The sequence below is a fragment of the Actibacterium naphthalenivorans genome (assembly GCF_014196965.1).
GTDB classification, from domain to species: Bacteria; Pseudomonadota; Alphaproteobacteria; order Rhodobacterales; family Rhodobacteraceae; genus Actibacterium_A; species Actibacterium_A naphthalenivorans.
In genome coordinates this window covers 680131-733433 of record NZ_JACIEQ010000001.1, presented here as the reverse complement: position 1 = coordinate 733433, position 53303 = coordinate 680131, and the positions used below count along the sequence as shown (strand labels likewise).

The following is a 53303-nucleotide window of genomic DNA, read 5'->3' as shown; positions in this document are numbered from 1 at the left end:
CCTGCCCGTGTGCAATCGCGCGCCGACCTGCGGCACGCTGAATTCCGATCAGCTTTTCGCGACCAACCAGTCCACGATCAGCGCCGACGGTCGCCGCCGTCTTGTTGAATTCTTCCGCTCCTCCACCGCGACCTCTTTTGCCATCGCTGGGCATACCGACAGCCGCGCCTCGGACGAGTACAACATGTCGCTTTCGCTGCGCCGCGCGAATGCGGTGGCCGCCGTGGCCAAAAGCGTCGGCGCGCGGATCACCGATGTGCGCGGATACGGCGAGCGGGACCCGATCGACACAAACGCGACAGCCGCGGGCCGGGCCCGGAACCGGCGCGTCGAAATCATCTGTTTCCGTTAAGGGGTCGGGCATGACATTCTTCAAGGCTTTCACGCTTCTGCCCATCGTCGCCCTGGTGGCGGCCTGCGAAACCAATCACGGCGACAAGACCATCGACGGCGGTGTTCTGGACAACAAGCGCCTGAGCGAGATGCGCGCCGGTATCTGGGTGGATCCCAACGGGTGTGACCACTGGATGATCGATGACGGCGCCGAGGGCTATATGGACATCCGGCGCGACAAATACGGCCGGCCTGTCTGTTCGGGCATCGCCCCGCCGGGCTCTGTCGTCGGGCCGTTCAAGGCCGGCTCGCCGGTCGAGGATCCGGTCTGACGGCATCGCGAGCGCATCGCAAATGGCCGCAGGGCAATGCCCGGCGGCCTTTTTTGTTGCAATTCCGTGAAACCTGTCACCCAACGCTTGCGTATCGGGCCAGAGAGCGCCACCATATCTATGCAGGCTTTAACAAACGGAGTCGTTTTTGGGCATCAGCGCTCTGACCCCCCCGCCAAACACGGAAGACGTTCACGAAACGCTTCTGGAGTTCCCTGACAACCGCCTTCTGATCGACCTTTGCGGAGAGTTCGACCGCAATCTCGCGCAGATCGAGCATAAGCTCGGGGTGCATATCCTGCGACGGGGCAACCAGATTGCCGTTGTCGGAGAGGGGGATGCGCGCGGCCGGGCCGCGATGGTGCTGCAGCAGCTTTACGGGCGGCTCGAGGCCGGAAAGACGCTGGATGCCGGCGATATCGACGGCGCGATCCGTCTGGGCGATTCCGGAGAGGGCACCGGCGCCCGCCAGGGCGACCAGCTGGAGATGTTCCAGGGCGGCCATGTCGAGATCAAGACCCGCAAGAAACTGGTCGAGCCGCGCACCGAGGCGCAGAAAGCCTATGTGCGGGCGCTGTTCTCGCACGAGCTGGCCTTCGGCATCGGCCCGGCGGGCACCGGCAAGACGTATCTGGCGGTGGCGGCGGCGGTGAACATGTTCATCGGCGGCCATGTCGACAGGATCATTCTGTCGCGCCCGGCCGTCGAGGCGGGCGAGCGGCTGGGCTTTCTGCCCGGCGACATGAAGGAAAAAGTCGATCCCTACATGCAGCCGCTCTACGATGCGCTGAACGATTTCCTGCCCAGCAAGCAGGTCGCCAAGCTGATCGAGGAAAAGCGGATCGAGATCGCGCCGCTGGCCTTCATGCGCGGGCGCACGCTGGCCAATGCCTTCGTGGTGCTGGACGAGGCGCAGAACGCCACCACGATGCAGATGAAGATGTTCCTGACCCGGCTCGGCGAAGGCTCGCGCATGGTCATCACCGGCGACCGCACGCAGGTGGACCTGCCGCGCGGCACGTCCTCGGGGCTGGCGGATGCCGAAAACCTGCTCAAGGACATCGACAAGATCTCGTTCAACTATTTCACCGCCAAGGACGTGGTGCGCCACCCGCTTGTCGCCAGGATCATCGAGGCCTACGACAAGGCCGATGCCTGATCTGGTCGAAACGCTGATCGAGGATGATCGGTGGCAACGGGAGGGGCTGGAGGCGCTGGCCGAAACCGCCTGCCGCGCCACGCTGGCCCGGCTGGGGCTTGCCCCCGACGCCTATGAGATCAGCCTGCTGGGCTGTGACGATGCCCGCATCGCCGTGCTCAACGCCGATTTCCGCGGCAAACCGTCGCCCACCAATGTGCTGTCCTGGCCCGCCGAAGACCTTGCCGCGCCGGGGGACGGCGATGCGCCGGGCCTTCCCGCCCCGGGCCCGGCCGGCATGGCCGCAGAGCTGGGGGATATCGCCATCGCCCATGAAACCTGCGCCCGCGAGGCGGCGGAGCAGGGCAAGAGCATGGCCGACCATGTGACCCATCTTCTGGTTCACGGCTGCCTGCACCTGTTGGGTTATGACCACATAAGACCAAAGGATGCGGCCGTGATGGAAGGTTTGGAGGTGGAAATACTTGCAACCTTGGGTCTTGCTGACCCATATGGCTGATACGGGCGTGCACGTCCGGCTTAACTGGTAAGGACTGATGGGCGACGAGACCGACGGGTCTTCTATGGCAGCGCAAGGCGCGCCGGACATTGAAGAGAACAACAAGGGTGGCCTGCTGGGCCGGCTTATCGGGGCTTTTCGTGCCCCCGACCCGATAGACGAACAGGACCAACGCGCGGAAATTTCTGCCACAGGCACCACGGGTGCCCTGTCTCCGCTTGGCATGGCCAACCTGCGCCGGATGCGGGTCGAGGATGTGGCGGTTCCGAAGGTCGAGATCGTGGCGGTGCCGCTGGACATTTCCAAGGACGATCTGGTCAAGGTTTTCCGTGACAGCGGCATGACCCGCCTGCCGGTGTTCGACGGCACGCTGGACACGCCCGTCGGCCTGATCCACCTGAAGGATTTCGCGCTGGAGCACGGGTTCAACGGCCCCAGCACCGATTTCGCGCTGCGCCCGATGGTGCGGCCGCTGCTCTATGCGCCGCCGTCGATGCCGATCGGCGTGCTGTTGCAGAAGATGCAGAACGACCGGATGCACATGGCGCTGGTGATTGACGAATACGGCGGGGTCGACGGGCTGGTCACGATCGAGGATCTGATCGAACAGGTCATCGGCGAGATCGAGGATGAGCATGACATCGCCGAGGGCAGCCCCTGGGTCGAGGAAAAGCCGGGCATCTACCTGGTACAGGCCCGCGCGCCGCTGGACGAGTTCGAGGCCAAGATCGGCATCAAGCTGGCCGACGAGGAAGACGAGGAAGAGATCGACACGATGGGCGGTCTTGTCTTCATGATGACAGGCCGGGTGCCCACGCGGGGCGAGGTCGTGCCGCATGACAGCGGCGCCGAGTTCGAAGTGGTGGATGCCGATCCGCGCCGAATCAAGCGGCTGCGCGTGCGCCTGCCCGAGGCGAAGGACGGCTGAGCCGATGCGCATGCGCCAGGCCGCGCTGACCGGTGAAAAGGCGCGCGGCGGGGCGGCGGCCTTCGGTCTTGGCATTGTCGCCGCGGCGGGGCAGGCCCCGCTGGGCCTGTGGCCGCTGGCCCTGCTGGGGTTCGCCGGGCTGATTGCTCTTGTCCTGCCGGCGGCCACCCCGCAGCGGGCCGCGAAACTGGCCTGGATGGGCGGGGCGGGGTATTTCGGCGCGGCGCTGGTCTGGATCGTGCAGCCCTTTCTGGTGGATATCGCCCGCCACGGCTGGATGGCGCCCTTCGCGCTCGGCCTCATGGCCTTTGGGCTGGCGCTGTTCTGGGCGGTGGCGGGCTATGCCGCCGCGCGTTTCACGCAACGGCCTGGGCTTCGATGCGCAGCGCTGGTGCTGATGCTGACAGTCGCGGAACTGGCCCGCAGCTATGTGCTTACCGGTTTCCCCTGGGCGCTGATCGGCCATCTGTGGATCGGCACCCCGGTGATGCAGCTCGCCGCGGTGACCGGCCCGCACGGGCTGACGCTGCTGGCGCTGCTGGCGGCGGCGCTGCCGGTGGCGCTGCGCACCCGCGGGGCGGTGCTGGCGCTTGTGCTGGTGGCGGCGGCCTGGGGCTACGGCGCCTGGCAACTGACCCGGCCGATACCGCCGCGAGAGGCCGCGCCCGTCGTGCGTCTGCTGCAGCCCAACGCGGCGCAGCATCTGAAATGGCGAGACGATCTGGTACCGGTGTTCCTTCGCCGTCAACTGGCGCTGACGGCCGAATTCTCCGACCCGGCGCCGGATCTGATCGTCTGGCCCGAAACCGCCGTGCCCTACCTTTTGGGTCAGGCGGAGCCGGTGCTGAAGATGATTTCCGACGCCTCCGGCGGGCGCCCGGCCATCCTGGGCATTCAGCGGCGCGACGGGCGGCGGGTGTTCAACGCGCTGGCGGCCATCGGCGCGGGCGGCGCGGTGACCCATGTCTACGACAAGTATCACCTGGTGCCTTTCGGGGAATACATGCCGCTCAGCGGGTTTTTCGCCCGGTTCGGCATCTTCGGCCTGGCCGCGGGCGAAAGCTTTGGCTATGCCGCCGGCCCCGGCGCGCAGGTGCTGGATCTGGGCGCGCTGGGCAAGGTGCTGCCGCTGATCTGCTACGAGGCGATCTTTCCCCAGGATCTGCGCGCCGCGCCAATCCGGGCCGACTGGATCCTGCAACTGACCAATGACGCGTGGTTCGGCACATTCTCCGGCCCCTATCAGCATCTGGCCCAGGCGCGCCTGCGGGCGGTGGAACAGGGGCTGCCGGTGCTGCGCTCGGCCAATACCGGCGTGTCGGCGGTGATCGACGCGCGGGGCAGGGTACTGCGGGACCTGCCGCTGAACACGGCGGGGCAACTGACCGCGCCGGTACCGCCCGCGCTGCCGCCCACGCTTTATGTGCGTTTCGGCGACTGGCCGGCGGGCCTCGCCATTATTGTTGCGCTGGCGGCACTTATATACAGGCGCTTCTCAGTATCCCGTTGACCAGCGCCGCCCCCAAGCGTAAGCCGCACTGACCTTACCGTCACAACGGCTTCCTGGCGTGGCGGGTATTTTCACAATGGAGCACTTCCCATGGCCCGGCAGAACTACATTTTCACCTCCGAATCCGTGTCGGAGGGGCACCCCGATAAAGTGTGCGATCGTATCTCGGATGCGATCCTCGACGCATTCCTGACAGAAGAACCCAATGCGCGGGTCGCATGCGAGACATTCGCCACCTCCGGCATGGTCGTGATCGGCGGCGAGGTCGGCCTGTCGAACCAGGAGCGGCTGAAGGACTATATGGGCCGCATCGGGCAGATCGCGCGCGATTGCATCAAGGACATCGGCTATGAGCAGGAGAAGTTCCACTGGAACACCTGCCACGTGCTGAACTTCCTGCACGAGCAATCCGCCCATATCGCCCAGGGCGTCGACAAGGACGGTGCTGGCGATCAGGGTATCATGTTCGGCTATGCGGTGGATGAAACGCCGGAGTTGATGCCGGCCCCGATCCAATATGCGCATGCGATCCTGCGCCGCCTGGCCGAAGTCCGCAAATCCGGTGCCGAGCCGACCCTGCGCCCTGACGCCAAATCGCAGCTTTCGGTGCGTTACGAGGGCGGCAAGCCGGTCGAGGTGACCTCGATCGTCCTGTCCACCCAGCATGAGCGTGAAGATCAGGATTCCGCCGCGATCCGCGCCATCGTAGAACCCTATATCCGCGAGGTTCTGCCCTCGGGCTGGATCACCGACAAGACCGAATGGTGGGTGAACCCCACCGGCACCTTCGTGATCGGCGGCCCCGATGGCGACGCCGGCCTGACCGGGCGCAAGATCATCGTCGATACCTACGGCGGCGCGGCCCCGCATGGCGGCGGCGCGTTTTCCGGCAAGGATCCGACCAAGGTGGACCGTTCGGCCGCCTATGCCGCGCGCTATCTGGCGAAAAACGTGGTGGCCGCGGGGATGGCGAAACGCTGCACGCTGCAGCTCTCCTATGCCATCGGGGTGGCCAAGCCGCTGTCGATCTATGTCGATACCCACGGCACCGGAGAGGTCGACGAGACCGCGATCGAAAAGGCCGTGGCCCAGGTTATGGACCTGACCCCGCGCGGCATCCGCGAGCATCTGGACCTGAACAAGCCGATCTATCAGCGCACCGCGGCCTACGGCCATTTCGGCCGCGCCCCCGATGCCGATGGCGGGTTCAGCTGGGAAAAGACCGATCTGATCGACGCGCTGAAAAAGGCGGTGTGACAGGGCGATGGCGAAAACCGATGTATCTGGGCTGAGCCAGCTGGGCCAGGCCGTGGCCCAGCCTGCCTCGCCCGAAGAGGCGGCGCTGGAAAAGGTGCCCGCCAGCCACGCGGGCACGAAATACGTCGTGCGCTTCACCGCGCCGGAATTCACCTCGCTCTGCCCGATGACCGGCCAGCCGGATTTCGCCCATATCGTGATCGATTACATCCCGCGCGACTGGCTGGTTGAAAGCAAGTCGCTGAAGCTGTTCCTGACCTCGTTCCGCAACCACGGCGCCTTTCACGAGGATTGCACGATCGACATCGCCAAGCGGCTGGTGGCGCTGCTCGATCCCGAATGGCTGCGGATCGGGGCCTATTGGTACCCGCGCGGCGGCATCCCGATCGACGTGTTCTGGCAGACCGGCCCGGCACCCGACGGGGTATGGATCCCCGATCAGGGCGTCGCGCCCTATCGCGGCCGGGGCTGACCTGCCGGTGCGCCTGCGGCGCAAGTCCTGTATTGCGGCCCTGCGGGCCGGTTTGCCTCCGGCGGGGATATTTCGCCCAAAGCAAGGCTGAGACCTGCTTTTCCTCAGATTGCTTTGGTGCAAATATCCCGGGGTTTGGGGCGGAGCCCCAACAGGCAGAAGGCTTGCGCCGAAGGCGCGCGTTTCCTGCTCATGTCCAACTGCACGATTGCACCTTGGGGCGCGATTTCGTAGCACCCCCGCCATGAGCGAAGATACCCACCCCACCGGCGCCCCCTGGCGCAATTTCTATGGTCGCCGCCACGGCAAGACGCTGCGCGACAGTCAGCGTGCATTTCTGGATGAGGATCTGCAGGCGCTGGCGCCGCGCGGGGTGAGCTGGGAGGAAAACCCAGAGCGTCGCCCGCTCGACCTGGGCGCGCTGTTTGGGGCGCGCGATGTGTGGCTCGAGATCGGTTTTGGCGGTGGTGAGCATATGGTGCATCAGGCCGCCGCGAATCCCGGGGTCGGTATCATCGGCTGCGAGCCATTCATCAATGGTGTGGCCATGCTGCTGGGCAAGATACGCGATGCCGGGGTAAGCAACGTTTCGGTCCATCCGGGGGATGTGCGGGATATGTTCGACGTGTTGCCAGAGGCTTCGATCGCACGGGCCTTTCTGCTCTATCCCGATCCCTGGCCGAAGAAGCGCCATCACCGGCGCCGTTTCGTGACGCCCGAGCATCTGGAGCCGCTGGCGCGCGTCATGAAGCCCGGCGCGATTTTCCGGGTGGCCACGGATATTCCCGATTATGTGCGTCAGACACTGGAGCAGGTGCCGCGCCAGGGCTTCGAATGGCTGGCAGAAGGACCGCAGGACTGGCGGACGCCTTGGGAAGACTGGATTTCCACGCGCTATGAGCAAAAGGCGCTGCGCGAGGGGCGGGTGCCGCATTACCTGACGTTCCGGCGGGTGTAGCGCCGGGGACGGGAGGTTTTTGCCTCCGGCGGGGGGCTTCTGTCATGGACGCTTCGTTTGCCGTGGGCTATCACGCGCGCAACCAACGAATGAGGCAGATATGTCCGGCCATGGCGATCCTATCCCGATGACCGCCCGCAGATCCGCGCCGCTGAAGGGCGTGGCGGATGTGCCGGGAGACAAGTCGATTTCCCACCGGTCGCTGATCCTTGGCGCGCTGAGTGTGGGCGAGACCCATATCACCGGCCTGCTGGAAGGGCAGGATGTGCTGGACACGGCCCGGGCGATGCGCGCCTTCGGGGCCGAGGTGACGCATCTGGCCCATGGCGAGTGGGTTGTGAGCGGTGTGGGGGTTGGCGGGTTTGCCGAGCCCGAACAGGTGATCGACTGCGGCAATTCGGGCACCGGTGTGCGCTTGATCATGGGGGCGATGGCGACTTCGCCGATCAGCGCGACCTTTACCGGCGATGCCTCGTTGCGGTCGCGCCCGATGGGGCGGGTGACCGATCCGCTGGGGCTTTTCGGGGCGGCGGCTTACGGGCGCGCGGGCGGGCGGCTGCCGATGACGATCGTCGGTGCGGCAGAGCCGGTGCCGGTGCGCTATGTGGTGCCGGTGCCCTCGGCCCAGGTGAAATCGGCGGTCTTGCTGGCGGGGCTGAATGCGCCGGGTCAGACCGTGGTGATCGAGAAGGAGGCCACGCGCGATCATACCGAGCGGATGCTGGCGGGATTCGGCGCGGAGGTTTCGGTGGAGCAGACCGAGGAGGGGCGGGTGATCACCCTGACCGGCCAGCCGGAACTGCGGCCGCAGAGCATCGTGGTGCCGCGCGATCCGAGTTCGGCCGCGTTTCCGGTGTGTGCGGCGCTGATCGTCGAGGGGTCGGATGTGCTGGTGCCTGGGATCGGGCTGAACCCGACGCGCGCCGGGCTGTTCATCACCCTGCAGGAGATGGGCGCCGATCTGACATTCGAGAACATGCGCGAGGAGGGCGGCGAGCCGGTCGCCGATCTGCGCGCGCGTTACTCCACCGCCATGCGCGGGATCGACGTGCCGCCGGAGCGGGCGCCGTCGATGATCGACGAATATCCGGTCCTCTCGGTTGTTGCCGCCTTTGCCGCCGGCAAGACGGTGATGCGCGGGGTGAAGGAGCTTCGGGTCAAGGAAAGTGACCGGATCGACGCCATGGCGCGCGGGCTGGAGGCCTGCGGCGTGACCGTGGAGGAGGATGAGGACACGCTGATCGTGCATGGCATGGGGCCGGGCGGGATGCCGGGCGGGGCGGTTTGTGCCACCCATCTGGATCATCGGATCGCGATGTCCTTTCTTTGTGCGGGGATGGCGGCGCAAAAGCCGGTGTCGGTGGATGACGCGGGGCCGATCTCTACGTCCTTTCCGGTGTTCGAGCCGCTGATGGAAGGGTTGGGCGCGCATCTGGGGCGGAGCAACCGGTGAGCTTCACGGTGGCGATTGATGGCCCCGCCGCGGCGGGGAAGGGCACGATTTCCCGTGCTGTGGCGGCGCATTTCGGCTTTGCCCATCTGGACACCGGCTTGCTGTACCGGGCCACCGGGCGGCGGGTGCTGGACGGGCTGGAGCCGGTCGCCGCGGCCAGGGCGCTGCGACCCGAGGATCTGGCGCGTGACGATCTGCGCACGGCCGAGGTGGCACAGGCAGCTTCGAAAGTGGCGGCGATACCGGAGGTGCGCGCGGCGCTGGTGGATTTTCAGCGCGCCTTTGCCCGGCGTGCGGGCGGCGCGGTTCTGGATGGGCGCGACATCGGCACGGTGATCTGCCCCGAGGCGCAGGTGAAGCTTTATGTGACCGCAAGTGATGCGGTGCGGGCCCGGCGGCGGTTTCTGGAACTGTCGGGCAAGGGCGCCGATGTGACCCCCGACGGGGTGCTGGCCGATCTGCGCGAACGCGATGCGCGCGACAGCGAGCGGGCGGCGGCGCCGCTGGCGGCGGCGGCGGATGCGGTGGTTCTGGACACCTCCGCGCTGACGATCGATGAGGCCGTGGCAAAGGCCATCGCGGTCATTAACGCGCGGCGCGGCTGACACGGCGGCTGGACTTTTCCGTACCCCCCACCCATCTCGGAAGGATGGAGAGGGGGCACCGGACGTGGCTGGCAGATTGATCGGATGGACAGGCGCGATGGTCTTGGCGGCCATTCTGGGCATCGTGGCCGTGCTGGCCGCCCCGGCGGGCGAACCGGCATCGGGCTTGGCTCATGGTCTTTTGTGGCGCAACAGCCCGCTTGCGGCGGTGTTCCCGCTGGTCGTGCAAACGCCCGAGGGGCGCGATTTCTATCTCAGGGTGGAAGATGCCGAGACGGGCGAGGCGGTACTGGCCGCGGGCATCACCGGCGGGCAGTTCTTTCGGGTGCTGGTGCCGAACGGGCGCTTTGTGCTGGATTTCGCCTATGGCACCGATTGGCGCGGCGAGGAGGAGGGTTTTGCCCCCGCACCAAACACCGGCGCGCTGAGGATCGACAGCCCCCTGAGCTTTGGCGTGGAGGGGTTGGCACGCAAGGCCGGGCATGTGGTGACGCTGACCGAACAGGAGGGCGCGTTCACCGTGGCGGCGAAGGGGCAGGCGATCTGTCAGCGCACGCGTGTGATCCATGTGCGACCGCTGCGCCCTCTTATAAGCCCCGATGGCGATGCGTTCTATGACCCGGATCCGTTTTCCACCGACCGGCGGTCGCTCAAGTCCCGCCCGCAACCCAGCGACTTTTACACCACCTACGAATATGACAGCTGGTCCTACGTGTGCGACTGAAAGGGGCGGGTCGTCCGCAGGGCGCTTTTCTGCGGCTTTCCCTTGCCTGGCTGGGGACATGTCTGTATAGAGCCCGATGTCGACAAGGCAGTCAAAGCCATAGAACACACATATGGGCAGGGTCGGGAACAATCTCCGGCCCTCATTGTTGTTGGCGCGGCTGCAAATGACCAACCCAAAGACCGGCGGAGACAACCGCGTGGCCAGAAAAAACATTGTAAAGGAAACCGAGACCAGATGGCTCAAAACGTATCGATGGAGGATTTCGAAGCCCTCCTGCAAGAAAGCTTCGAGATTGACACGCCCAGCGAAGGGTCCGTTGTCAAAGGCCGCGTGATCGCAATTGAAGCGGGTCAGGCCATTATCGACGTCGGCTACAAGATGGAAGGCCGCGTCGAACTGAAAGAATTCGCCAATCCCGGCGAGGCCCCGGAAATCGAAGTCGGCGACGAGGTCGAGGTGTTCCTCGATCGCGTGGAAAACGCCCGTGGCGAGGCTGTCATCAGCCGCGACAAGGCGCGCCGCGAAGAAGCCTGGGACCGTCTGGAGAAAGCCTACGCTGACGAAGAGCGTGTCGAAGGCGCGATCTTCGGCCGGGTCAAGGGTGGCTTTACCGTCGATCTGGGCGGCGCCGTGGCGTTCCTGCCCGGCTCTCAGGTTGACGTGCGCCCGGTGCGCGATGCCGGCCCGCTGATGGGGCTGAAGCAGCCGTTCCAGATCCTCAAGATGGACCGTCGCCGTGGCAACATCGTCGTGTCGCGCCGCGCCATTCTGGAAGAAAGCCGCGCCGAGCAGCGCGCCGAGGTGATCGGCAACCTGACCGAAGGCCAGGCCGTGGACGGTGTTGTCAAGAACATCACCGAATATGGTGCCTTCGTCGATCTGGGCGGCGTTGACGGCCTGCTGCACGTCACCGACATGGCCTGGCGCCGTGTGAACCACCCGTCGGAAATCCTGTCGATCGGCGAGACCGTCAAGGTTCAGGTCATCAAGATCAACAAGGAAACCCACCGTATCAGCCTGGGCATGAAGCAGCTTCAGGCCGATCCGTGGGATTCGGTGGAAGCCAAATATCCGCTGGAATCGGTGCATACCGGCCGCGTCACCAACATCACCGACTACGGTGCGTTCGTTGAGCTGGAGCCGGGCGTCGAAGGCCTGGTTCACGTGTCCGAAATGTCGTGGACCAAGAAGAACGTCCATCCCGGCAAGATCGTCTCCACCTCTCAGGAAGTGGAAGTCATGGTGCTGGAAATCGACACCGCCAAGCGCCGCGTGTCGCTGGGTCTGAAACAGACCATGCGCAACCCGTGGGATGTGTTCGCCGAAACCCATCCGGTGGGTACCGAGGTCGAGGGCGAGGTCAAGAACATCACCGAATTCGGTCTGTTCATCGGTCTCGACAACGACATCGACGGCATGGTGCACCTGTCCGACCTGTCGTGGGACGAGCGCGGCGAAGATGCGATCCAGAACTACCGCAAGGGCGACACGGTCAGGGCCGTCGTCACCGAGGTGGATGTGGACAAGGAGCGTATCTCGCTTTCCGTCAAACAGCTGGGCGGCGACAAGTTCGCCGATGCCGTGGGCGGCGTGAAGCGCGGCTCGATCATCACGGTCGAAGTGACCGCGATCGAGGATGGCGGCATCGAGGTGGAATACGAAGGCATGAAATCCTTCATCCGCCGCTCCGATCTGTCCCGTGACCGTGCCGACCAGCGCCCCGAGCGTTTCCAGGTTGGTGACAAGGTTGATGTGCGCGTGACCAATATCGACAGCAAGACCCGCCGTCTGGGCCTGTCGATCAAGGCGCGCGAAATCGCCGAGGAAAAGGAAGCGGTCGAGCAGTACGGCTCGTCGGATTCCGGTGCGTCGCTCGGGGATATCCTGGGTGCCGCGCTCAAGGGCGACGACAACTAAGACACCGTGCCTTTGGCATGAAATGGACGGCCCCGCAGCGATGCGGGGCCGTTTCGCGTTTCCCGAATCAACGCCGTTTGTGACGCCCGGCAGGGCCGTCCGGCGCGTTAACCTTTCTGTGCAAGAGCCGCGCTCGCTGCCCGGAATGTGAAACTTCGCCGCTGAAATCTCTGTTTTCCAAGCTTTTCCAATGGTTTCTGTTTCTCATGGCGAAAAAGGAGATTATAGTCGTGAAGCTTAGAACATAGACAAATGCGCATTCGAAGGCGCAGGGCGGGGGGGCCGATTTTTTAATGATCAGATCAGAATTAATTCAGAAGATCGCGGACGAGAACCCACACCTTTACCAGCGCGACGTGGAGCGCATCGTGAACACGATCTTTGAAGAGATCATTGACGCCATGTCAAACGGCGATCGGGTGGAGCTGCGCGGTTTCGGGGCGTTCTCCGTGAAGAAACGCGATGCGCGCACGGGCCGGAATCCGCGCACCGGCGCATCGGTGGAGGTTGAAGAAAAATCCGTGCCGTTCTTTAAGACGGGTAAGCTTTTGCGGGATCGTCTGAACGAGAAATGAACGGAATTTTCTGATGTTTCGATATTTGCGCTATCTCTTTCTCGTCTTGCTCGGGCTGAGCCTGATCACGGTCGCGCTGGCCAACCGTGGTTTCGTTTCGCTGCGGCTTTTGCCCGAGGGTGTATCGGGCTTCATCGGCGGCGACTGGGAGATCCGCCTGCCGCTGTTCCTTGTGGTGTTCGGCGGCATTGTGGCCGGTCTTCTGATCGGCTTCATCTGGGAATGGCTGCGCGAGGCGCGCCACCGCGCCGAAGCGACCCGCGCCAAGCGCGAGGCCAAGACGCTGGAGCGCGAGGTCAAGCGGCTCAAGACCGCCACCGCCCCCAAACCGAATGACGACGTGCTCGCCCTGCTTGAGGATGGCGGCAAGGCAGGCTAAACCGCCTGTCATGGCAACCGGGGACATCAGGGTAAAGATCTGCGGACTTTCCGAAGCCGCGCATGTCGCGGCGGCGGTCGAGGCCGGTGCGGCCTATGTCGGCTTCGTATTCTTCGCCAGATCCCCGCGCAATGTAAGCATCGAACAGGCGCACGGGCTGGCGGCCGGGGTGCCGCCGGGCGTCGCCAAGGTGGCGCTGACGGTGAATGCCGACGATGCCGCGCTGGACGAGATCGTGGACCGCGTGCCGCTGGACATGCTTCAACTGCACGGCGCCGAAAGCCCCGCGCGGGTGGCGCAGGTGAAGGCGCGCTACGGGCTGCCGGTGATGAAGGCGGTGGGCGTGGCCGACGCCGACGATCTGCCTGCTCTGGCCGAATATGGCCGTGTGGCCGACCAGCTACTGGTCGATGCCAAGCCGCCGAAGGGGGCCGATTTGCCCGGTGGCAACGGTCTGGCCTTTGACTGGCGGCTGATCGCGGGCCGGCGCTGGCCGGTGCCGTGGATGCTGGCCGGGGGGCTGACGCCGGAAAACGTGGCGCTGGCCATTCAGATGACGGGCGCGCGGCAGGTGGATGTCTCCTCGGGCGTGGAAAGCGCGCCGGGGGTCAAGGATGCGGCGCTGATCGGGGCCTTTATCGAGGCGGCGCTGGCATGAGCCTGCGGTTCCGCGAAGCCCGCCGCGATGACGTGGCCGCGGTGGTCGCGCTGTTGGCTGACGACGCGCTGGGCGCCGCGCGCGAAGGGGCGGGCCTTGCGCCCTATCTGGCTGCTTTCGACACGATGCAGGCCGAGGGCGGCAACCTGTTGATCGTGGGCGAGGATGCGGGCGGCCGGATCGTCGCTACCTATCAGCTGACCCTGATTTCTGGCCTGTCACTGAAAGCGGCGCGCCGGGCACAGGTCGAAAGCGTGCGGGTGGCCGGTGATCTGCGGGGGCAGGGGCTGGGGGCCGCGATGATGGCCGATGCCGAGGCCCGCGCCCGCGCCGCCGGCTGCCGCCTGATTCAGCTGACCACCAACAAAAGCCGCAACCGCGCGCAGGCGTTTTACCAGCGGCTCGGCTTTACCGCGTCGCATATTGGCTTTAAACGCGAACTGGATTGAACGGGAGAGAGCGATGGCGTTTGTCAGATCAATCGAAAGGGATGACAAAGAAGTTCGATCTGCTCACCCGACCCAACTTGTATGTAAATACATGGTTGGCGAACGCGACGGAATGAAAGTTCTTCAGCTGAATAGTTACGGTTCTGATGATCGTGACATGCCTGGGAAACTCAGCCAGACGCTTCAGTTTAGCGAAGAATCTGCCAGACAATTGTACCAAATTCTGCACGCTGAATTTGGATTTGGAGACGTATGACCATGGCCGAAGACCTTATCAACAGCTTCATGACCGGCCCGGATGAAAACGGCCGGTTCGGCACCTTTGGCGGGCGGTTCGTCAGCGAGACGCTGATGCCGCTGATCCTGTCGCTGGAAGAGGAATATGAACGCGCCAAGACCGACCCCACGTTCTGGGCGCAGATGGACGATCTGTGGAAGAACTACGTCGGCCGCCCCAGCCCGCTCTACCATGCCGACCGGCTTTCCAAACATCTGGGCGGGGCCAAGATCTATCTCAAGCGCGACGAGCTGAACCACACCGGCGCGCATAAGATCAACAACGTGCTGGGCCAGATCATCCTCGCGATGCGCATGGGCAAGACGCGCATCATCGCTGAAACCGGGGCCGGGCAGCACGGTGTGGCCACGGCCACGGTCTGTGCCAAGTTCGGGCTGAAATGCGTGGTCTACATGGGCGCGCATGATGTGGAGCGTCAGGCGCCCAACGTGTTCCGGATGCGCCTTTTGGGGGCCGAGGTGGTGCCGGTGACATCCGGCCGCGGCACCCTGAAAGACGCGATGAACGATGCGCTGCGCGACTGGGTAACCAACGTGCGTGATACGTTCTATTGCATCGGCACGGTGGCGGGTCCGCATCCCTATCCGGCGATGGTGCGTGATTTCCAGTCGATCATCGGCAAGGAAGTGCGCTGGCAGCTGGAAGAACAGGAAGGTGAGGGCCGCCTGCCCGATACGCTGATCGCGGCCATCGGCGGCGGGTCGAACGCCATGGGGCTGTTCTTTCCGTTTCTGGATGACAAGGACGTGCGCATCATCGGGGTCGAGGCTGGCGGCAAGGGCGTGAATGCCAAGATGGAGCATTGCGCATCGCTGACCGGCGGTCGCCCCGGCGTACTGCATGGCAACCGCACCTATCTGCTGCAGGACGATGACGGGCAGATCCTCGAAGGGTTCTCGATTTCGGCCGGGCTGGATTACCCCGGCATCGGGCCTGAGCATTCCTGGCTGCACGATACCGGCCGGGCCGAATATGTGGCGATCACGGATGCCGAGGCGCTGGAGGCGTTTCAGCTTTGTTGCCTGCAGGAGGGGATCATCCCGGCGCTGGAGCCCAGCCACGCGCTGGCCCACGTGATGAAGATCGCGCCGGAGTTGCCCGCTGACCATATCATCGTGATGAATATGTGCGGGCGCGGCGACAAGGATATCTTCACCGTGGCCAAACACCTCGGGTTCGACATGAACACCGGCGACTGACGCCGGCGCGGCCCCGTCTGCACGGCGGGGCCTGCGCATACAGCGCCTAAACTTTGGTTTATGCGCGGTTTCCTGTGGTTTAGGCGGCCGGCTTTAAACCTGCGGGCAATATCCCCGGCTTCCGGGGTGGGCTTACCTCCTTTCACGAGGCGCGCATCGGCGTTGCCATGACAGTGAAAGGAAGACCCCATGAAATTCAGGAAAACCCTGGCCGTTCCGGCCATCGCCCTGTTGATGTCCACCGCCGCCCTTGCCCAGACCACCCCCGATCCGGTTGTCGAGGGGATCGTGTCCGACCTGTCCGGCAGCGGCTATTCCGGCATCGAGATCCGCCGCAGCGCGACCCGATACCGGGCCGAAGCCACCGGCGCGGCGGGCAAGCTGGAACGGACCTATAGCATCGACGGCACGTTGATGAAGGAAGAGCTGAAGGCCGGAGGCAAGGAAATCGAGCGCACGTTCGATGCCCAGGGCAATGTCGTCAAGGAAGAGATCGACGATTATGACGATGAGAGTCTCGAGGACGAGGACGAGGGTGAAGACGAAAACGAAGCTGAAGATGACGACAGCAACGATGATGACTCTGATTCTGACTCTGATGACGACGAAGGCGACGACAGCTGATCTGCGCTGACGCCCCCTTGCCACGGTGCCTTCGTTTCGGGAATGTGAAGCGAAGGCGCCATTTGGCACGCCCCGAAAGGATATCATGCAACGCAGACTGTTTCTGAGCTGTGCTTCGGCGGCCCTGATCTGGGCCGGCGGCGCCTTTGCGGCTGACCTTCAGGAGCGTATCGTCGCTCAGCTGCGCGGCCAGGGCTTTTCGGAAATCCGTGTGTCGCGCACGTTGCTGGGGCGGACCCGGATCGTCGCCCATGGCAACGGCGTCGAGCGCGAAATCATCTTCAATCCGCGGACGGGAGAGATCCTGCGCGATCTGTGGGACGACGAGGATGACGACGACGAGGACGACGCCGAGCTTTTCGATCCGCGCGACAGCCATGCCCCGGGCGGGTCTGGCGGCGGCCGGGGCGGGCCGAACGAAGACGACGAAGATGAGGATGAAGACGAAGACGAAGACGAGGATGAAGATGAAGACGGGTAAGGCGGCCATCCCCTTCGGGGGGCCACGAAACCCGCACCGGGGGGACTGAAGGCATTTGAAAGACCGGGTTTTCGTGATCGCGATATTGCTGGTTCAGGCAATCTGCGCGGTGTTCTTCGTCTCTGACATCGTTCTGAGCGTCGTCGGCCTGCGCACGACGCCGATCAGCTGGCAAACCCGCGAGCTGCTGGAGATCGGCGCGGCGGTCGGCTTGATCCTCGGGCTGGTGCTGGGGGCCGTGGCGCTGCGGCGGACGATGCAGAAAACCCAGCGCTATCAGGAACAGCTGCGCGTCGCCTCGGGCGCCTTCGCGGAATTGATGCAGGAGCGGTTCGCGCAATGGGCGTTGACCCCGGCAGAGAAGGACGTGGCGCTGTTTGCGATCAAGGGGCTGTCGACGCAGGAAATCGCCGCGCTGCGCAATACCTCCGAAGGCACGGTCAAGGCGCAGACCAACGCGATCTACCGCAAGGCAGGCGTCAGCGGCCGGCCCCAGCTTCTGAGCCTGTTCATCGACGATCTGATGGACGACGCCTTGCTGGGCAAGGCCGGCTAACCCTCAATCGGGCAGGGCGTTGAGCTGCAGGATCTCCAGCGGCACGATCTCCAGCGCGCGGGCATGGGTGGCCGAAAGGCGCACCTTCGGCGCGCAGCCTTCCTCATGCGCCTGCAGAAAGCGGGCGGCGCACAGGCACCATTGATCCCCCGGCTTCAGCCCCGGAAAGCGGAACTCGGGGCGCGGGGTGGAAAGATCGTTGCCAAGGTATTTCGACAGGGCCAGAAACTCCGCCGTCACCTCCACACAGACGGTATGACTGCCGTGATCGTCGGCGCAGGTGTTGCAATGCCCGTCGCGGAAGAACCCGGTCAGCGGGCGGGCGGAGCAGGGGGCCAACTCCTGGCCGAGGACGTTGGTCGCGGGGTCTTTCTGCATCTCATGCGGTTCCTTCTGCCGTGCCGCTTTGCCAGTCGACCCAGCGGCCATGGAAATCGACGCGTCCCATCGGCAACACCTGACCCTCGGGCCACAGCTGCAGGGTCAGGGCGGCGCCGGGCGAGGCGCCATCCGCCTCCATCGCGAAACGGGCCAGCGGGGCCTCGGCGCTGGCTCGTGCGCCGGCGGCGTCGATGATGGCGTTGCCCCTGGCCTGCGCCTGTGCGGGCAGGTATTGCCAGGCGATGGTGTGATAGATCAGGTGCAGGTGTCCGGGATATTGCCGGGCCAGATGCGGCCCCAGCCAGTCGAGCGCGTCGGCCCGGTCCACCGGCGCGCGGGCCACGGCGATGGCGGCCTCTGTGCGGGCCAGCCGGTCGGGCTGATCGGGCCAGATATAGGCGCGCAGGCGCAGGGCATCCGCCGGATTGGCGGGATCGAGCGGGTTCAGATCGACGCCGCGGCGGTCTGCGATCCGGGGGGCGGCCAGCGGCGGCAGGTCGCCGCGCCAGTCAGGGTCGAGCACGAGTGCCGCATCCCGCGGCCCGCGCCGCCCGTCGGGCAAGTCCAGCGCGAAGTGATCCCACATCAGGTTCAGGCCGGCGCTGGCACCGATTTCCGACACGATCAGCGGCAGCCCGTAGCGTGCGCTCAGCCAATGCCCGGCGGCGATCAGTGGCGCGCTTCGGCGCACCTCGTTGGTCTGTGGGGCGCTGTCCAGCCAGCGCTGCAGCCGGTCTTCCTGCGCCGTCAGCGCCCCGCTCACCGCCTGCCACAGCGCATCATCGGTGGGATCGTGCGGCGGATAGGCGGCGGCCAGGTCGGGCGCTTCGCCCGACAGCACCAGCCCGTGCAGCGCCCCGGCAAAGCGCAGTGGCACCGATTGGCCACGGGGGCCGAAATCGCCTTGCCAGGTCAGCATCCGGTCGGCGACGGGCGTGCCGGGGCGCAGCCGGTCGGCTGTCAGCCGCAGCAGCCGCGCGGTGAAGGGCGAGCCGAGCGCCGCGCAGTTCTCTGCCTGTTGCAAGAGGGCCGCGCGCAGGGTCACCGGAACCGGTCCGCGAGCTTTTGCAGAGGGCTGCGCGAATCCGCTTTCCTCTCGGGTATGGGCGGGGTTTCGGGTTTCGCCACCGGCTCGGTCTTGGACGATCGCGGCGGCGCCACCCGCAGGGCGACCGCGTTCAGAAACCGGCCCGTGTCGCCCGCGGCCAAGGCCGGGGCGCCGTCGGACAGCCCGCGCAGCAGATCGTCCAGCCAGACCTGATCGGCCTTGGCAAAATCGCTCAGCACATACCCCGCCACGCGGTCCTTGTGGCCCGGATGGCCGATGCCCAGCCGGACCCGGCCATAGGCTTCGCCGATATGCTCGTGGATCGAGCGCAGGCCGTTGTGCCCCGCGTGCCCGCCGCCCTGTTTCACCCGGCACTTGCCCGGCGCAAGGTCCAGCTCGTCATGAAATACGGTGATGTCGCCCGGCGTCAGCTTGTAGAATCGCATCGCCTCGCCCACCGACTGGCCCGAGCGGTTCATGAAGGTTTCAGGTTTCAGCAGCAGCACCTTTTCGCTGCCCAGCCGGCCTTCGGCCATCTGCCCCTGAAACTTCGCACGCCAGGGGGCAAAGCCATAGTCGGCGGCGATGCGATCCACCGCCATAAAGCCGATATTGTGCCGGTTGCCCGCATATTTCGCGCCGGGATTGCCCAGACCTACGAAAAGCCGCATCGCGCGCCTCCTGCTGTTTCCCTGCCCCTTACCTAGGGCGCGTCCGCCGGAGCGGCAAACAAAAACGCGAGGCCGGGGCCCCGCGTTTTCAAATTCTGCCAGAGGCCGGGGATCACTCCTCGGTGGTCTCTGCCTCTTCTTCGCCTTCTTCGTCATCGGCCGAACGCAGGCCCGACGGGGCCGAGATATTGGCGATGACGAAGTCACGGTCGGTGATCATCGGGCGCGTGCCCTCGGGCAGGGTGATGTCCGAGATGTGGATGGTATCGCCGATGTCGCGACCGGTCAGATCCACCGTCAGCTTTTCGGGGATGTCACCGGCGGTGACCTTCAGCTCGACCTCGGGGCGCACAACGGTCAGAACGCCACCCTTCTTGATGCCGGGTGCGATTTCCTCGTTCAGGAACTCGACCGGGATGAACAGGTTGATGCGCGAGGTGCGGCGCAGGCGCATGAAATCAACGTGGATCGGCAGATCCTTGACCACATCGCGCTGCACGCTGCGGCAGATCACGCGCACGTCTTCCTGGCCTTCGACCTTCATGTTGAACAGCGTCGACAGAAAGCGCCCGGATTTCAGCCGCTTCAGCAGCTCGTTGTATTTCAGATTGATCGCGACAGGGTTTGCCCCGCCGCCATAGATGATGCCCGGTACGAATTGCTCACGACGAGCTTGACGAGCGGCCCCCTTGCCTGTCCCCGTCCGTACCGTGGCGTGAAGATCAGGGATCTCACCAGCCATAGTCGTTCTCCAATGTTATGGGCATCCTCCAAGGGTGCATGCCCGAATGAAGCCGCGCGTATAGGCGAGAACGGCGAAGATTGGAAGGGGAAAACCGTCGCGGCCCGCGCTTTGCCGGGGTCAGGCCAGGTTCGCGGCCACGGCGCGGGCGCGCGCCCACCGCGCATCCCAGCCCCAGCCCGAAGCGCCCGCCGCGGCGGAGCCGTCGCGGTTGGTGGTCGAGGAGGGCGCGAACGGGTCGGAAAACACCGCATGTTCGACCATCCGCCCCCAGGCCTGTTCGGCCGCCGGAAGCGTCGCGGCATGGCCCTTGAACGCTTCCTGAAACTTGCGCTGCGCCAGAAGCGCCGTCGCCGAAGACGATTTTTCCCCCGCGATGGCCACCGCCAGCGCGGCGAACACCGCCGTCACCGCCTTTTCCACCGCGCTCATCGACGCTTTCAGATCGGCCGGGTCCTGTTCGGACGTGGCCAGCACGCCCGAGGCCAGCAACCCGGCGGCAACGATCACCGCCAGCAGGGCCAGAACCCAGAAGGCGCGCATTTCAAACAGAAACAGGGCGGCCACAGGCGCGCGTTTGATGGCATATCCGCCAAGAAACGGCAGCACGATGCCGATGGCCAGCATCGCGAGCAGCACCCAAAGCGCTACGGGCCAGTCAGCGGGCGCAAAAAGCGAGAACCCCGCCCAGGGCTTTTTCAGATAGAGGATCGCGCCGAAGCCGACGGAGACCAGCGAAAAGATCGCGCTGCGCACCTTGCTGTCGATCACCTCCCACAGCATGGATCAGACCTTGACGCAATGGGGCGGAACATGGGTGCAGCACCATTGCAGATCGCCATCCTCGGTGATGATCGGGCGCAGGGGGCGATAGGGCTGTTCCTGCCGGCACTCGCCCATCAGGTTCATTGAAGCCGCCGACAGGACCACCTTCGCCGCCTCGAGGTTCACGCGCAGAAGATCGTCGCTGCTTTCGTGGGAAAGCGCGGCGGTGCCGCTGCCGAAGGTGGATATGCCCGCCGGGCGCCGCGCCTCGAGAATATCGTCGATCTTCCGGATGACGGCCTTGATCTCTTCTTCCGGGTCTAACATCGGCAATCTCCTCCGTCATGCAATCGGGTCAATGAAAGGCGGATCGGCGCGCTTGAAATCCGGCGCGCACGTGCCGGATGGTGGCATGATTCGGCGTGCCGGCCAAAGGTTTCGCGGATGCCCGGGGCCCGCGAGCCCCGGGCGCTGCGGATCGTTTCAGCCCTGACCGTCAAGCGCCGGGTTCAGGATCGGGGTCACGCCGAACACCGCCGGATCATCGGGGGTCACCGTCACCTCGACCGCGTGCATGTCGGCAGAGCCGAACACTTCCAGCGCGGTCATCTTGGGGGCCGCCTTGGGGAAGGGGCGGAACACGCGGAACTTGTGGCTGTCGCCGAAGATCAGCAGAACCGGCTTGTCGAAGGCCGCGGCCTTTTCGGTCAGCACCCCGGCGAAGTTGATGAAACCCGAATGGCGCAGAAATCCTTCGGGCGCCCATGCGGGGCCGAAATCGAACTCGAACATATCGGCATGGATCGACAGAACCACGGCGGCGGCATCCGCGGCGATGGCCTGATCGAAACTGTCGGACAGCCAGGCGACATTGGCGGCGTCACGGGCAAAGAACTCCATCGCCGCTTTCTGGTCGCGGGCCTCCAGGTTGTTGTTGGAGCCGACAACATGGGCCTGGATGAAATGCACGCCTTCATGGGCAAAGCGGGTGTTTTCCACGTAGGTGGCAAAGCGGTCGGCCATCACCACCGCCTGGCTTTCCAGCGCGATCGGATCGGTGCCGAAACTTGTCGATGGATCGGTGAAATAGGTGCGGCGGATGTAGTCCAGCCGTTCCAGCGGATCGAAGCCGCCGGCCTTGGGGCGGTGGCAATCCGTCCATTCATTGTCGCCCGGCGTATAGACGGCGGCCGGCGCGAAGCTGTTCAGAAAGCCAAGCTGCGCATCCAGCATCGCGTCGTCGCAAGGGGTGGAGCCGGATTTGGTATCCCCCACATGGATGGTGAAGGCGGGCTTGCGCGCGTTGACCGTGGCGATCAGCGTTTCGAAGGGGGCGAACACCTCTTCGGGCGTGCCATAGGGCGCATCGCCAAGCGCGACGAAGGTGAAGGGCTCGGACTGGGCCGTCAGGGCGCCGGCCGTCAGGGCGACGGCGCCGAAAAGAGCGTGTTTGAACATCAGTGCACTCCGGATGCTGAGGGGAAGAACGGTGCTACACTGCGAACAAAGGGTGACAGGCCGGTGACCGGGGGGCGAAACCTCGGTTACCGTTTCATTGCCATTTTCCGGCAAACCCCTCGGGCACCAGCAGCACGTCACGGTCCAGATCGCGGGCATGCTTGCGCCCGCACAGCGCCATGCTGGTGTCCAGCTCCTTGTGGATGATCTCCAGCGCCTTTGTCACGCCGGCCTCGCCCATCGCGCCCAGCCCGTAGATATAGGCGCGGCCGATGTAGGTGCCCTTTGCACCCATCGCCAGCGCCTTCAGCACGTCCTGGCCCGACCGGATACCGCTGTCGAGGTGGACCTCGATCTTGTCGCCCACCGCATCCAGGATCGCGGGCAGGGCGCGGATCGCCGAAAGCGCACCGTCCAGCTGCCGCCCGCCGTGGTTCGATACCACGATCGCATCGGCGCCCACCTGCAGCGCCATCCTGGCGTCCTCGGCATCCAGAATCCCCTTCAGGATCAGCTTGCCGCCCCACTGCCGTTTGTAATCCTTCACTTTTTCCCAGTCGAGCCGGGGATCGAACTGCTTTGCCGTCCATGTCATCAGCGATGAGGCATCTTCCACATCTGCGGCATGGCCCACGATATTGCCGAACTGGCGCCGCTTCGTGCCCAGCATCCCCAGCCCCCAGCGCCATTTGGTGGACAGGTCCAGCATCGTCGGGATCGTCATCTTTGGCGGCGTCGTCAGCCCGTTCTTGAGATCCTTGTGCCGCTGGCCCAGGATCTGAAGATCCAGCGTCAGCACCATCGCGCCGCATTTCGCATCCTTCGCGCGCTGGATCAGCCGGGCGATGTAATCGGCATCCCGCATCACGTACAGCTGGAACCAGAACGGTGCGCTGGTGTGTTCGGCCACATCCTCGATCGAACAGATCGACATGGTGGACAGGGTGAAGGGCACTCCGAATTTCTCGGCGGCGCGGGCGGACTTGATCTCGCCATCGGCGCATTGCATGCCGGTCAGGCCGACCGGTGCCAGCGCCACCGGCATCGCGACGTCCTGCCCAATCATCCGCGACGTGGTCGAGCGGCCCTCCATATCCACCGCCACGCGCTGGCGCAGGTATATGTCTTGGAAATCACTGCTGTTTTCGCGAAAGGTCTGCTCTGTCCAACTTCCGGCCTCGGCATAGTCATAGAACATCCGGGGCGCGCGGCGCTTGTAGAGGCGGCGCAGGTCTTCGATGCTGGTGATGACGGGCATGGGGCGTCCTTCCGCATTGGTCATGTCTCGTTACCAATCGGGCGGATTTCTGGCAATCTCCCTGTGCCACAAAGCGCTTGGCCGGGGCGCGGGTTTGGCGCAAGGATGGGCCCCATGAACATTGTCACGATGGGTCTTCTGGCCAGCCTCGCCGCAGGGATGATGACGGCGGTCGGCGCGCTGCCGGTGCTGCTGGGGCAGAGCGTTTCGCGCCGCGCCAACGACGCGATGCTGGGCTTCGCGGCGGGGGTCATGCTGTCGGCCTCGTTCTTTTCTCTGATCCTTCCGGGGATCGACGCGGCCGAGGCGATGTATGGCTCTGTCGTGATCGCGGCGCTGATCTCGGGGGCGGGCATCGGGCTGGGCGCGCTGGTGGTGGCGGGGCTGAACGAAACCCTGCCGCATGAGCATTTCTTTCAGGGCCACGAAGGCGCCGATGCCGGGGCGCTGGCGAAAATCTGGCTGTTCGTGCTGGCCATCACCATCCACAATTTCCCCGAGGGCATGGCTGTCGGCGTCGGCTTCGGCGGCGGCGATGTGGCGAACGGGATTTCGCTGGCGACGGGCATCGGGCTGCAGAACGCGCCCGAGGGGCTGGCCGTGGCGGTGGCGCTGCGCGGGCAGGGCTACAGCCGGCGCCGTTCGTTTCTGGTGGCGCTGGCCACCGGGCTGGTGGAGCCGGTGGGCGGGCTGCTGGGTGCGGCGGCGGTCAGCCTGTCGGCGGTGTTGCTGCCCTGGGGGCTGGCCTTCGCGGCGGGGGCGATGATCTATATCATCAGCCACGAGATCATTCCCGAAACCCACCGCCACGGCCATCAGAATGCCGCCACGACGGGGTTGACCGTGGGGCTGATCCTGATGTTGTTGCTGGACGTCATTCTGGGCTGACGCCGCCAACAAGAGGGATGTGAATGAACGACCAACCCGCAGGCCCCGGCCCCCTGCGCATCCGCGCCGCGGCCCCCGATGATATCGCCGCCATCCTTCCGATCTGGAACGCCATCATCCGCGACACGCTGATCATCTTCAGCCCCGAGGAGCGGACGGCGCAAGGCGTGGCGCAGCTGCTGGCCGCGAAGGCGGCGGCGGGGGAACCGTTTCTGGTGGCCGAAATCGGCGGCCGGGTGCAGGGGTTTGCCACCTACGGCCCGTTCCGGGGCGGCGCCGGATATGTGCACACGATGGAACACACCATCATTCTGGCGCCGGGCGCGCGTGGCCACGGCGCGGGCCGCGCCCTCATCGCCGCGCTCGAGGATCACGGCCGCGCCGCCGGCATCCACTCGCTTTTCGCCGGCATCAGCGCCACGAACGCCGAAGGCATCGCCTTTCACGCCGCCATCGGCTTTGCCGAGGTCGCCCGCCTGCCGCAGGTCGGCCGGAAATGGGGCCAGTGGCTGGACCTCGTGTTGATGCAGAAATTTCTGTAATCGCGGCCTGACAGCCCGCGCCGCAGCCGATACTCTGCCCGCATGTCGATCTGGACCCGCATCTCTGACGCCATTGCCGCCCTTGCCAAAGGCGAAAGCCTGGCAACGGTCTTTGACCGGCTGCGCACGCCGCCAGAGCGCAGCGTTGCCTTTGCCATCGCGGTGATCGCGCTGGGGGCCAAGATGGCCAAGGCCGACGGGCATGTCACCCGTAACGAGGTCGCGGCCTTCCGCGAGGTGTTCACCATCCCCCAGGCCGAGGCGCGCAACGCCGCGCGCGTCTTCAATCTGGCGCGTCAGGACGTGGCCGGGTTCGAGGAATACGCCCACCGTATCCGCCGGATGTTCGGCGACGATGAAGGGCCGCTGGCCGATCTGCTGGAAGGCCTGTTCCACATCGCCGTGGCCGATGGCGAATATCACCCGAACGAGGATCAGTTCCTGTTTCGCGTGGCCGAGATCTTCGGCCTGTCGGGCCCGTGCTTCCGCGCGCTTCGCGCGCGTTTCGTGGCCGATACGCCGCCCGATCCCTATGACGTGCTGCGCGTGCCCCGCGAGGCCTCGCTGAACGAGATCCGCAAGGCCTGGCGCGACGCGGTGCGCGCCTCGCACCCCGACCGGATGATCGCGCGCGGGGTGCCGGAAGAGGCGGTGAAACTGGCCGAAACCCGGCTGATCGCGATCAACCGCGCCTGGGAGGAAATCGTCGAGGAGCGCGCGGCGTGAGGATCGCCACCTATAACGTCGAATGGTTCAACTCGCTGTTCGACGACGACGGGCTGCTGCTGGACGACGGCGGCTGGTCGGGCCGGCGCGATGTGCGGCGGCGCGATCAGATCGCGGCGCTGGGTATCGTGTTCACCGCGCTGGACGCGGATGCGGTGATGATCATCGAGGCGCCCGACCATAACGGCCAGCGCGCGACCGTGCCCGCGCTGCAGACCTTCGCGAAACGGATGGGGCTGCGCGCGCGCCGCGCCATCGTCGGGTTTCGCAACCATACCCAGCAGGAAATCGCGCTGCTTTACGACCCCGATGCACTGACGCCCCGGCACGATCCGCAGGGCGCGCAGACCGGCAAGAAGGGCTCTTCCGATGCGCCCCGGTTCGATTCGGTGTTCCGCTGGGACGTGGATGTGGACATGGCGCCGGAACTGATCCGGTTTTCCAAGCCGCCGCTGGAGCTGGCCGTGGAAACGCCGGGGGGGCAGCGCTTCCGCATGATCGGCGTGCACGTGAAATCCAAGGCGCCACATGGCGCGCGCACCGCCGACGAAATCATGCGCGTGTCGATCGACAACCGGCGCAAGCAGCTTGCGCAATGTATCTGGCTGCGCCAGCGGGTGGTGGACCATCTGCGCGCCGGCGATCCGCTGATCGTGCTGGGCGATTTCAACGACGGCCCCGGCCTGGACGAATATGAAAAGCTGTTCGGCCATTCCGGGGTCGAGATCGTGCTGGGCACGGCGGAAGAGGAAGAGGAAGAGGAAGAGGCGCTGCGGCTTTATGACCCACATGCGCGCGAGGCGCTTCAGGGGCGGCTGTGCGCCCAGCCCGCCACCGCGCGGTTCTTCATCGAAAGGGAAATGCGCTATCTTTCAGCGCTGCTGGACTATGTGATGATCTCGCCCGATCTGCGGGAAAGGGCACCGCGCTGGCGCATCTGGCACCCGTTCGACGACCCCAGCCTTTATGCGGTGCCGGAGTTGCGCGACGCGCTGCTGACCGCGTCGGACCATTTTCCGGTGACGCTCGACCTCGCGCTCTGATCTTCAAATGGGGTGCGCGCGCGCTTATACTCGGATCATGAAACACCTTTTCGCCCTTGCCCTTTCGGCCAGCCTGCTTGCCGCCCCCGCCCATGCGCAGGGCGATATGGAAGAGGGGCTGAAACGCCTTGAGGAGGGCGCGCGGCAGTTTTTCGAAGGGCTGGCCGACGAGATGGAGCCGGCGATGCGGGGCCTGGCCGCGCGCCTGGAGCCCACGATGCGCGCGCTGCTGCGGCTGATCGACGATTTCGATGCCTATGAGATGCCCGAGCGCCTGCCGAATGGCGATATCATCATCCGGCGCAAGCCGCCCGCGCCCGCCTTGCCCGACCCGGAGCACGGGATCGAGATCTGAGGCGCCGGAAAGTTTCATGCCTCCGGCGGGGATATTTTCGGAAAGATGAAAGGGTCAGGCCCGTTTGATCTTTACGCCGGTTTCGACGCCCAGGGATTTGGCCAGCGAGGCGAAGCGGGCCTCGGCGACCTCGCCGAACAGATCGCGGGCGGCGGGGGCGAGCCAGAGTTCGAGCCGTTTCTGCTTGGGGTGATAGTGCAGCTCGGCCATCTGGTCGAGCGCCTTGGACGAGAACATCGCGCCGAAGCGCATCGCCTTGCCCAGCACTTCGGCATCGCCGATCTGCTTTTCGCTGAGCAGGGCGAAGAGCGGGTCCAGCCGGCTGCCGGCGCGGTTGTTCTTGTAGCGGTGCAGCAGCGCCAGCCCCAGAAACACCCGGCCCTCGTGATCCAGCCCGCCCAGGTTGGCGCGGGTGGCGTTGTCGAAGCAGACCTCGTGCCGGTAATCGGGATGGGCGCGCCAGGCGGTGTCGTGCAGCAGGCAGGCGGCCTTGACCAGGCGCTTGCGCTGATCGCCCGAGGTGCTGAACAGCGGCTGCACGAAGCGGAAAAGCTGGGCGCCGAAGCCCGGCAGCCGGGCCGAGCTGGCCTCGGCGAAGCGGCAGGCCTCTATCAGCGGGTCGCGGGCGCGCAGCCGTTCGGGCATCTGCTCGTACAGCAGCCCTTCGCGGATGCCGTAGCTGGAGACGAAGATCTCCTTTGGTTTCAGCGTATAGAGAAGCTGGCGAAGCACCTGCGCCGCGACCGGCACCAGCGCCATCCTCGTGGACGAGACGCCGGTGCGGGCGCGCAGTTCGTCGGTATCATTTTCGGCGATCCAGCGGATGGTTTGCAGGATCGATTTGCGTGTCATCCGGTATTCGTGCAGCACCAGCAGCGGATAGCCGCGCCGCTCCATATCCAGGCGGGCGATGGCGCGCCATGATCCGCCGACGAGGTAGAGCCGGTCATGGCCGGTGCCCATGGTCGCGGCCAGATCGGCCATGATGCCCGAGACATAGCTGTCGAGCGCCTTGGCGCCGCCCTTCACATCGCGCAGCTTCAGCGGACCCAGCGCCGAGGTCACGCGTTTGCCCACCCGGCCTTCGTGCAGTTCGGCCAGTTCCATCGACGAGCCGCCGATATCGCAGACCAGCCCGTCGGCGCCGGGCCAGCCCAGCAGCACCCCCTGGGCCGACAGGCGGGCCTCTTCCTCGCCGTCGATGACCCAGGGTTTCAGCCCGGTCTCGCGTTCGATCTCGGCGCAGAATTCGGGGCCGTCCTCGGCCTCGCGCATGGCGGCGGTGGCGACCACGGTGAGCGGCACGGCGCCCATGCCTTCGGCCAGCAGCGCGAAGCGGCGCAGCGCCGACAGCGCCCGCCGGCGGCCTTCGGGGTTGAGCCGGCCGGTTTCGCCCAGCCCGGCGCCCAGGCCGCACATCAGCTTTTCGTTGTAGAAATAGGCCGGGCTGCGCGCGGCGCCGTCGAACACCACCAGCCGGACCGAGTTCGACCCCACATCGACCACGCCGACGCGCGACAGGGCCCGCGCCGAGGGGTCTTCGAAGAGCGGGCGGCCGAACGGCCCCCAATCGTCAGAGCGCTGGTCTGCGCTGCCATCCATGTGCTTAACCCCCGCAGGTCTGCCCGGACCTTGCCAATACCGGCCCCCCGGCGTCAATCCTTGGAATGCGCCAGTTGCGGCACATCGGCCGCGCCGGCGGTTCCCCGCCCCGAAAGCGACGGGTTTTCCATGAAGAACCGGTGGCAGTTGAACGCGCCCTCCGTGACGGGATGGCGGGTAAAGCTGTTGTCCGGGTTCATCACCCAGCTTTGCGCGGTATCGGCCAGGTTGGCGGCCATGATCTGATTGACGATCTGTTCCTTCACCGTGTCATTCCTGATCTCGACCAGGGTTTCCACCCGGCGGTTCAGGTTGCGCCCCATCCAGTCGGCCGACGAGATATAGACCTTGGCCTTTTTCGACGGCAGCCCGTGACCATTGCCGAAACAGGCGATGCGCGAATGTTCCAGAAACCGCCCGACGATGGATTTGACGCGGATGTTTTCCGACAGCCCCTTGATGCCCGGCCGCAGCCCGCAGATGCCGCGCACCACCAGGTTGATCTTCACTCCCGCCTGGCTGGCGGCATAGAAGGCGTCGATCATGTCGGGCTCGATCAGCGAGTTGACCTTGCCCCAGATCTCGGCCGGGCGGCCCAGGCGGGCGAATTCCGCTTCGCGGCGGATCCGGTCGAGCAGCGTGGATTTCAGCGAGATCGGCGAGATCGAGAGGTTTTCCAGCCCTTCGGGTTCGGCATAGCCGCCGACATAGTTGAACACCTTGGTCGCATCGCGCCCCAGCGCCGCGTCGCAGGTGAAAAAGCTGAGGTCTGTATAGATCTTCGCGGTGATCGGGTGGTAGTTGCCGGTGCCGTAATGGGTATAGGTCACGAGCTGATCGCCCTCGCGCCGGACCACGGTGCTGATCTTGGCGTGGGTCTTGTATTTGATGAACCCGTAGACGACCTGCGCGCCCGACCGCTCCAGCCGGCGGGACTGGCGGATATTGGCGGCCTCGTCAAAGCGCGCCTTCAGCTCGATCAGCGCGGTGACCGATTTGCCGTCTTCGGCGGCCTCGCAGAGCGCCGAGACGATCGGGGAATCCTTGGAGGTGCGGTAGAGCGTTTGCTTGATCGCCACCACGTCGGGATCGCTCGCCGCCTGTTGCAGGAAGCGGACCACCATGTCGAAGGTTTCGTAGGGGTGGTGCAGCAGCATGTCTTTCTGGCGGATCGCGGCGAACATGTCGCCGTCATGATCCTGCACACGCTCGGGCACCCGCGGCGTGAAGGAGGGCCACAGAAGATCTGGCCGGTCGTCCAGCACCAGCTCCCGGAGGTCGGAGACGCCGATCAGCCCGCGCACCTCGATCACCTCGGCCTCGGTGATGTGAAGCTCGTTCATGATGACCGAGCGCAGCTCTTCGGGGGCGCCGGCGGACAGTTTCATGCGCACCACCTCGCCCCGGCGGCGGCGTTTCAGGGCGACTTCGAATTCGCGCACCAGATCTTCGGCCTCTTCCTCGACCTCCAGATCGCTGTCGCGCAGCACGCGGAAGGTGCAGCTTCCCAGCGCCTTGTAGCCGGGAAAGAGCGAGTTGACGTGGATCAGCAACAGCTCTTCGAGCGGCAGCACCCGGTGTTCGCCTTCTTTCGCGGGCAGGGACACGAACCGGTCGATCTGATGCGGGATCGGCAGCAGTGCCTGCAGCGGGCGGCCGTCGCGGACCCGTTCGAGCTGCAGCGCAAGGCAAAAGCCGGTGTTGGGGATGAACGGGAAGGGATGCGCCGGGTCGATCGCCAGCGGCGACAGGACGGGGAAGACCTTGTTGAGGAAATGGGTCTCGAGCTGGACCCGGTCGCGCTTTGTCAGCTTGGAGCGGGTGAGGATGTGGATGCCTTCCTCCTCCATCTCGCGCTTGAGCTGGTTCCACACGGTCTGCTGCGCCTGCAGCAGTTTGCGCGCGTCCTTGTCGATCAGCACCAGCTGTTCGGCCGGGGTCAGCCCGTCGGCGGCGGGGGTGGTGTTGCCGGCCTTGGCCAGCTCACGCAGGCCGGCCACGCGGACGGTGTAGAATTCATCCAGATTGGTCGCAGAGATCGACAGGAACCGCACCCGCTCCAGCAGCGGCACGCGCGGGTTGCGCGATTCATCCAGCACCCGCCAGTTGAAACCCAGCCAGCTCAGTTCCCGGTTGCAGAACCGCTTGGGCCCGGTGCGATGGCTCTCGGGCACCTCGACGGGGGCGGGCAGGGGGGATTTCAGGAAATCAGCAGGTGTCATGGAAGGGTCGGATACCATTTTGGGAATATGTCGCCGTTATCACCCGCGGGTCGGGCGATTGTCCAGAACCTCGGCGGCCAGACGCTCGCCGATCTTGCGCCCGGTGGCCAGGGCGCGGGCGTCCAGCGCGGTGACCAATGCCTGTGCGGCGGCGAAAGAGCGTTCCATCCGCCCGACGAGATAGGGAATCAGGCCCGGCGGCACCGCAAGCTGGCGGTCGGTGAACAGCTTCACCAGCAGCGCCGACAACAGCATGTCGTCGGGCGGCTCCAGCGTGGCGGTGGCGGTGGCCTCCATCCGGCTTTTCAGATCGGGCAGGGCCAGCGGCCACAGGCGCGGTGCGATGCGGGCCGTCAGAAACAGGGTGCCGCCTTCGGCCAGCAGCAGGTTGTGCAAGTGGAACAGCGCCTGTTCGGCGGCGGTGTCGCCGGCGGTGCGGTCGGCATCCTCCACCGCCACGGCGCCGCAGCGCGACAGGGCGCTGATATCGGCGCCGGGCAGGGCGGAGGCGGCGATGATCGTGGCCCCGGCCAGCCCGGCCCAGACATGTGTCAGATGGGTCTTGCCCGCACCGGCCGGGCCGACCAGCACCAGCTTGCGCTGCGGCCAGTCGCCCCAGCGTTCGATCTGCGCGACCGCCAGCGCGTTGGCGGGCGAGACGAAGAAATCCTCCCGCCCCCGGGCGGCGCGCAGGGGCAGGTCGAAGACAAGCTGCTCTGCCATCAGTCGTCCTCGCGCGCCTCTAGCCCGCGATAAAGCCGGCCGGCCATGTACTGTTCGACCCCGAACCGCGCCAGCACGCCGATCGAGGCCGCCACCGGCACCGCGATCAGCATGCCGACAAAGCCGAAGACCGAGCCGAACGCCGTCAGCGCCAGGATCAGCCAGACCGGGTGCAGCCCGACGCTGTCACCCACCAGCTTGGGCGTGATGAAATTGCCCTCGACGATCTGCCCGCCGATATAGATCACGGCCACCAGCCCGATCATCAGCCAATCGCCCCAGAACTGGAAAACCGCCAGCCCGATCGCGACCACCCCGCCAAGGATGGAGCTGATATAGGGGATGAAGGCCAGCAACCCCGAGAACAGCCCGATCACCAGCCCGAACTGAAGCCCCACCAGCATCAGTGTGACGGCATAAAACCCCGCCATGATCAGGCAGACCGTGCCCTGGCCGCGCACGAAGCTGGACAGGGTGCCGTCGATCTCGTGCGCCAGCCGGCGGATGACCGGCGCGTGATCGCGCGGCAGCAGCCTGTCGATCTGGGCCACCATCTTGTCCCAGTCGAGCAGCAGGTAGAAGGCCACGATCGGAACGATGAACAGCAGCATCAGGATGCTGATCAGGCTCATCGCCGAATTGACCACCTGGTTCAGCAGCTCGCCGCCGCGCGCCTGGATCGCGTCGCCCAGGCTTTGCAGCGAACGGCGCAGCAGCGAATTGGTCTCGGTCAGGTCGGGGAACCGCTCGGCCACGAATTTCTGCAGGTTGTTCAACAGCTCCGGCGCCACCTCGATCAGCGCGGTTGCCTGATCGACCACAAGCGGGATGATCAGCAGCATCGCCAGAATGACGATCAGCGCCACGCCAAGCATGATCAGCGCGGTCGACATCGCCCGCGACAGGCCCCACGCCTCCAGCCGGTCGGCGGCGGGGTCGAGGAAATAGGCGATCGCCCCGCCCAGCACGAAGGGCAGGATCACATCGCCCAGATACCACAACAGCACAAAGAACACCGCCGCGGCGACGCCCCAGTACCTCAGCTGTTGTCTCTCCGGCAGTGCCATCATGCCTCCTGCGCTTGCCGGTTCAGTCTTCGCCCATGCACGCCCATCTTGCAAGGGGCGCGAGGTGCTTGTCTGGGGCGTGTCGATGGCATAGGAGATTGCGGACCGTTTCAGCCAAGAGGCCCGCCCGCACATGCGCCTGTCCCGCTATTTCCTGCCCGTTCTGAAAGAGACGCCCGCCGAGGCGCAGATCGTGTCGCACCGCTACATGCTGCGGGCCGGCATGATCAAACAGGCCAGCGCGGGGATCTATTCCTGGCTTCCGCTGGGCTTCAAGGTGCTTCGGAAGATCGAGCAGATCGTGCACGAAGAACAGGCCCGCGCCGGGCACATCCCGATGCTGATGCCGACGCTGCAATCGGCGGATCTGTGGCGCGAAAGCGGCCGCTACGAGGATTACGGCGAGGAAATGCTGCGGATCACCGACCGGCACGGGCGCGATATGCTCTATGGCCCCACCAACGAAGAGCTGATCACCGATATCTTCCGGTCCAATGTCAACAGCTACAAGGACCTGCCGCTGACGCTGTACCACATCCAGTGGAAATTCCGCGACGAGATCCGCCCGCGCTTCGGCGTGATGCGCGGGCGCGAATTCTACATGAAGGATGGCTATAATTTCGACCTGACCAAAGAAGACGCGCTGCACGCCTATAACCGGCATCTGGTCAGCTATCTGCGCACCTACGAGCGGATGGGGCTGCAGGCGATCCCGATGCGCGCCGACAGCGGGCCCATCGGCGGCGATGATACCCATGAATTCCTCGTGCTCGCCGACACCGGCGAAAGCGAGGTCTTCTATGACAGCGCCGTCACCGACATCCGCCTTGGTGCGCGCGAGATCGACTATGACGACAAGGCCCAGTGCCAGGCGGTGATGGAGGAGTTCACCTCGCTCTACGCCCGCACCGACGAAACCCACGAAGAGGCGGCCTTTGCCGAGGTGCCCGAAGACCGCCGCCGCAGCGCGCGCGGCATCGAGGTCGGGCAGATCTTCTATTTCGGCACCAAATATTCCGAACCGATGGGCGCCAACGTGGTCAACCACGAAGGCGCGCGGGTGCCGGTGCATATGGGCAGCCACGGCATCGGCGTCAGCCGCCTTGTGGGGGCGATCATCGAGGCCAGCCATGATGACAAGGGCATCATCTGGCCCGAAGGCGTCACGCCCTTCCACTGCGGCATCATCAACCTCAAGCAGGGCGACGCAGAGGCCGACGCGGCCTGCGAGGCGCTCTACAAGGCGCTCGAGGGCGCGGGGCTGGAGCCGCTGTACGACGATCGCAACGAGAGGGCCGGGGGCAAGTTCGCCACGATGGATCTGATCGGCCTGCCCTGGCGCATCACCGTCGGTCCGCGCGGGCTGAAGAACGGCGTGGTCGAGCTGACCAGCCGCCGCACCGGCGAAAGCGAAGAGATGCCCCCCGAGGCCGCCATCGCCCGCATCACCGAAATCTACGCCGGGGTCTGAGGCGCGGAAATTCCAAGGGTTTTCCGCGGAGAATCTTTTACCGCGCCCGCCGACGGGCGCAGCACAAGGAGCAGACTTGGCCAACCGCACCGCCCCTTTCGCAGGTTTCGAATGGATGATCGCCTGGCGCTATCTGCGCGCGCGCCGCGCCGAGGGCGGGGTCAGCGTGATGACCTGGATCAGCCTGATCGGCATCACCCTGGCCGTGTTCGCCCTGATCGCCACCCTGTCGGTGCGGGCCGGGTTCCGGGCGGAATTCGTGGATACGATCCTCGGCGCGAACGCCCATGTCACCGTCTACAATTCGCTGCGGGTGACCGAAACCGGGCAGACCACGCGCACGATCGCCGACTATGCCGAAATGGCCGGCCGCATCGCAGCGGTGCCGGGGGTTACCCGCGCCGCGCCGCTGGTCAAGGGCCAGATCATGGCGTCGTCCCTGGGGCGCAATGCCGGGGCAGAGGTTTACGGCATCGCCCTGGACGACCTGAAAACCATCCCGCGCATCGCCGCCCCCGAGGATTTCAGCGGTGATATCGACAGGCTGAACGACGGCATCGCCATCGGTTCGGGCATCGCGCAATCGCTTGGCGTGGCGGTGGGCGACCGGGTCAAGCTGATCTCGCCCGAGGGGGTCAAGACGGCCTTCGGCACCTCGCCCCGCGTCAATGCCTATGAGGTGGTCTATATCTTCACCGCCGGCCGCTATGACATCGACCGCACCCGCATCTACATGCCCTTCGACGAGGCGCAGCGCTATTTCAACCGTGAAGGCGTGGCCGACGAGATCGAGGTGATGGTGCGCGATCCCGAAAACGTTTCCGCCCTGTCCGCCGCCCTGCTGGGTGCCGCGGGCGAAGGCACGAGGCTGTGGAGCTGGCGCGATGCTTCGGGTGCCTTCCTGCGGGCGCTGGATGTCGAAGATAACGTGATGTTCGTCATCATGGCGATCCTGGTGCTGATCGCGGCGATGAACATCGTCTCCGGCCTGATCATGCTGGTCAAGAACAAGGGGCGCGATATCGGCATCCTGCGCACCATGGGCCTGACCGAAGGCTCCGTTCTGCGGGTGTTTTTCATCTGTGGCGCCTTTGTCGGGCTGATCGGAACCGCGGCGGGGGTGGCGCTGGGCTGCCTGTTCGCGCTTTATATCGACCCGATCTTTTCCTTCGTGAACTACGTCGCGGGCGGCGGCGTCTGGGATCCGTCGATCCGGGGCATCTACAACCTTCCGGCAAAGCTGCAGCCGGGCGATGTGCTGTCGGCGGTGGGTCTGTCGCTGGGCCTGTCTTTTGTCGTCACCATCTTTCCCGCCCGCCGCGCGGCGCGGATGAACCCGGTAGAGGCGCTGCGTTATGAATGATGCCGTGCTGGAGCTGAACGGGATCGCCAAGGCCTATAACAAGGGCACGCCCGGCGAGGTGATGGTGCTGCGCGATGCCGCGCTGCGGGTTCAGCCGGGCGAGGTCGTGGCGCTGGTGGCGCCGTCGGGCGCCGGAAAATCGACGCTGCTGCACATCGCGGGGCTGCTGGATACGCCCGATGCCGGAACGGTTGCGATCAACGGGCAGGACATGACGCGCCTGCCCGACCGCAAGCGTACGGCGGCCCGGCGCAACGACGTGGGGTTCGTCTATCAGTTCCACCACCTGCTGCCCGAATTCACCGCGCTGGAAAACATCGTGCTGCCGCAGCTTGCCAACGGCATCCGCCGCCGCGATGCCGAGGCCCGCGCGCGGGATCTTCTGGGCCGCGTCGGCATCGCCGCGCGGGCCGATCACCGCCCCGCCGCCCTGTCAGGGGGGGAACAACAGCGGGTGGCCTTCTGCCGGGCGCTGGCCAACGCGCCGCGCATCCTGCTGGCGGACGAGCCCACGGGCAATCTGGACCCGGCGACATCGGACACGGTGTTCGGCACGTTGATGGAACTGGTCAAGGGCACCGGCCTGTCGGCGCTGATCGCCACCCATAACATGGCGCTGGCGGCGCGGATGGATCGCACGCTGCGGCTGGAAAACGGGCGCCTTGCCTGATGCGCCGCGCTTGATCCGGGTCAAGGCATGGCGCAGACTGCGGGCCTAGCCTCGCCGCGTGACCGAATGGAGATCCAGATGCGCCTGACCCTGTCCCTGCTGTGCGGTATCGCCCTTGCGCCGCAGCCCTCCTGGGCGGATACAACCGGCTGGGGCGCATTGCTGTATCGCCAGTATTGCGCCACCTGCCACGGGCTGGACGCGCGGGGCGGCGGGCCGATGACCGCGGTGCTGACCATCGCGGCGCCGGATCTGACCGCGCTTTCGGCGCGCAACGGCGGCACCTTCCCGATGCTTGACGTGGTCGGAGTGATCGATGGCCGGGCCGAGCTGCTTGGCCATGGCGGGCCGATGCCTGTCTTCGGCGCCCTGCTCGGCGGCGAAAGTGCGGTGCTTGACGGGCCCGACGGAACGGTGGTCGAAACTTCGGCCGATATCGTCGCCCTTGCCGAATGGCTGGAGACGATCCAGAAATGAGACGCAGCGCGCTCGTGCTGTTGCTGTGCCTTCTGCCAGCCCTGTCGCTGGCGCAGGCCGTCACGGTGCGCATCGACCTGTCGGATCAGAAGATGACCGTGTTCGCGCGCGAAGAACGGCTTTACGAATGGCCCGTCTCCACCGCGCGCGAAGGCAAATGTACCCCGGTCGGCACGTTCACCCCGGTCTGGATGACGCCGTTTCACCGCTCGACGATCTACAACGGCGCGGCGATGCCCTGGTCGATCTTCTTTCTGGGCAATTACGCGATCCACGGAACCGAGGCGGTGGGTCAGCTTGGCGCGCCCGCCTCGGCCGGCTGCATCCGTCTTGCGCCCGAAAACGCCGAAACGCTGTATCACATGGTCGAAAAGGCCGGGCTGAAAGACACCCGCGTGGTGATCGCGGAATAGGTTCAGGCCCGCAAGGTCACGAACACGCCCACCGCCATTACCGCGATTCCGGTGGCGCGGGTGGGCGTCAGCGGCTGGGGCAGGGCGCCCATCAGCCCGAAATGGTCGATCGTGGCGGCCGAGACGAGCTGCCCCAGCAGCACGAAGAACACCGCGTTTCCGACACCGAAACTCGGCGCGATCCAGGTGATGGACAGCACGTAGAACGCGATCAGCCCGCCCGCCAGAAACAGGTGTTTCGGGGCCCCGGCCACTGCCTTCAGCGGGCCGGGGCCGGTGAGCAGCAGAACCACGCAGGCGCACAGCAGCGCGACGGCGAACAGGCAGGCCGCGGCGGCGGCCGGGCTGCCCAGCCGAATCCCCAGCGCCGCGTTCAGCGCCGCCAGCACCGGAATGCCCAGCCCCGCCGACAGCATGATCGCGGCGAATTTCAATGTGGTGATATCCATCTGCGGCCTCCGGGCTATGCGCGCACAGGCTAGCGAGGCCGGCGCGCCGTGCAAAGCCGCAATCGGCGGGTGGGCAATCCATCGCAGGCCGCGCGAGCGACAGGATCATTGCGCGCCGCAAATGCTCATGTCAGGCTGGGCGCAAACGAACCGGCAAAGGGGCAAGGCGATGCGGCGAAACAGGATTGTGGCTTTGATCGGGGCGGCGGCGCTGCTGGGTGGTTGCGTGCAGGAGTCACAACAGGTCGGGCGCGCCAATTTCGAGGCGTATTGCGCCGGATGCCACGGCGACAACGCGCGCGGCAACGGGCCTCTGGCCGGCGAGCTGGAGGTGGCCCCGCCCGACCTGACCCTGATCGCCCTGCGCAACGGCGGTGATTTTCCCATGACCCGGGTGATGTCGGTGATTGACGGCTACACCCGGGCCGATCAGCACGGATCGACCATGCCCGAATTCGGCGCCTTGCTCGAAGGGCCGACGGTGATGGTGGAATACGAGGGCGGGGTGATGACCCCGACCCCGGCCACGCTGGTGGCGCTGGCGAATTATCTGGAGAGCGTGCAGCGATAGGGCGGTGCGGGCCACGCAGTCGGCGGCCCGCTAGATATCCAGCTCTTCCACGAATTGCGCGTTCGCCTGGATGTACTGAAACCGCATCTCCGGCTTCTTGCCCATCAGCCGTTCCACAAGATCGGCTGTCTCTCCCGGCTCGTCCTCGTCGATGCTGACCCGGATCAGCTTGCGCGTCTCGGGGTTCATCGTCGTGTCCTTCAGATCCTTGGCGTCCATCTCGCCCAGACCCTTGAAGCGGCTCACGTCGATCTTGCCCTTGCCGCCCAGCCCCTTGGCCAGCCATTCGTCGCGCTCCGCCTCGTCCAGGCAATAGACGCGGCGCGCGCCCTGGGTCAGCCGGAACAGCGGCGGGCAGGCGAGGTAGAGATGCCCGCGGTCGATCATCGGGCGCATCTGGGTGAAGAAGAAGGTCATCAGAAGGCTGGCGATATGCGCGCCGTCCACATCGGCATCGGTCATGATGATGACCTTGTCATAGCGCAGGTCATCGACGTTGAACTTGGTGCCCATGCCCACCCCCAGCGCCTGGCACAGGTCGCTGATTTCGGCATTGGTGCCCAGTTTGGAGCTGGCCGCCCCCAGCACGTTCAGGATCTTGCCGCGCAGCGGCAGCAGCGCCTGGTTCTTGCGCTCGCGCGCCATCTTGGCCGAGCCGCCGGCCGAGTCGCCCTCGACGATGAAAAGCTCGGTACCCTCGCGGTTGGCGCTAGAACAATCGACCAGCTTGCCGGGCAGGCGCAGCTTCTTGGTGGCGGTCTTGCGCGCGGTTTCCTTTTCGGCCCGGCGGCGCAGGCGTTCCTCGGCCTTCAGCACCAGATAATCGAGGATGGCGCCGGCGGCCTTGGTGTCAGCGGCCAGCCAGTTGTCGAAATGGTCACGCACCGCGCCTTCGACAAGGCGTGCGGCCTCGGTCGTGGCCAGGCGGTCTTTGGTCTGTCCGACGAATTCGGGCTCGCGGATAAAGCATGACACCAGCGCGCAGCCACCCGTGACCAGATCGTCGCGGGTGATGTCCTTGGCCTTGCGGTTGTTCACCAGCTCGCCGTAAGCGCGGATACCCTTCAGCACGGCGGCCCAGAACCCGGCCTCATGGGTGCCGCCCTCGGGCGTGGGCACGGTATTGCAGTAAGACTGGATGAAGCCGTCGCGCGAAGGCGTCCAGTTGATCGCCCATTCCACCGAACCGGGCTGGTTGAACTTTTCCTGAAAGCTGACCTTGCCGGCAAAGGGCCGGTCGGCATAGGTGGCGGCCTTGCCCAGCGTTTCGGTCAGGTAGTCGGCCAGCCCGCCGGGAAAGTGAAACGTGGCTTCGGTGGGGGTTTCGCCATCGTCGATCGCCGATTTCCAGCGGATCTCCACCCCCGAAAACAGATAGGCCTTGGAGCGGATGGATTTGAACAGCCGCGCGGGCTTGAACCGGTGCTTGCCGAAGATCTGCTCGTCGGCATGGAAGGTGACGGTCGTGCCGCGCCGGTTCGGGGCCGGGCCGACCTTGGCCACCGGGCCTTGCGGGATGCCGCGCGAAAACTCCTGCGCGAACAGTTCGCGGTTGCGCGCCACCTCGACCCGCATGTGATCGGACAGCGCGTTGACGACCGACGCGCCCACCCCGTGCAGCCCGCCCGATGTCTGATAGGCCTTGCCGCTGAACTTGCCGCCCGCGTGCAGGGTGCACAGGATCACCTCCAGCGCGGATTTTCCGGGGAACTTGGGATGCGGGTCGATCGGGATGCCGCGGCCGTTGTCGCGGATCGTGACCGAGTAATCGGCGTGCAGCTCCACCTCGATGCGGTTGGCATGGCCGGCCACGGCCTCGTCCATCGAGTTGTCCAGCACCTCGGCCACCAGATGGTGCAGCGCGCGTTCGTCGGTGCCGCCGATATACATGCCGGGCCGTTTGCGGACAGGCTCCAGCCCTTCCAGAACTTCGATGGAGGAGGCATCGTATTGGTCGGGATCGGCCCCGGAGAGGAGGTCGTTGGCCATGGGGTGCTGCTCTTTATTGGTGCTTTGCTTGGGGTCGTATTAGAGCAGGAGAGGGGGGGCGGGGCAATGGGGATTGGCGGGGATTGGCGCCGGGCGCGCAACCGCGCCGGGGGCCGTTGTTGTGTAACATTTATTTGACACCCATCAAGGCGCCGCGGCGCCGCATCGGATACCATACCGGAAATTTTTCAACGGAGATGCTTATGACCGATGCCGCCCCCGCCCTGAACGCCGCCCTGCCGAAATCCGCCGCCAAGCCTGCGGCGGCAAAGCCCACGCCGGCCACGATCGCCCATGCGTTCGAAACCGGCGAATACCCCTATGACACGCGGCTGTCGCGCCGGTCCTACGAGGTGCAGAAGGCCAGGCTTCAGGCGGAATTGCTGAAAGTGCAGATCTGGGCGCAAGAGACCGAGCAGAAATTCGTGATCCTGTTCGAAGGGCGCGACGCGGCCGGCAAGGGCGGCACGATCAAGCGGTTCATGGAGCATCTGAACCCGCGCCAGGCCCGGGTGGTGGCGCTGAACAAGCCGACATGGGAAGAAAAGGGCCAGTGGTTCTTTCAGCGCTATATCTCCGAACTGCCCACGGTGGGCGAAATGGTGTTCTACGACCGCTCGTGGTACAACCGCGCCGGGGTCGAGCGGGTGATGGGCTTTTGCTCGCCCAACGAATATCTGGAATTCATGCGCCAGACGCCCGAGTTGGAGCAGATGCTGGTGCGCTCGGGCATCCGGCTTTACAAATACTGGTTCTCGGTCACGCAAGACGAACAGCGCGCCCGCTTCAAGGCGCGCGAGACCGACCCGCTGAAACGCTGGAAACTGTCGCCGATCGACAAGGCCAGCCTGGACAAGTGGGACGATTACACCGAGGCGAAAGAGGCGATGTTCTTCTACACCGACACTGCCGACGCGCCCTGGACTGTCATCAAGTCGAACGACAAGAAACGCGCGCGGCTGGAATGCATGCGCCATTTCCTCAGCTCGCTTGATTATCCCGGCAAGAATCCCAAGATCGCCCATGCGCCGGACCCGCTGATCGTCAACGGGGCGCAGCATGTCATTCACAAGTCGGACCATATTCTGGGCGCCTCGATGCATCCCGAATTGCGCAAGGGGCGTGCGGAGGAGGAGGAGGGCAACGCGGTTTGAACGCGCCCCCGCGCCGCGCTATCCTGCCGCCAGAGGGGGCACCGGACCGGAAAGGGGGATGCCATGTGGAATGACCGTTTCGCGGACGAGGGCTATCTGTTCGGCAAGGAGCCTTCCGCATTCCTGCTGCGGGCCAGGCCCTGGCTGCGGCGGGGGCAGAGCGCCCTGTCCGTCGCCGATGGCGAGGGGCGCAATTCGGTGTGGCTGGCGCAGCAGGGGCTGCGGGTCACGGCGATGGACAGCGCGCCCAACGCCATCACGAAGGCCCGCGCCCTGGCGGCGGAGCGCGGGGTGGCCGTGGATTTCCGCCTGGGTGACATCACCACATGGGATTGGGGCGCGGCACAGTATGATGTCGTGGTGGCGATCTTCATCCAGTTCGCGGGCCCGGCGCTGCGCGAGCGGATCTTCGACGGGCTGAACCGGGCGCTGAAGCCGGGCGGGCTGTTGCTGCTGCACGGCTATGCGCCGCGACAGGTGGGCTATGGCACCGGTGGCCCGCCGCGGCGCGAGAACATGTACACCACCGACATGCTGCGCAGGGCGTTCGGTGGCTATGAGTTTCACCGGCTGGCGGATTTCGACGCCGAGGTTTCCGAAGGGCAGGGACATTCCGGCCTGTCGGCGCTGATCGACCTGATTGCGACAAAACCCGCCTGAGCCTGCTGCCCCTCTTGCCGTGCAAGGATGGCTCGCCTAAGGGGGCGGCATGAGCCCGCCTTTGACATATGCCCAACATGCGCGCGCGACGCTGGCGCTTGGCCTGCCGCTGATCGGCAGCCATCTGGCGCAGTTTGCCATCAACCTGACGGATGCGGCGATGCTGGGCTGGTACGACGTGGAAGCGCTGGCCGCCCAGGTGCTGGGCGGCACGCTGTTTTTCGTGCTGCTCATCATGGGATCGGGCTTTGCCTGGGCGCTGGTGCCACTGGTGGCCACCGCCGCCGCTTCGGGCGAGGAACGGCAGGTGCGGCGCGTGACCCGGATGGGGCTGTGGATGTCGATGGCCTTTGCCCTGCTGACCCTGCCGGTGTTCGCGTTCGCCGGCCCGATTCTGCTTGCCGCCGGGCAGGCGCCGGGGGTGGCCGGGCTGGCGCATCAGTATCTGGCGATCACCGGGTGGGCGATCGTGCCGGCGCTGCTGGTCATGGTTCTGAAAAGCTATCTGGCCGCGCTGGAGCGGACCCGGGTCGTGCTGTGGGTCACGCTGGGGGCGGTCGCGGTGAATGCGCTGGTCAATTACATGCTGATCTTCGGCAACTGGGGCGCGCCCGAGCTGGGCATTCGCGGGGCGGCCTGTGCCTCGCTCGCGGTGCAGATCGTTTCCGCGCTCGCGCTGATCGTCTACACCGCCCGGGCAACGCCGGAACATGCGCTGTTCCACCGGCTCTGGCGCCCCGACTGGGAGGCATTCGGGCAGGTGTTCCGCCTGGGATGGCCGATCGGGCTGACCAGCCTGGCCGAGGTGGGCCTGTTCTCGGCCTCGTCGGTGATGATGGGCTGGCTCGGCACGCTGCAACTGGCGGCGCACGGGATCGCGCTGCAGATCGCCTCGGTGGTGTTCATGGTGCATCTGGGCCTGTCGAGCGCGGCGACGATCCGTGCCGGGCGGGCGCGCGGGCAGGGTGACACGCTGGGCCTGCGCCGGGGAGCGACGGTTGCCATCGCCCTGTCGCTGCTGGTGGCTGTACTGACCGTTATCGCGTTTCTTGCCGTTCCGGTGCCGTTGCTGGGCCTGTTCGTGGCGCCGGACGATCCGGCCCGGGCCGAGGTGCTTGCCATCGGCACGGTGCTTCTGGCCGCCGCGGCGCTGTTTCAGCTGGGCGATGCGGCGCAGGTGATGGCGCTGGGGCTGCTGCGCGGGGTGCAGGATACCCGCGTGCCGATGGTGATGGCCGGTATCAGCTATTGGCTGGTCGGGATGCCGGTAAGCTATGTGCTGGGATTCGTGCTGGGCTGGGGCGGGGCGGGGATCTGGCTGGGGCTCGCCTCCGGGCTGGCGCTGGCGGCGGTGCTGATGATGACCCGGTTCTGGCGCCATGCGGTTCGGCCCGCGTGAAGAGATTTCTTGCCTCCGGCGGGGATATTTGGGGAAAGATGAAGGGGCCGGTCAGCCCTTGTCGGCACTCATGATCCGTTCGGCCTTTTTGCGCACCAGCACCGAGCGCAGATCGTGCATGGCCAGCAGCAGCGCGTCGGTCACCATGTCGAGCTGATCGGCGGTGGCGCGCGACTGGGCCCATTGGGTGGTGAGGTTCAGGTGATCGACCGCGCGCAGGATATCGTCGATGTCCCGTTCGGCGAGCACCGCGCGGCGGTCGACGATCCAGCCTTCGATGACCGCGATATCGGCGGCCGACAACACCCGGTCGCCATGCGGCCGGATCTCGCCGCTGCGGATATTGACCACCGCGATCTGATCCATGTCGATGCGGCGCTGGCGGTTCTCGGTGTCGATCCGGAACACCAGCGCGCCGTTTTCACGGATGCGGAAGTAATAGTCTGGCAGTTCGCCGGCCATGCGGGGGCCCTTTGTCAGGTCAGGGTGGCGCAGAAATCCCGGATGCGGGTGCAGGCTTCTTTCAGCGCGTCGTCGGATGTGGCGTAGCTGACGCGGAAATTGGGGGACAGCCCGAACGCCGCGCCGAAGACCACGGCCACGCCCTTTTCCTCGAGCAGCGCTTTCGCGAAGGTTTCGTCATTGTCGATCTTCACGCCGCCGGCCGAGGTCTTGCCGATGCAGCCCGCGACCGACGGGTAGACATAGAACGCGCCTTCCGGCACCGGGCAGGAAATCCCCTCTGCGGCATTCAGCATCTCGACCACCATGTCGCGGCGGCGCTGGAACACCTTGTTGTTCTCGGCGATGAAATCCTGCGGGCCGTTCAGCGCCTCGACCGCCGCCCATTGGCTGATCGAGCAGGGGTTGGAGGTGCTTTGCGACTGGATCTTGCGCATCGCGGCGATCAGTTTTTCCGGGCCCGCGGCATAGCCGATGCGCCAGCCTGTCATGGCATAGGCCTTGGACACGCCGTTGCAGGTGAGTGTGCGGTCATAGAGCCCCGGTTCGACCTGCGCCGGGGTGCAGAATTCGAAATCGCCGTAGGTCAGGTGTTCGTACATGTCATCGGTCATCACCCAGACATGGGGGTGGCGCATCAGAACGTCGGTCAGCTCTTTCAGCTCGGCGCGCGTGTAGCCCGCCCCGGTCGGGTTGGAGGGCGAGTTGAAGATGAACCATTTGGTCTTTGGCGTGATCGCCGCCTCGAGCTGATCGGCCGTCAACTTGAAGCCGGTCTGGATGGATGCCTCGGCGATCACCGGTTCGCCGCCGGCCAGCAGCACCATGTCGGGGTAGCTGACCCAGTAGGGCGCGGGGATGATCACCTCGTCTCCGGGGTTCATCGTGGCCACCAGAGCGTTGTAGAGGATCTGCTTGCCGCCGGTGCCCACGGACACCTGCGCGGGGGTATACTCCAGCCCGTTGTCGCGCTTGAGCTTGGCGCAGATCGCCTCTTTCAGTTCGGGGATACCGTCGACGGCGGTGTATTTCGTCTTGCCGGCGTCGATGGCGGCCTTCGCGGCCTGCTTGATATTGTCGGGCGTGTCGAAATCCGGCTCTCCGGCGCCGAGGCCGATGACGTCCTTGCCCGCGGCCTTCAGCTCGCGCGCCATGTTGGAGACGGCGATGGTCGGCGAGGGTTTCACCCGGTCAAGTGTCGCGGAAAGAAAGGGCATGGTCGCCTCCGGTTTGAAAACGCATGACTTCTCTCATAGGGTGCGCGCGAAGGCCGTTCAAGCAGGTTCGGCGGAAAGGCGGAAGCGATGCAGAGCGAAACAGACGGCGAGAACGACTGGTATTCGGACGAGGCCGCGACATTCGGCGACCGGATGGCCGGCGCGCGCGAGGCGCTGGGGCTGACACAGGCGGAGCTGGCCAGGCGCATGGGGGTCAAGCTGAAAACCGTGCGCGCCTGGGAAGAGGATCTGAACGAGCCGCGCGCCAACAAGCTCCAGATGTTGGCGGGGGTGCTGAACGTATCGATCATGTGGCTGCTGAACGGCGAGGGCGACGGGCTCGACGCGCCCGAGCAGGAGGTGCCGGTCTCGCCGGACATGCGCGATCTTCTGACCGAGATACGCGGAGTCAAATCGGAGATGGGCCTGTTGGCCGACAAGCTGGGGCGGCTGGAAAAGAAGCTGCGCGCAACGCTGAAAGAGGGGATGTGATGCAGGAAACGCATGAAAACCGGCTCAAACGGATGGTGATGCGCGCCGGGCATCGCGGGATGAAGGAGATGGATATCATCCTGGGCAATTTCGCCCGGTCCGAGCTGGCGGCCATGGCCACGGTCGAGCTGGATGCGCTGGACGCGCTGATGGAGGAGAACGATCAGGATCTCTATCGGTGGGTCACCGGGCAGGCGCAGCCGCCCGCCGCCTTTGCCGGTCTGATCGAACGGATCGCCGTGCATGCCGGTGCCCGCTGAGCGCGCGCAGGCGTGATGCGGCCTTAACCAAATCTTCTGACCTTGGCGTTTATCCCTGTTCCCACGCAGTGACGGACGGAGTGACAGATGAGTATCCAAGGCCCTATTTCGGCGCCGGCGCGCCCCGGATTCATGTCGGGGTATCTGGAGGCGCTTGCATTGGTGGAGCGGCTGCACCGTCTGCTGCTTGATGTCATCAAGGATGAGTTCGAACGGGTCGGCGTGCCCGAGATCAACCCGGTTCAGGCGCTTCTTCTGTTCAACGTCGGCGACAACGAGGTGACGGCGGGCGAGCTGAAAAGCCGTGGCTACTATCAGGGGTCGAACGTGTCCTACAACCTCAAGAAACTGGTCGAGATGGGCTATATGCACCACCAGCGGAGCGAGGTTGACCGCCGTTCGGTGCGTGTCCGGCTGACCGCCCGTGGGCGGGAGGTGCGCGATCTGGTGGGCGATCTGTTCGCCCGCCACGCCGAGGGGCTGCAGGAACGGGGTGTCATCGGCATGGACGGGCTGGAGAATATCACGGCCTCGCTGCGCCGGATGGAACGTTACTGGACCGATCAGATCCGTTATATCTACTGATCCGGGGCCAGCCGGGCCACGCTGAGGCCCATGAGTTCCTTCAGCAGTTTGCGCACCATCGCATCCTCGAATTCCCTGAACCCGTGCGCCGGCTCGACAAAGGCGCCGGGCCCCTGAATGACCTCGGCCCGGAAATAGGCCGTCAGTTCCGCGGCCGCATCGCCGGTCTCTTCGCCGATGACGAGCGCGTTGATCGTGAGGCCGCGCAGCAGGGTATCGGGCCGGACCTCGCGCGGGCGCGGCCCGTCGTTCGATTCGCCGTCGCCTGTCAGATCCAGCGTGCGGGTCCAGCATCCGGCCTGATCGCGCAGCAAACGGCCCCCGGTCAGAAGCGCGGCGCCGATGGCGGTGGCCTGGCCGGCAAGCTGGCGCCGGGCCCCGGTGATGGCCGCCGCCGCCTCTGTCAGCGTTTGCGCGCTGTCCACTTGCGTCCAGGGCAGAAGGACCGCCTGATCCTCTATGCTGCTCCATTCGTAGACGGCCAGCATCACCGGCGCCTCGGGCATGGCCAGCAGCGCCTGCTGCACCTCGGGGTGAAGCAGCGCCGCCGCCAGCCCGTCGAGCTGAAGCCGGTATTCATGCACATCGACCGAACCCGACACATCAAGCCCGATCGCCAGCGCCTGCCGACAGGCCGCGCCCGCCATCGCGGGCATGACAAGGCCGAGACCAACGGCCATGCCCAGCAGGGCAGGGCGCAGATCTGCATGGGGCGTCTTCAGCGTATTACCTTTCCGCCCCATGTGGAGGGGCTACCAATGGCCGGTGTTTTCCATGCTGGCCCAGGGTTCGGCCGGCTCCTTGGCGCCGCCCGCCTGCAACAGCTCGATCGAGATATTGTCGGGGCTGCGCACAAAGGCCATGTACCCGTCGCGCGGCGGGCGGTTGATGGTCACGCCATTGTCCATCAGATGCTGGCACATCGCGTAGATATCCTCGACCTCATAGGCCAGATGCCCGAAATGACGGCTGTCCGATGGCAACCCGTCGTCGCCGTCCCAGTTCCACGTCAGCTCGACCGGGCATTCCTCCTGCCCGGGCGCGGCCAGATAGACGAGGGTAAAGCGCCCGCCTTCGCTGTCGATGCGCCGCGTCTCCTTCAGGCCGAGAAGTTCATAAAATGCCATGGATTTTTCCAGATCCAGAACCCGGACCATGGTGTGAAGGTATTTTACCTGCATGGGATGTCTCCTGCTACCGGTCGAAAACCTAGCACATCGCGGGGGGCGGTAAAGGCCGCCGGACCATTCCGTCAAAAGGCCGAGCGCACGCCGATGCTGATGCCGTATTCCTCGTTCTCATAGAGCGATACGTTGGACAGGTTGCGGCTGGCCTTCAGCGCGATTTCCGGGGCGAACCCGTAATAATCACGCTCGGCGAAGAAGGCGGTCAGCCGCAGCGTCGTCTTGTCGTCGGCGCGGGCCGAGGTGCCGTAAAGCGGCTGGTCATACTGCCGCGCCTCATAGCTCAGCGAAACGCCCAGCCATGCCCCGATAACGGGCTTGCCGTGGTTGTAGGTCACGGTGGCGATGCGCGCGTCATGGGCGATGGCCGGCCCGTCGGATTGCGCATCGCGCAGGCCAAGCCCAAGCTGCAACCCGCCACCCCCCGGCAGGCGCCGTGACCACGCCGCCTCGGCCGTCCAGGTGGTCGAGTCGTTGATGCTGTAATCCTTGCGCCACTGCTCTTCGGCCGACAGCGAAAAGCGCAGCCTGCCCGTCTGCCCCAGCCGGACGCCCTGCTGCGCCTGAAGCCGCAGGTAATCGGCCAGATGCGCGCCGCCCGACCACGCCTTGCCAAAGGTGGTCGACAGGGTGGTTGGCCCGGTTGCCCGCGACACGAAGGTGGTGCCGCCGAATGTCAGCTGCGCCTCCTGATAGGCCAGATCGCCACTGTCGACGTCGGGCGCCTGGGCCCGTGCCTCGGATGACAGGCTATAGGATTTGGTGTCGAGCGCGCCGGAAACGAACAGCCACGTGCGCTCTTGCACCCGGCGCCGGTATTCCGACTGCAGGCCGAACCGGTACTCGATCCCCGAAAGCGCCCGCGCATCGCCGCTGAGGATGAAGGAAAGCCCCCCGATATCAATGGTGTCTGATTTGGAGCCGTTGTTGACGTTGGACGAGGGCGTGATGCCGAAGGACAGCTGGGTAGACCATGGGTTGCGGCCGCGCACATAGCGGAAATCGCGAACGGCCAGCGCCCGTGCGGTATCGCTCGGCGCGACCTGCGCGGCGCGGCGCAGCCAAAGCTGGGCACGGGTCCGCGCCCCGGCCGAAGACAGCGCCTGCGCCACTGAAAGAGCCGCAAAGTAACGGTCGTTCTCGGTTTCCGCCAGTTGCCAGGCCGCGCGCCCCGCGGCGCGTGCCGTATCGTACTGCCCCAGATTCCGTGCCGCGCGCGATTTGGCGATCAGGGCGAACACGTCCTGCGGGTCGCGCTGCAGCAGCGCCTCTGCCAGGCGCAGGGCTGTCGCGTCGTCCCGCTGTTCCAGCGCCAGGCCGACGGCGGCGCGCATTTGATCCGGGCGCAGGGTGACCGCCGTCTGGGCAACGGCGGGCAACGCGGTCAGCAGCAGGCCGGCGCAGAGCCAGGCCAGCCGCAGGGGCCGGGCGAAACGCATCGCCTCAGGGCCGGTACAGGATGAACCCGCCGGTTTCGCGCACCGTGACGTTGTCATAACGTGGATCTTCAGCCTCGGCCGTCAGCACGCCGACGATTTCATCCGCGTTGTCGCCGGAGATGACGGCATAGTATTTGCCGGTTTCGAACCCCTGCAGCGCGCCGGTCGCGTCGGTGACATTGCTGCTCACGCCGCCCAGAATCTCTCCATTCGTATCGAGAACGCCAGGGCCGACCACGAAGTTAATCTGCGGTAGCGCGGTATAACTTCTGCCGTATTGCGTTCCCAGGGCGCTGATAATCGACTCGGTTATATCGCTGCCGTTCACATCGTAAACACGGCGGTTGGTCACTTTGCCCTTTACCGCGTCGCCGGCGTTGAAATCGTTGAAGTCGATGGCCGCGGTCATGTCGCCGGTGGCATATTCCAGCCCGCCCTTGCCGTTGAAGTCGCGCAGCGCGGCATATTGGCCGGAATAGGCCGCCTGACCGGTGGTGGGCAGGGTCACGCCGCCGTCGCGCTGATAGACGAAACCGCCGAAGCCGTAGCCTACATAGGCGCCGGTGCGCACGATGGCGAATTGCGTGGTGGCCAGCCCGTTGGCATCGGTATTGGTGCTGACGCCGTAGATCGCCTTGTGCTCGAACTGAGAGATCGGAACGCCGGTGACCGGATCGTTGAACACGCCGTCACCCTCATAAACCGCGTAGGGGCCGAGGCTGCCGACTATATCGTCGCGCTGATAGGTGTTGGCGCCGTCGAAGGCCAGGTTATCAACCGAAAACGTATCGGTGGCGGCATCATAGCTGACCGATTGTGCATAGCCGTCGCCGGTGTCGGTGGGCGGCTCGTAGCGATAGATACCCAGATCGGCGGTGGGGCTGGCCGTGCCGGGGGGCACGGTGCGGTCACTGTCGATGCCGGTGCCCGGATCGGTCGTCGGGTCGGTGGTCGGATCCGTGGTGGGATCCTCGGTGTCATCGGTCGGGCCGCCGGTGATCGGGTTGGTGCCATCGCCGCCGGAACAGGCGGCAACCGCAAGACAGGCCGCCGAGGCAAGGAAAATGCGTTTCATGATGCTGCTCTTTGTTTATTCGTTTTGCGCGAAGCGTCTTGTTTGCGGGGCCAAAAGTCAATTCCCGGCGGGTGGCTTTTGCCGATGCGTTGCGTAAAATCCCGCCTTGCCGGGGTCGCGCGAAATTCACCGCATATCGTGGTTCCGCAAAGGTGCCGCCATAGATATAGTGGCCTCCGACTCGTTTGAAGAACAACAAGGATCGCCCCCATGCCGCTGAGCCCCGAGCAACAGGCCGAGATTGACACCCTGCGCGCCACGCCGAAACCCACGCTGCGGGCGGTGTCCGAAGGGATGGAGGCGCATCTTTACAAGGCGATCCCGGTGCTGGATCACGGGTTTGTCCGGGTTATCGACTATATGGGCGACGATGCCGCCATCTGTCAGGCGGCGCGCGTGTCCTATGGAAAGGGCACCAAATCTGTCAGCAACGATGCCGGGCTGATCCGCTATCTGATGCGGCACTGGCATTCGACCCCGTTCGAGATGTGCGAGATCAAGCTGCATGTCAAACTGCCGGTCTTCGTTGCGCGGCAGTGGATCCGCCACCGCACCGCCAACGTCAACGAATATTCGGCCCGCTACTCGATCCTCGACCGAGAGTTCTACATCCCCGAGCCGGGCGCGCTGGCGGCGCAGTCGGTTGTGAACAACCAGGGCCGCGGCGCGGTTCTGGAAGGGGCAGAGGCCGCCCGCGTGCTGGAGATTCTCAAGGCCGACAGCAACCGCGCCTATGACAATTATGAGGCGATGATTTCCGACGAGGGCCAGCAGGGCCTCGCGCGAGAGCTGGCCCGGATGAACCTGCCCGCGAATATCTACACGCAATGGTACTGGAAGGTTGATCTGCACAACCTGTTCCACTTTCTGCGTCTGCGCGCCGACGTCCATGCGCAATACGAGATCCGGGTTTACGCCGACGCGATCTGTTCGGTCGTGGCCGACTGGGTGCCCGCCGCCTTCGCCGCGTTCGAGGATTACCGGATGGGCGGCGTCACACTTTCCTCAAAGGCGCTCGACTGTCTGCGCCGGATGCTGAAGGGTGAAGAGGTGACGCAGGAAAATTCCGGCATGAGCAAGGGCGAATGGCGGGAGTTCGAGGGCGTGTTGGGGGAGTGAGGCTCTGAGCCTCATGTCTTTCGTACATAACCGGGGGGCGTTTCGTGCGGAAGGTGCGATCAACCGGCGATTGAAGCCCCGCCGCGTGTCAGCGCAAACATCCCGCGAGGCCGCGCCGCCGCGCGCCCGACTCGATTGACTCCGCCCCCCAAGAGATTAACGTTTCGTTAATAAAAAGATTTTCGAGCAGTAAAACATTTATTGGTGGGGGTACCATGTTGAACACGACCTATGCGGCCGCCTTGTGCGGCTCTCTTGTGCTGTCTGCGGTTTCGGCGCTGGCCGGAACCGATACCGCACCGAACAATCCGAACTCCACGCCGGTGCGGTCTTATCCGTATACGGTCAACAACTGCCCGCTTCAGTTGGCGCCGGTCCAGGCGCCCTCGGGCGTGTCTTGCGATGGAACGCCGGTGTTCCCGTTCCAGCAGGTGGCAGAGGTTCCGCAGCATTATAACGGCCGCGTCTTCATCCTGAACGTGAAGGACTCGGGCTATCAGGAACTGGGCTGGTAAGGGGGCGGATAAGCTTATCCGTAAATTTGATCCACGGGTCGTCATATTCCTGTTACACTTGGTTCAGAGCCAAGAACAAGAAGGACCGACTCACCCGTGCCCTCTCTCCGCATCGCTGTTCTGACAGCCGCCTTGCTGGGCGGGTCGGCGGTTGCCGCCTCGCCCATTGCCGAAATCATCTGCGCCCCGCGCGATGAGATGACCCAAAAGCTGACCCGGCAGCTTGGTGAAACCCGCGTGGCCACCGGCATACGAGATATCGAACGGATCATGGAAGTCTGGCGCTCGGAATCATCCGGCGACTGGACCCTTGTGATGACCTATGCCGATGGCAAAAGCTGTATCGTCGCCATGGGCGAAGACTGGAGCGATCTGTCGCCCAGGCCGGAAAAAGATCCGGCCTGACAGGGGCTTGGCCTAACCGTCGATCAGTTTCAGCGCCCCGGCCTGTCGCAGATGCCGGACGGTGCCGGGATGGTCGGTTTCCCACGCCTTGAACCGAAGGTACCCGTCGCGCAGCCCCGCCGCCCGCGTGGCCATGGGGGCACCGGCAAGGGCGGCCAGTTCCTCTTCGGTCAGGAAATGCGCTTTGACCCGGCTGTAGGCCACGGCGCAGATCTGCGCTTCGGCGGGGGGCAGAAATGTGCTCTGCGCGGCCAGATCGCAACTGTAGTAGATGGCCAGAATGGTCAGAAAATCAGGCATGTCACCCTCCTTCGCTGGGGAAGGTGAGCGTGCGCAGGAAGAGGGATCAGCCCTTGCGGCCGCTCACCTCCCATTTTTCGTTCGCGTCGTGGGGTCAGGATAGATGCGGCGTGCTGTCGCGCCTAATCACGATTGCCGCGTCGCGGCGCGCTCCGGACGGGCGCGAACCGAATGAGCGAAATAGCAGCGTTTGCCGAAAAACAAAGCGCCGCCCGGAGGGATCGCGCGGCGCAGATGTGAAAGTGAATCGTCGGTCAGAGCGCCTTGAGATCGCCGGCGGACTGGCGGCCATCCCGGCCTTCGATCATTTCAAAGGCGACCTTCTGATTGTCGGCCAGCCCGGTCATTCCGGCGCGTTCAACGGCCGAAATATGCACGAAAATATCCTTGCCGCCATCATCGGGCGCAATGAAGCCGTAGCCTTTGGTGGTGTTGAACCATTTCACGGTGCCGGTGGGCATTCCGTTTCTCCTTTCGTCAAGGCCCGTCCGCGGTATTGCTTCGGGCAGGTCACAGCCAGGGTCTTCCAAGTCTTCCGGCTGCCCCTGAAGGAGGAGCGGTCGTCATAGAAACTCTGTCGTCACGTCAAAATCATGGGGGGCGAATCGCGTGAAAATCAAGGGTGAAGTCTCGCCTTCCGCGCCGCCCGGCTATAGTCTGCGCAAAACGAGGGCGAAATGCAGGTTTATGGGCTGAAGAACTGTGACACCTGCCGCAAAGCCATGAAATCATTGGCTGCGGCAGGGCATGAGGTGACGTTTGTCGACGTCCGGG

General features: G+C 65.3%; 65 protein-coding genes and 1 riboswitch (2 of these 66 only partly in view). Of the genes, 43 read left to right on the top strand and 22 right to left on the bottom strand.

Annotation, left to right across the window (positions count from 1 at the left end; translation table 11 throughout):
* From GGR17_RS03550 to GGR17_RS03445, 22 genes are all read left to right on the top strand, one after another.
* Positions 1-352 carry the 3' portion of an OmpA family protein gene (locus GGR17_RS03550; RefSeq protein ID WP_157445634.1) on the top strand. The gene continues 152 nt to the left of window position 1, outside the view, so the window shows 352 of its 504 coding nt (coding positions 153-504); the start codon falls outside the window, past its left edge; the stop codon is at positions 350-352.
* Between the two features lie 10 nt (positions 353-362).
* Positions 363-665 (top strand): hypothetical protein, encoded by a 303-nt coding sequence (locus GGR17_RS03545; protein ID WP_037208694.1) that lies wholly within the window; start codon positions 363-365, stop codon positions 663-665.
* 148 nt (positions 666-813) lie between these two features.
* Positions 814-1824, top strand: a complete 1011-nt coding sequence (locus GGR17_RS03540; RefSeq protein ID WP_054538067.1) for a PhoH family protein — start codon at positions 814-816, stop codon at positions 1822-1824.
* Complete coding sequence (ybeY, locus tag GGR17_RS03535) at positions 1817-2323, top strand: rRNA maturation RNase YbeY (RefSeq protein ID WP_054538068.1); 507 nt, start codon at positions 1817-1819, stop codon at positions 2321-2323. The genes GGR17_RS03540 and ybeY overlap by 8 nt, the downstream gene beginning before the upstream one ends.
* 37 nt (positions 2324-2360) lie before the next feature.
* Entirely contained in the window at positions 2361-3251 is an 891-nt protein-coding gene (locus tag GGR17_RS03530; protein WP_054538069.1) for a hemolysin family protein, read from the top strand.
* A gap of 10 nt (positions 3252-3261) precedes the next feature.
* The gene (lnt, locus tag GGR17_RS03525) at positions 3262-4761 is read left to right on the top strand and encodes an apolipoprotein N-acyltransferase (RefSeq protein WP_054540308.1); all 1500 of its coding nucleotides are present in this window, start codon (positions 3262-3264) and stop codon (positions 4759-4761) included.
* 34 nt (positions 4762-4795) lie between these two features.
* Positions 4796-4845: riboswitch (SAM-SAH riboswitch) on the top strand.
* Between the two features lie 6 nt (positions 4846-4851).
* Entirely contained in the window at positions 4852-6018 is a 1167-nt protein-coding gene (metK, locus tag GGR17_RS03520; RefSeq protein WP_054538070.1) for a methionine adenosyltransferase, read from the top strand.
* Positions 6019-6025: 7 nt separating this feature from the next.
* Positions 6026-6490 carry a preQ(1) synthase gene (queF, locus tag GGR17_RS03515; protein WP_054538071.1) on the top strand — a complete coding sequence of 155 codons (465 nt, stop codon included), beginning with the start codon at positions 6026-6028 and terminating at the stop codon, positions 6488-6490.
* Positions 6491-6734: 244 nt separating this feature from the next.
* The gene (trmB, locus tag GGR17_RS03510) at positions 6735-7448 is read left to right on the top strand and encodes a tRNA (guanine(46)-N(7))-methyltransferase TrmB (RefSeq protein ID WP_054538072.1); all 714 of its coding nucleotides are present in this window, start codon (positions 6735-6737) and stop codon (positions 7446-7448) included.
* A 100-nt stretch (positions 7449-7548) separates the two neighbouring features.
* Entirely contained in the window at positions 7549-8901 is a 1353-nt protein-coding gene (gene aroA, locus GGR17_RS03505; RefSeq protein ID WP_054538073.1) for a 3-phosphoshikimate 1-carboxyvinyltransferase, read from the top strand.
* Positions 8898-9506 carry a (d)CMP kinase gene (locus tag GGR17_RS03500; protein ID WP_054538074.1) on the top strand — a complete coding sequence of 203 codons (609 nt, stop codon included), beginning with the start codon at positions 8898-8900 and terminating at the stop codon, positions 9504-9506. Before aroA ends, GGR17_RS03500 begins: the two co-directional genes overlap by 4 nt.
* A 64-nt stretch (positions 9507-9570) precedes the next feature.
* The gene (locus tag GGR17_RS03495) at positions 9571-10230 is read left to right on the top strand and encodes a hypothetical protein (RefSeq protein WP_157445507.1); all 660 of its coding nucleotides are present in this window, start codon (positions 9571-9573) and stop codon (positions 10228-10230) included.
* A 42-nt stretch (positions 10231-10272) separates the two neighbouring features.
* Positions 10273-12150, top strand: a complete 1878-nt coding sequence (gene rpsA, locus GGR17_RS03490; protein ID WP_255353379.1) for a 30S ribosomal protein S1 — start codon at positions 10273-10275, stop codon at positions 12148-12150.
* Between the two features lie 293 nt (positions 12151-12443).
* Positions 12444-12725, top strand: a complete 282-nt coding sequence (gene ihfB, locus GGR17_RS03485) for an integration host factor subunit beta (RefSeq protein WP_037204232.1) — start codon at positions 12444-12446, stop codon at positions 12723-12725.
* A 13-nt stretch (positions 12726-12738) separates the two neighbouring features.
* A complete protein-coding gene (locus GGR17_RS03480; protein WP_054538076.1) occupies positions 12739-13104 on the top strand; it encodes a lipopolysaccharide assembly protein LapA domain-containing protein in 366 nt (121 codons plus the stop codon).
* A 10-nt stretch (positions 13105-13114) separates the two neighbouring features.
* Positions 13115-13762, top strand: a complete 648-nt coding sequence (locus tag GGR17_RS03475; protein ID WP_054538077.1) for a phosphoribosylanthranilate isomerase — start codon at positions 13115-13117, stop codon at positions 13760-13762.
* Positions 13759-14211, top strand: coding sequence for a GNAT family N-acetyltransferase (locus GGR17_RS03470; RefSeq protein ID WP_037204222.1), 453 nt, complete (start codon positions 13759-13761; stop codon positions 14209-14211). Before GGR17_RS03475 ends, GGR17_RS03470 begins: the two co-directional genes overlap by 4 nt.
* Before the next feature lie 13 nt (positions 14212-14224).
* Positions 14225-14467: a hypothetical protein gene (locus tag GGR17_RS03465; protein WP_157445508.1), complete on the top strand. Its 243-nt coding sequence runs from the start codon at positions 14225-14227 to the stop codon at positions 14465-14467.
* A 2-nt stretch (positions 14468-14469) separates the two neighbouring features.
* Positions 14470-15708: a tryptophan synthase subunit beta gene (trpB, locus tag GGR17_RS03460; protein WP_054540309.1), complete on the top strand. Its 1239-nt coding sequence runs from the start codon at positions 14470-14472 to the stop codon at positions 15706-15708.
* A 189-nt stretch (positions 15709-15897) separates the two neighbouring features.
* Entirely contained in the window at positions 15898-16332 is a 435-nt protein-coding gene (locus GGR17_RS03455) for a hypothetical protein (RefSeq protein WP_054538078.1), read from the top strand.
* A gap of 85 nt (positions 16333-16417) precedes the next feature.
* Entirely contained in the window at positions 16418-16813 is a 396-nt protein-coding gene (locus GGR17_RS03450) for a hypothetical protein (RefSeq protein WP_054538079.1), read from the top strand.
* A 55-nt stretch (positions 16814-16868) separates the two neighbouring features.
* Positions 16869-17369, top strand: a complete 501-nt coding sequence (locus GGR17_RS03445; RefSeq protein WP_054538080.1) for a helix-turn-helix transcriptional regulator — start codon at positions 16869-16871, stop codon at positions 17367-17369.
* 3 nt (positions 17370-17372) lie between these two features.
* Here the strand turns inward: GGR17_RS03445 and GGR17_RS03440 are convergent, their stop codons facing one another.
* The 8 genes from GGR17_RS03440 to GGR17_RS03405 all read right to left on the bottom strand — a co-directional run bounded on the left by GGR17_RS03440 (position 17373) and on the right by GGR17_RS03405 (position 23692).
* Positions 17373-17747, bottom strand: coding sequence for a DUF2237 family protein (locus tag GGR17_RS03440; RefSeq protein WP_054538081.1), 375 nt, complete (start codon positions 17745-17747; stop codon positions 17373-17375).
* Between the two features lies 1 nt (position 17748).
* Entirely contained in the window at positions 17749-18795 is a 1047-nt protein-coding gene (locus tag GGR17_RS03435; RefSeq protein ID WP_054538082.1) for a DUF2332 domain-containing protein, read from the bottom strand.
* Positions 18792-19469, bottom strand: a complete 678-nt coding sequence (pth, locus tag GGR17_RS03430) for an aminoacyl-tRNA hydrolase (RefSeq protein WP_054538083.1) — start codon at positions 19467-19469, stop codon at positions 18792-18794. Before pth ends, GGR17_RS03435 begins: the two co-directional genes overlap by 4 nt.
* Before the next feature lie 112 nt (positions 19470-19581).
* Positions 19582-20211: a 50S ribosomal protein L25/general stress protein Ctc gene (locus GGR17_RS03425; protein WP_054538084.1), complete on the bottom strand. Its 630-nt coding sequence runs from the start codon at positions 20209-20211 to the stop codon at positions 19582-19584.
* A 120-nt stretch (positions 20212-20331) separates the two neighbouring features.
* A complete protein-coding gene (locus GGR17_RS03420; protein ID WP_054538085.1) occupies positions 20332-20994 on the bottom strand; it encodes a hypothetical protein in 663 nt (220 codons plus the stop codon).
* Positions 20995-20997: 3 nt separating this feature from the next.
* Positions 20998-21303 carry a hypothetical protein gene (locus GGR17_RS03415; RefSeq protein WP_054538086.1) on the bottom strand — a complete coding sequence of 102 codons (306 nt, stop codon included), beginning with the start codon at positions 21301-21303 and terminating at the stop codon, positions 20998-21000.
* A 156-nt stretch (positions 21304-21459) separates the two neighbouring features.
* On the bottom strand, positions 21460-22434 hold the full coding sequence (locus GGR17_RS03410; protein WP_054538087.1) for a hypothetical protein: 975 nt from the start codon (positions 22432-22434) through the stop codon (positions 21460-21462).
* 94 nt (positions 22435-22528) lie between these two features.
* Positions 22529-23692, bottom strand: coding sequence for an alpha-hydroxy acid oxidase (locus GGR17_RS03405; protein ID WP_054538088.1), 1164 nt, complete (start codon positions 23690-23692; stop codon positions 22529-22531).
* A gap of 105 nt (positions 23693-23797) precedes the next feature.
* Here GGR17_RS03405 and GGR17_RS03400 point away from each other — a divergent pair, with 105 nt between their 5' ends.
* The 5 genes from GGR17_RS03400 to GGR17_RS03380 are packed head-to-tail and all read left to right on the top strand — an operon-like array spanning position 23798 to position 27246.
* The gene (locus GGR17_RS03400; RefSeq protein ID WP_054538089.1) at positions 23798-24580 is read left to right on the top strand and encodes a ZIP family metal transporter; all 783 of its coding nucleotides are present in this window, start codon (positions 23798-23800) and stop codon (positions 24578-24580) included.
* A gap of 23 nt (positions 24581-24603) precedes the next feature.
* Positions 24604-25122, top strand: coding sequence for a GNAT family N-acetyltransferase (locus GGR17_RS03395; RefSeq protein ID WP_054538090.1), 519 nt, complete (start codon positions 24604-24606; stop codon positions 25120-25122).
* A 42-nt stretch (positions 25123-25164) separates the two neighbouring features.
* Complete coding sequence (locus GGR17_RS03390) at positions 25165-25848, top strand: molecular chaperone DjiA (protein WP_054538091.1); 684 nt, start codon at positions 25165-25167, stop codon at positions 25846-25848.
* Complete coding sequence (locus GGR17_RS03385) at positions 25845-26891, top strand: endonuclease/exonuclease/phosphatase family protein (RefSeq protein WP_054538092.1); 1047 nt, start codon at positions 25845-25847, stop codon at positions 26889-26891. The genes GGR17_RS03390 and GGR17_RS03385 overlap by 4 nt, the downstream gene beginning before the upstream one ends.
* 37 nt (positions 26892-26928) lie before the next feature.
* Entirely contained in the window at positions 26929-27246 is a 318-nt protein-coding gene (locus GGR17_RS03380; RefSeq protein WP_054538093.1) for a hypothetical protein, read from the top strand.
* Between the two features lie 54 nt (positions 27247-27300).
* Here GGR17_RS03380 and GGR17_RS03375 read toward each other — a convergent pair whose 3' ends face one another.
* From GGR17_RS03375 to GGR17_RS03360, 4 genes are read right to left on the bottom strand one after another with little or no spacing between them, the layout of a single operon-like run.
* Positions 27301-28848, bottom strand: a complete 1548-nt coding sequence (locus GGR17_RS03375; RefSeq protein ID WP_054538094.1) for a Ppx/GppA family phosphatase — start codon at positions 28846-28848, stop codon at positions 27301-27303.
* A gap of 53 nt (positions 28849-28901) precedes the next feature.
* A complete protein-coding gene (locus tag GGR17_RS03370; RefSeq protein ID WP_054538095.1) occupies positions 28902-31070 on the bottom strand; it encodes an RNA degradosome polyphosphate kinase in 2169 nt (722 codons plus the stop codon).
* A gap of 39 nt (positions 31071-31109) precedes the next feature.
* Positions 31110-31793, bottom strand: coding sequence for a P-loop NTPase family protein (locus tag GGR17_RS03365; protein WP_054538096.1), 684 nt, complete (start codon positions 31791-31793; stop codon positions 31110-31112).
* Positions 31793-32860, bottom strand: coding sequence for an AI-2E family transporter (locus tag GGR17_RS03360; RefSeq protein WP_054540310.1), 1068 nt, complete (start codon positions 32858-32860; stop codon positions 31793-31795). The genes GGR17_RS03365 and GGR17_RS03360 overlap by 1 nt, the downstream gene beginning before the upstream one ends.
* Before the next feature lie 133 nt (positions 32861-32993).
* Between GGR17_RS03360 and proS the strand changes: the two genes are divergently transcribed.
* From proS to GGR17_RS03335, 5 genes are all read left to right on the top strand, one after another.
* Entirely contained in the window at positions 32994-34331 is a 1338-nt protein-coding gene (gene proS, locus GGR17_RS03355; protein WP_037204185.1) for a proline--tRNA ligase, read from the top strand.
* A gap of 76 nt (positions 34332-34407) precedes the next feature.
* Complete coding sequence (locus tag GGR17_RS03350; RefSeq protein ID WP_054538097.1) at positions 34408-35694, top strand: lipoprotein-releasing ABC transporter permease subunit; 1287 nt, start codon at positions 34408-34410, stop codon at positions 35692-35694.
* Entirely contained in the window at positions 35687-36364 is a 678-nt protein-coding gene (locus GGR17_RS03345; RefSeq protein WP_037204181.1) for an ABC transporter ATP-binding protein, read from the top strand. The genes GGR17_RS03350 and GGR17_RS03345 overlap by 8 nt, the downstream gene beginning before the upstream one ends.
* 78 nt (positions 36365-36442) lie before the next feature.
* The gene (locus GGR17_RS03340; protein WP_037204275.1) at positions 36443-36841 is read left to right on the top strand and encodes a c-type cytochrome; all 399 of its coding nucleotides are present in this window, start codon (positions 36443-36445) and stop codon (positions 36839-36841) included.
* Complete coding sequence (locus GGR17_RS03335; RefSeq protein ID WP_054538098.1) at positions 36838-37254, top strand: L,D-transpeptidase; 417 nt, start codon at positions 36838-36840, stop codon at positions 37252-37254. Before GGR17_RS03340 ends, GGR17_RS03335 begins: the two co-directional genes overlap by 4 nt.
* 2 nt (positions 37255-37256) lie before the next feature.
* Here GGR17_RS03335 and GGR17_RS03330 read toward each other — a convergent pair whose 3' ends face one another.
* Positions 37257-37703: a DMT family transporter gene (locus GGR17_RS03330; RefSeq protein WP_054538099.1), complete on the bottom strand. Its 447-nt coding sequence runs from the start codon at positions 37701-37703 to the stop codon at positions 37257-37259.
* A 169-nt stretch (positions 37704-37872) separates the two neighbouring features.
* Here GGR17_RS03330 and GGR17_RS03325 point away from each other — a divergent pair, with 169 nt between their 5' ends.
* Complete coding sequence (locus GGR17_RS03325; RefSeq protein WP_054540311.1) at positions 37873-38274, top strand: c-type cytochrome; 402 nt, start codon at positions 37873-37875, stop codon at positions 38272-38274.
* Between the two features lie 30 nt (positions 38275-38304).
* Here GGR17_RS03325 and parE read toward each other — a convergent pair whose 3' ends face one another.
* Entirely contained in the window at positions 38305-40263 is a 1959-nt protein-coding gene (parE, locus tag GGR17_RS03320) for a DNA topoisomerase IV subunit B (protein WP_037204169.1), read from the bottom strand.
* Positions 40264-40466: 203 nt separating this feature from the next.
* Here parE and ppk2 point away from each other — a divergent pair, with 203 nt between their 5' ends.
* The 3 genes from ppk2 (at position 40467) to GGR17_RS03305 (ending at position 43476) form a co-directional block, all read left to right on the top strand.
* Complete coding sequence (gene ppk2, locus GGR17_RS03315; protein WP_082386510.1) at positions 40467-41417, top strand: polyphosphate kinase 2; 951 nt, start codon at positions 40467-40469, stop codon at positions 41415-41417.
* A gap of 63 nt (positions 41418-41480) precedes the next feature.
* Positions 41481-42077: an SAM-dependent methyltransferase gene (locus GGR17_RS03310; RefSeq protein WP_054538100.1), complete on the top strand. Its 597-nt coding sequence runs from the start codon at positions 41481-41483 to the stop codon at positions 42075-42077.
* A 49-nt stretch (positions 42078-42126) separates the two neighbouring features.
* Positions 42127-43476 carry an MATE family efflux transporter gene (locus GGR17_RS03305; RefSeq protein ID WP_037204160.1) on the top strand — a complete coding sequence of 450 codons (1350 nt, stop codon included), beginning with the start codon at positions 42127-42129 and terminating at the stop codon, positions 43474-43476.
* A 51-nt stretch (positions 43477-43527) separates the two neighbouring features.
* On the opposite strand, the gene GGR17_RS03300 is transcribed toward GGR17_RS03305, so the two are convergent.
* Together GGR17_RS03300 and GGR17_RS03295 are read right to left on the bottom strand one after the other, a co-directional pair.
* Positions 43528-43938, bottom strand: a complete 411-nt coding sequence (locus GGR17_RS03300) for a hypothetical protein (RefSeq protein ID WP_054538101.1) — start codon at positions 43936-43938, stop codon at positions 43528-43530.
* Positions 43939-43952: 14 nt separating this feature from the next.
* Positions 43953-45155, bottom strand: coding sequence for a pyridoxal phosphate-dependent aminotransferase (locus GGR17_RS03295; protein WP_054538102.1), 1203 nt, complete (start codon positions 45153-45155; stop codon positions 43953-43955).
* 87 nt (positions 45156-45242) lie between these two features.
* Here GGR17_RS03295 and GGR17_RS03290 point away from each other — a divergent pair, with 87 nt between their 5' ends.
* The 3 genes from GGR17_RS03290 (at position 45243) to GGR17_RS03280 (ending at position 46492) form a co-directional block, all read left to right on the top strand.
* Complete coding sequence (locus tag GGR17_RS03290) at positions 45243-45647, top strand: helix-turn-helix domain-containing protein (RefSeq protein ID WP_054538103.1); 405 nt, start codon at positions 45243-45245, stop codon at positions 45645-45647.
* On the top strand, positions 45647-45907 hold the full coding sequence (locus tag GGR17_RS03285) for an FAD assembly factor SdhE (protein WP_054538104.1): 261 nt from the start codon (positions 45647-45649) through the stop codon (positions 45905-45907). Before GGR17_RS03290 ends, GGR17_RS03285 begins: the two co-directional genes overlap by 1 nt.
* An 87-nt stretch (positions 45908-45994) precedes the next feature.
* Positions 45995-46492, top strand: a complete 498-nt coding sequence (locus GGR17_RS03280) for a MarR family winged helix-turn-helix transcriptional regulator (RefSeq protein WP_054538105.1) — start codon at positions 45995-45997, stop codon at positions 46490-46492.
* On the opposite strand, the gene GGR17_RS03275 is transcribed toward GGR17_RS03280, so the two are convergent.
* The 4 genes from GGR17_RS03275 to GGR17_RS03260 form a co-directional block, all read right to left on the bottom strand.
* Positions 46486-47235 carry a DUF1194 domain-containing protein gene (locus GGR17_RS03275; protein WP_082386511.1) on the bottom strand — a complete coding sequence of 250 codons (750 nt, stop codon included), beginning with the start codon at positions 47233-47235 and terminating at the stop codon, positions 46486-46488. The genes GGR17_RS03280 and GGR17_RS03275 overlap by 7 nt on opposite strands.
* 9 nt (positions 47236-47244) lie before the next feature.
* Positions 47245-47673 (bottom strand): VOC family protein, encoded by a 429-nt coding sequence (locus GGR17_RS03270; protein WP_037204143.1) that lies wholly within the window; start codon positions 47671-47673, stop codon positions 47245-47247.
* Positions 47674-47744: 71 nt separating this feature from the next.
* Positions 47745-49115: a tetratricopeptide repeat protein gene (locus GGR17_RS03265; protein ID WP_054538106.1), complete on the bottom strand. Its 1371-nt coding sequence runs from the start codon at positions 49113-49115 to the stop codon at positions 47745-47747.
* Between the two features lie 4 nt (positions 49116-49119).
* Positions 49120-50190 (bottom strand): hypothetical protein, encoded by a 1071-nt coding sequence (locus GGR17_RS03260; protein WP_054538107.1) that lies wholly within the window; start codon positions 50188-50190, stop codon positions 49120-49122.
* A gap of 210 nt (positions 50191-50400) precedes the next feature.
* Between GGR17_RS03260 and thyX the strand changes: the two genes are divergently transcribed.
* The 3 genes from thyX (at position 50401) to GGR17_RS03245 (ending at position 52229) form a co-directional block, all read left to right on the top strand.
* Positions 50401-51309, top strand: a complete 909-nt coding sequence (gene thyX / locus GGR17_RS03255) for an FAD-dependent thymidylate synthase (protein ID WP_037204137.1) — start codon at positions 50401-50403, stop codon at positions 51307-51309.
* A 215-nt stretch (positions 51310-51524) separates the two neighbouring features.
* On the top strand, positions 51525-51824 hold the full coding sequence (locus GGR17_RS03250; protein ID WP_054538108.1) for a hypothetical protein: 300 nt from the start codon (positions 51525-51527) through the stop codon (positions 51822-51824).
* A gap of 96 nt (positions 51825-51920) precedes the next feature.
* A complete protein-coding gene (locus GGR17_RS03245; protein WP_255353380.1) occupies positions 51921-52229 on the top strand; it encodes a hypothetical protein in 309 nt (102 codons plus the stop codon).
* Positions 52230-52241: 12 nt separating this feature from the next.
* On the opposite strand, the gene GGR17_RS03240 is transcribed toward GGR17_RS03245, so the two are convergent.
* Positions 52242-52529 carry a hypothetical protein gene (locus GGR17_RS03240; protein WP_037204129.1) on the bottom strand — a complete coding sequence of 96 codons (288 nt, stop codon included), beginning with the start codon at positions 52527-52529 and terminating at the stop codon, positions 52242-52244.
* A 254-nt stretch (positions 52530-52783) separates the two neighbouring features.
* Positions 52784-52990 (bottom strand): cold-shock protein, encoded by a 207-nt coding sequence (locus GGR17_RS03235; protein ID WP_037204123.1) that lies wholly within the window; start codon positions 52988-52990, stop codon positions 52784-52786.
* 216 nt (positions 52991-53206) lie between these two features.
* Between GGR17_RS03235 and GGR17_RS03230 the strand changes: the two genes are divergently transcribed.
* Positions 53207-53303, top strand: the start of a protein-coding gene (locus tag GGR17_RS03230; RefSeq protein WP_054538109.1) for an ArsC/Spx/MgsR family protein. It continues 230 nt past the right edge of the window; the window shows 97 of its 327 coding nt (coding positions 1-97); the start codon lies at positions 53207-53209; its stop codon lies beyond the right edge, outside the window.

Excerpts from the sequence above, each read along its gene's own strand:
- GGR17_RS03545 (WP_037208694.1), top strand. The coding sequence starts at position 363 with ATGACATTCTTCAAGGCTTTCACGCTTCTGCCCATCGTCGCCCTGGTG.
- ybeY (WP_054538068.1), top strand. The coding sequence starts at position 1,817 with ATGCCTGATCTGGTCGAAACGCTGATCGAGGATGATCGGTGGCAACGG.
- GGR17_RS03530 (WP_054538069.1), top strand. The coding sequence starts at position 2,361 with ATGGGCGACGAGACCGACGGGTCTTCTATGGCAGCGCAAGGCGCGCCG.
- lnt (WP_054540308.1), top strand. The coding sequence starts at position 3,262 with ATGCGCCAGGCCGCGCTGACCGGTGAAAAGGCGCGCGGCGGGGCGGCG.
- metK (WP_054538070.1), top strand. The coding sequence starts at position 4,852 with ATGGCCCGGCAGAACTACATTTTCACCTCCGAATCCGTGTCGGAGGGG.
- queF (WP_054538071.1), top strand. The coding sequence starts at position 6,026 with ATGGCGAAAACCGATGTATCTGGGCTGAGCCAGCTGGGCCAGGCCGTG.
- trmB (WP_054538072.1), top strand. The coding sequence starts at position 6,735 with ATGAGCGAAGATACCCACCCCACCGGCGCCCCCTGGCGCAATTTCTAT.
- aroA (WP_054538073.1), top strand. The coding sequence starts at position 7,549 with ATGTCCGGCCATGGCGATCCTATCCCGATGACCGCCCGCAGATCCGCG.
- ihfB (WP_037204232.1), top strand. The coding sequence starts at position 12,444 with ATGATCAGATCAGAATTAATTCAGAAGATCGCGGACGAGAACCCACAC.
- GGR17_RS03480 (WP_054538076.1), top strand. The coding sequence starts at position 12,739 with ATGTTTCGATATTTGCGCTATCTCTTTCTCGTCTTGCTCGGGCTGAGC.
- GGR17_RS03475 (WP_054538077.1), top strand. The coding sequence starts at position 13,115 with ATGGCAACCGGGGACATCAGGGTAAAGATCTGCGGACTTTCCGAAGCC.
- GGR17_RS03470 (WP_037204222.1), top strand. The coding sequence starts at position 13,759 with ATGAGCCTGCGGTTCCGCGAAGCCCGCCGCGATGACGTGGCCGCGGTG.
- GGR17_RS03465 (WP_157445508.1), top strand. The coding sequence starts at position 14,225 with ATGGCGTTTGTCAGATCAATCGAAAGGGATGACAAAGAAGTTCGATCT.
- trpB (WP_054540309.1), top strand. The coding sequence starts at position 14,470 with ATGGCCGAAGACCTTATCAACAGCTTCATGACCGGCCCGGATGAAAAC.
- GGR17_RS03455 (WP_054538078.1), top strand. The coding sequence starts at position 15,898 with ATGAAATTCAGGAAAACCCTGGCCGTTCCGGCCATCGCCCTGTTGATG.
- GGR17_RS03450 (WP_054538079.1), top strand. The coding sequence starts at position 16,418 with ATGCAACGCAGACTGTTTCTGAGCTGTGCTTCGGCGGCCCTGATCTGG.
- GGR17_RS03440 (WP_054538081.1), bottom strand. The coding sequence starts at position 17,747 with ATGCAGAAAGACCCCGCGACCAACGTCCTCGGCCAGGAGTTGGCCCCC.
- pth (WP_054538083.1), bottom strand. The coding sequence starts at position 19,469 with ATGCGGCTTTTCGTAGGTCTGGGCAATCCCGGCGCGAAATATGCGGGC.
- GGR17_RS03425 (WP_054538084.1), bottom strand. The coding sequence starts at position 20,211 with ATGGCTGGTGAGATCCCTGATCTTCACGCCACGGTACGGACGGGGACA.
- GGR17_RS03420 (WP_054538085.1), bottom strand. The coding sequence starts at position 20,994 with ATGCTGTGGGAGGTGATCGACAGCAAGGTGCGCAGCGCGATCTTTTCG.
- GGR17_RS03415 (WP_054538086.1), bottom strand. The coding sequence starts at position 21,303 with ATGTTAGACCCGGAAGAAGAGATCAAGGCCGTCATCCGGAAGATCGAC.
- GGR17_RS03410 (WP_054538087.1), bottom strand. The coding sequence starts at position 22,434 with ATGTTCAAACACGCTCTTTTCGGCGCCGTCGCCCTGACGGCCGGCGCC.
- GGR17_RS03405 (WP_054538088.1), bottom strand. The coding sequence starts at position 23,692 with ATGCCCGTCATCACCAGCATCGAAGACCTGCGCCGCCTCTACAAGCGC.
- GGR17_RS03400 (WP_054538089.1), top strand. The coding sequence starts at position 23,798 with ATGGGCCCCATGAACATTGTCACGATGGGTCTTCTGGCCAGCCTCGCC.
- GGR17_RS03395 (WP_054538090.1), top strand. The coding sequence starts at position 24,604 with ATGAACGACCAACCCGCAGGCCCCGGCCCCCTGCGCATCCGCGCCGCG.
- GGR17_RS03390 (WP_054538091.1), top strand. The coding sequence starts at position 25,165 with ATGTCGATCTGGACCCGCATCTCTGACGCCATTGCCGCCCTTGCCAAA.
- GGR17_RS03380 (WP_054538093.1), top strand. The coding sequence starts at position 26,929 with ATGAAACACCTTTTCGCCCTTGCCCTTTCGGCCAGCCTGCTTGCCGCC.
- GGR17_RS03375 (WP_054538094.1), bottom strand. The coding sequence starts at position 28,848 with ATGGATGGCAGCGCAGACCAGCGCTCTGACGATTGGGGGCCGTTCGGC.
- GGR17_RS03370 (WP_054538095.1), bottom strand. The coding sequence starts at position 31,070 with ATGACACCTGCTGATTTCCTGAAATCCCCCCTGCCCGCCCCCGTCGAG.
- GGR17_RS03365 (WP_054538096.1), bottom strand. The coding sequence starts at position 31,793 with ATGGCAGAGCAGCTTGTCTTCGACCTGCCCCTGCGCGCCGCCCGGGGG.
- GGR17_RS03360 (WP_054540310.1), bottom strand. The coding sequence starts at position 32,860 with ATGGCACTGCCGGAGAGACAACAGCTGAGGTACTGGGGCGTCGCCGCG.
- proS (WP_037204185.1), top strand. The coding sequence starts at position 32,994 with ATGCGCCTGTCCCGCTATTTCCTGCCCGTTCTGAAAGAGACGCCCGCC.
- GGR17_RS03345 (WP_037204181.1), top strand. The coding sequence starts at position 35,687 with ATGAATGATGCCGTGCTGGAGCTGAACGGGATCGCCAAGGCCTATAAC.
- GGR17_RS03340 (WP_037204275.1), top strand. The coding sequence starts at position 36,443 with ATGCGCCTGACCCTGTCCCTGCTGTGCGGTATCGCCCTTGCGCCGCAG.
- GGR17_RS03335 (WP_054538098.1), top strand. The coding sequence starts at position 36,838 with ATGAGACGCAGCGCGCTCGTGCTGTTGCTGTGCCTTCTGCCAGCCCTG.
- GGR17_RS03330 (WP_054538099.1), bottom strand. The coding sequence starts at position 37,703 with ATGGATATCACCACATTGAAATTCGCCGCGATCATGCTGTCGGCGGGG.
- GGR17_RS03325 (WP_054540311.1), top strand. The coding sequence starts at position 37,873 with ATGCGGCGAAACAGGATTGTGGCTTTGATCGGGGCGGCGGCGCTGCTG.
- parE (WP_037204169.1), bottom strand. The coding sequence starts at position 40,263 with ATGGCCAACGACCTCCTCTCCGGGGCCGATCCCGACCAATACGATGCC.
- ppk2 (WP_082386510.1), top strand. The coding sequence starts at position 40,467 with ATGACCGATGCCGCCCCCGCCCTGAACGCCGCCCTGCCGAAATCCGCC.
- GGR17_RS03310 (WP_054538100.1), top strand. The coding sequence starts at position 41,481 with ATGTGGAATGACCGTTTCGCGGACGAGGGCTATCTGTTCGGCAAGGAG.
- GGR17_RS03305 (WP_037204160.1), top strand. The coding sequence starts at position 42,127 with ATGAGCCCGCCTTTGACATATGCCCAACATGCGCGCGCGACGCTGGCG.
- GGR17_RS03300 (WP_054538101.1), bottom strand. The coding sequence starts at position 43,938 with ATGGCCGGCGAACTGCCAGACTATTACTTCCGCATCCGTGAAAACGGC.
- GGR17_RS03295 (WP_054538102.1), bottom strand. The coding sequence starts at position 45,155 with ATGCCCTTTCTTTCCGCGACACTTGACCGGGTGAAACCCTCGCCGACC.
- GGR17_RS03290 (WP_054538103.1), top strand. The coding sequence starts at position 45,243 with ATGCAGAGCGAAACAGACGGCGAGAACGACTGGTATTCGGACGAGGCC.
- GGR17_RS03285 (WP_054538104.1), top strand. The coding sequence starts at position 45,647 with ATGCAGGAAACGCATGAAAACCGGCTCAAACGGATGGTGATGCGCGCC.
- GGR17_RS03280 (WP_054538105.1), top strand. The coding sequence starts at position 45,995 with ATGAGTATCCAAGGCCCTATTTCGGCGCCGGCGCGCCCCGGATTCATG.
- GGR17_RS03275 (WP_082386511.1), bottom strand. The coding sequence starts at position 47,235 with ATGGGGCGGAAAGGTAATACGCTGAAGACGCCCCATGCAGATCTGCGC.
- GGR17_RS03270 (WP_037204143.1), bottom strand. The coding sequence starts at position 47,673 with ATGCAGGTAAAATACCTTCACACCATGGTCCGGGTTCTGGATCTGGAA.
- GGR17_RS03265 (WP_054538106.1), bottom strand. The coding sequence starts at position 49,115 with ATGCGTTTCGCCCGGCCCCTGCGGCTGGCCTGGCTCTGCGCCGGCCTG.
- GGR17_RS03260 (WP_054538107.1), bottom strand. The coding sequence starts at position 50,190 with ATGAAACGCATTTTCCTTGCCTCGGCGGCCTGTCTTGCGGTTGCCGCC.
- thyX (WP_037204137.1), top strand. The coding sequence starts at position 50,401 with ATGCCGCTGAGCCCCGAGCAACAGGCCGAGATTGACACCCTGCGCGCC.
- GGR17_RS03250 (WP_054538108.1), top strand. The coding sequence starts at position 51,525 with ATGTTGAACACGACCTATGCGGCCGCCTTGTGCGGCTCTCTTGTGCTG.
- GGR17_RS03240 (WP_037204129.1), bottom strand. The coding sequence starts at position 52,529 with ATGCCTGATTTTCTGACCATTCTGGCCATCTACTACAGTTGCGATCTG.
- GGR17_RS03235 (WP_037204123.1), bottom strand. The coding sequence starts at position 52,990 with ATGCCCACCGGCACCGTGAAATGGTTCAACACCACCAAAGGCTACGGC.